65 protein-coding genes and 1 pseudogene (1 of these 66 running past the window's edge) are annotated in these 57,671 nt (G+C 35.3%); 39 read left to right on the top strand and 27 right to left on the bottom strand.

Features of this window, described 5'->3' with window-relative positions; genetic code table 11:
* The 3 genes in view from porA to porC are tightly spaced (at most 10 nt apart) and all read right to left on the bottom strand, a layout consistent with a single transcriptional unit that may run on beyond the window.
* Window positions 1–240, bottom strand: partial view of a pyruvate synthase subunit PorA gene (porA, locus tag PQ963_01025; protein ID MEN4028254.1) — the start only. It extends 915 nt beyond the left edge of the window; 240 of the gene's 1,155 nt are visible here — the first part of the coding sequence; its start codon is at window positions 238–240; the stop codon falls past the left edge of the window.
* Window positions 240–482, bottom strand: a complete 243-nt coding sequence (gene porD / locus PQ963_01020) for a pyruvate synthase subunit PorD (GenBank protein MEN4028253.1) — start codon at window positions 480–482, stop codon at window positions 240–242. The genes porA and porD overlap by 1 nt, the downstream gene beginning before the upstream one ends.
* A 10-nt stretch (window positions 483–492) precedes the next feature.
* A complete protein-coding gene (porC, locus tag PQ963_01015) occupies window positions 493–1,089 on the bottom strand; it encodes a pyruvate synthase subunit PorC (protein ID MEN4028252.1) in 597 nt (198 codons plus the stop codon).
* Window positions 1,090–1,431: 342 nt separating this feature from the next.
* Between porC and PQ963_01010 the strand changes: the two genes are divergently transcribed.
* The 4 genes from PQ963_01010 to PQ963_00995 all read left to right on the top strand — a co-directional run bounded on the left by PQ963_01010 (window position 1,432) and on the right by PQ963_00995 (window position 4,332).
* Window positions 1,432–2,307 carry a hypothetical protein gene (locus PQ963_01010; protein MEN4028251.1) on the top strand — a complete coding sequence of 292 codons (876 nt, stop codon included), beginning with the start codon at window positions 1,432–1,434 and terminating at the stop codon, window positions 2,305–2,307.
* 196 nt (window positions 2,308–2,503) lie between these two features.
* Window positions 2,504–2,725 (top strand): sulfurtransferase TusA family protein, encoded by a 222-nt coding sequence (locus PQ963_01005; GenBank protein MEN4028250.1) that lies wholly within the window; start codon window positions 2,504–2,506, stop codon window positions 2,723–2,725.
* Window positions 2,726–2,734: 9 nt separating this feature from the next.
* On the top strand, window positions 2,735–3,154 hold the full coding sequence (locus PQ963_01000; GenBank protein MEN4028249.1) for a DsrE/DsrF/DrsH-like family protein: 420 nt from the start codon (window positions 2,735–2,737) through the stop codon (window positions 3,152–3,154).
* A gap of 11 nt (window positions 3,155–3,165) precedes the next feature.
* Window positions 3,166–4,332, top strand: coding sequence for a cysteine desulfurase family protein (locus PQ963_00995; protein MEN4028248.1), 1,167 nt, complete (start codon window positions 3,166–3,168; stop codon window positions 4,330–4,332).
* Here the strand turns inward: PQ963_00995 and PQ963_00990 are convergent.
* Window positions 4,329–4,727 (bottom strand): pyridoxamine 5'-phosphate oxidase family protein, encoded by a 399-nt coding sequence (locus PQ963_00990; GenBank protein MEN4028247.1) that lies wholly within the window; start codon window positions 4,725–4,727, stop codon window positions 4,329–4,331. The genes PQ963_00995 and PQ963_00990 overlap by 4 nt on opposite strands.
* Before the next feature lie 204 nt (window positions 4,728–4,931).
* Between PQ963_00990 and PQ963_00985 the strand changes: the two genes are divergently transcribed.
* Entirely contained in the window at window positions 4,932–5,207 is a 276-nt protein-coding gene (locus PQ963_00985) for a ubiquitin-like small modifier protein 1 (protein ID MEN4028246.1), read from the top strand.
* Between the two features lie 53 nt (window positions 5,208–5,260).
* Here PQ963_00985 and PQ963_00980 read toward each other — a convergent pair whose 3' ends face one another.
* A complete protein-coding gene (locus PQ963_00980) occupies window positions 5,261–5,485 on the bottom strand; it encodes a CRISPR-associated endoribonuclease Cas6 (GenBank protein ID MEN4028245.1) in 225 nt (74 codons plus the stop codon).
* A gap of 280 nt (window positions 5,486–5,765) precedes the next feature.
* On the opposite strand from PQ963_00980, the gene PQ963_00975 reads away from it, so the two are divergent.
* The 7 genes from PQ963_00975 to PQ963_00945 all read left to right on the top strand — a co-directional run bounded on the left by PQ963_00975 (window position 5,766) and on the right by PQ963_00945 (window position 10,798).
* Window positions 5,766–5,936 (top strand): hypothetical protein, encoded by a 171-nt coding sequence (locus PQ963_00975; protein MEN4028244.1) that lies wholly within the window; start codon window positions 5,766–5,768, stop codon window positions 5,934–5,936.
* A 115-nt stretch (window positions 5,937–6,051) separates the two neighbouring features.
* Window positions 6,052–6,333, top strand: coding sequence for a glutaredoxin family protein (locus tag PQ963_00970; protein ID MEN4028243.1), 282 nt, complete (start codon window positions 6,052–6,054; stop codon window positions 6,331–6,333).
* Complete coding sequence (locus PQ963_00965; protein ID MEN4028242.1) at window positions 6,330–6,830, top strand: ferredoxin-thioredoxin reductase catalytic domain-containing protein; 501 nt, start codon at window positions 6,330–6,332, stop codon at window positions 6,828–6,830. Before PQ963_00970 ends, PQ963_00965 begins: the two co-directional genes overlap by 4 nt.
* Before the next feature lie 24 nt (window positions 6,831–6,854).
* Window positions 6,855–7,793 (top strand): hypothetical protein, encoded by a 939-nt coding sequence (locus tag PQ963_00960; protein ID MEN4028241.1) that lies wholly within the window; start codon window positions 6,855–6,857, stop codon window positions 7,791–7,793.
* The gene (locus PQ963_00955) at window positions 7,790–9,556 is read left to right on the top strand and encodes an ATP-dependent DNA ligase (protein ID MEN4028240.1); all 1,767 of its coding nucleotides are present in this window, start codon (window positions 7,790–7,792) and stop codon (window positions 9,554–9,556) included. The genes PQ963_00960 and PQ963_00955 overlap by 4 nt, the downstream gene beginning before the upstream one ends.
* A 175-nt stretch (window positions 9,557–9,731) precedes the next feature.
* A complete protein-coding gene (locus tag PQ963_00950) occupies window positions 9,732–10,010 on the top strand; it encodes an ATP cone domain-containing protein (protein ID MEN4028239.1) in 279 nt (92 codons plus the stop codon).
* Between the two features lie 59 nt (window positions 10,011–10,069).
* Complete coding sequence (locus PQ963_00945; protein MEN4028238.1) at window positions 10,070–10,798, top strand: DUF72 domain-containing protein; 729 nt, start codon at window positions 10,070–10,072, stop codon at window positions 10,796–10,798.
* Window positions 10,799–10,808: 10 nt separating this feature from the next.
* On the opposite strand, the gene PQ963_00940 is transcribed toward PQ963_00945, so the two are convergent.
* Window positions 10,809–12,149, bottom strand: coding sequence for a uracil-DNA glycosylase family protein (locus tag PQ963_00940; protein MEN4028237.1), 1,341 nt, complete (start codon window positions 12,147–12,149; stop codon window positions 10,809–10,811).
* Window positions 12,150–12,330: 181 nt separating this feature from the next.
* On the opposite strand from PQ963_00940, the gene PQ963_00935 reads away from it, so the two are divergent.
* Together PQ963_00935 and PQ963_00930 are read left to right on the top strand one after the other, a co-directional pair.
* On the top strand, window positions 12,331–13,989 hold the full coding sequence (locus tag PQ963_00935; GenBank protein ID MEN4028236.1) for an ATP-dependent DNA ligase: 1,659 nt from the start codon (window positions 12,331–12,333) through the stop codon (window positions 13,987–13,989).
* A 154-nt stretch (window positions 13,990–14,143) separates the two neighbouring features.
* Window positions 14,144–14,530 (top strand): DNA-binding protein, encoded by a 387-nt coding sequence (locus PQ963_00930; protein MEN4028235.1) that lies wholly within the window; start codon window positions 14,144–14,146, stop codon window positions 14,528–14,530.
* Window positions 14,531–14,536: 6 nt separating this feature from the next.
* On the opposite strand, the pseudogene PQ963_00925 reads toward PQ963_00930, so the two are convergent.
* Window positions 14,537–15,549, bottom strand: a pseudogene (locus tag PQ963_00925) (UPF0104 family protein).
* Window positions 15,540–16,241, bottom strand: coding sequence for a glycosyltransferase family 2 protein (locus tag PQ963_00920; GenBank protein MEN4028234.1), 702 nt, complete (start codon window positions 16,239–16,241; stop codon window positions 15,540–15,542). The pseudogene PQ963_00925 and the gene PQ963_00920 overlap by 10 nt, the downstream one beginning before the upstream one ends.
* 267 nt (window positions 16,242–16,508) lie before the next feature.
* On the opposite strand from PQ963_00920, the gene glmM reads away from it, so the two are divergent.
* The 3 genes from glmM (at window position 16,509) to PQ963_00905 (ending at window position 19,644) form a co-directional block, all read left to right on the top strand.
* Entirely contained in the window at window positions 16,509–17,858 is a 1,350-nt protein-coding gene (gene glmM, locus PQ963_00915) for a phosphoglucosamine mutase (protein MEN4028233.1), read from the top strand.
* Window positions 17,859–17,959: 101 nt separating this feature from the next.
* Complete coding sequence (locus tag PQ963_00910) at window positions 17,960–19,000, top strand: DUF1786 family protein (protein ID MEN4028232.1); 1,041 nt, start codon at window positions 17,960–17,962, stop codon at window positions 18,998–19,000.
* Window positions 18,997–19,644 carry a PHP domain-containing protein gene (locus tag PQ963_00905; protein ID MEN4028231.1) on the top strand — a complete coding sequence of 216 codons (648 nt, stop codon included), beginning with the start codon at window positions 18,997–18,999 and terminating at the stop codon, window positions 19,642–19,644. The genes PQ963_00910 and PQ963_00905 overlap by 4 nt, the downstream gene beginning before the upstream one ends.
* On the opposite strand, the gene PQ963_00900 is transcribed toward PQ963_00905, so the two are convergent.
* The gene (locus PQ963_00900) at window positions 19,641–19,877 is read right to left on the bottom strand and encodes a hypothetical protein (protein MEN4028230.1); all 237 of its coding nucleotides are present in this window, start codon (window positions 19,875–19,877) and stop codon (window positions 19,641–19,643) included. The two genes, PQ963_00905 and PQ963_00900, sit on opposite strands and share 4 nt — an antisense overlap.
* 182 nt (window positions 19,878–20,059) lie before the next feature.
* Here PQ963_00900 and PQ963_00895 point away from each other — a divergent pair, with 182 nt between their 5' ends.
* The 5 genes from PQ963_00895 to albA all read left to right on the top strand — a co-directional run bounded on the left by PQ963_00895 (window position 20,060) and on the right by albA (window position 24,261).
* Window positions 20,060–20,506: a universal stress protein gene (locus PQ963_00895; GenBank protein MEN4028229.1), complete on the top strand. Its 447-nt coding sequence runs from the start codon at window positions 20,060–20,062 to the stop codon at window positions 20,504–20,506.
* 92 nt (window positions 20,507–20,598) lie between these two features.
* Window positions 20,599–21,390, top strand: a complete 792-nt coding sequence (locus tag PQ963_00890; protein ID MEN4028228.1) for a DUF63 family protein — start codon at window positions 20,599–20,601, stop codon at window positions 21,388–21,390.
* Between the two features lie 100 nt (window positions 21,391–21,490).
* Window positions 21,491–23,008: a 2-isopropylmalate synthase gene (locus PQ963_00885; protein MEN4028227.1), complete on the top strand. Its 1,518-nt coding sequence runs from the start codon at window positions 21,491–21,493 to the stop codon at window positions 23,006–23,008.
* Between the two features lie 69 nt (window positions 23,009–23,077).
* Entirely contained in the window at window positions 23,078–23,827 is a 750-nt protein-coding gene (locus tag PQ963_00880) for a response regulator (GenBank protein ID MEN4028226.1), read from the top strand.
* A gap of 161 nt (window positions 23,828–23,988) precedes the next feature.
* Window positions 23,989–24,261, top strand: coding sequence for a DNA-binding protein Alba (gene albA / locus PQ963_00875; GenBank protein ID MEN4028225.1), 273 nt, complete (start codon window positions 23,989–23,991; stop codon window positions 24,259–24,261).
* Between the two features lie 167 nt (window positions 24,262–24,428).
* On the opposite strand, the gene PQ963_00870 is transcribed toward albA, so the two are convergent.
* On the bottom strand, window positions 24,429–25,598 hold the full coding sequence (locus PQ963_00870; GenBank protein ID MEN4028224.1) for a hypothetical protein: 1,170 nt from the start codon (window positions 25,596–25,598) through the stop codon (window positions 24,429–24,431).
* 17 nt (window positions 25,599–25,615) lie between these two features.
* Complete coding sequence (locus PQ963_00865; GenBank protein MEN4028223.1) at window positions 25,616–26,131, bottom strand: UGSC family (seleno)protein; 516 nt, start codon at window positions 26,129–26,131, stop codon at window positions 25,616–25,618.
* Window positions 26,132–26,587: 456 nt separating this feature from the next.
* Between PQ963_00865 and PQ963_00860 the strand changes: the two genes are divergently transcribed.
* The gene (locus PQ963_00860; protein ID MEN4028222.1) at window positions 26,588–27,382 is read left to right on the top strand and encodes a metallophosphoesterase; all 795 of its coding nucleotides are present in this window, start codon (window positions 26,588–26,590) and stop codon (window positions 27,380–27,382) included.
* On the opposite strand, the gene PQ963_00855 is transcribed toward PQ963_00860, so the two are convergent.
* From PQ963_00855 to thiC, 3 genes are all read right to left on the bottom strand, one after another.
* On the bottom strand, window positions 27,383–28,492 hold the full coding sequence (locus PQ963_00855) for a site-specific DNA-methyltransferase (protein MEN4028221.1): 1,110 nt from the start codon (window positions 28,490–28,492) through the stop codon (window positions 27,383–27,385).
* Window positions 28,493–29,041: 549 nt separating this feature from the next.
* Complete coding sequence (gene lysS, locus PQ963_00850) at window positions 29,042–30,616, bottom strand: lysine--tRNA ligase (protein ID MEN4028220.1); 1,575 nt, start codon at window positions 30,614–30,616, stop codon at window positions 29,042–29,044.
* 132 nt (window positions 30,617–30,748) lie between these two features.
* Window positions 30,749–32,047, bottom strand: coding sequence for a phosphomethylpyrimidine synthase (gene thiC / locus PQ963_00845; GenBank protein ID MEN4028219.1), 1,299 nt, complete (start codon window positions 32,045–32,047; stop codon window positions 30,749–30,751).
* 325 nt (window positions 32,048–32,372) lie between these two features.
* On the opposite strand from thiC, the gene PQ963_00840 reads away from it, so the two are divergent.
* The 5 genes from PQ963_00840 to PQ963_00820 all read left to right on the top strand — a co-directional run bounded on the left by PQ963_00840 (window position 32,373) and on the right by PQ963_00820 (window position 38,910).
* The gene (locus PQ963_00840) at window positions 32,373–32,582 is read left to right on the top strand and encodes a TOBE domain-containing protein (GenBank protein MEN4028218.1); all 210 of its coding nucleotides are present in this window, start codon (window positions 32,373–32,375) and stop codon (window positions 32,580–32,582) included.
* 474 nt (window positions 32,583–33,056) lie between these two features.
* On the top strand, window positions 33,057–34,733 hold the full coding sequence (locus PQ963_00835) for a GAF domain-containing protein (protein MEN4028217.1): 1,677 nt from the start codon (window positions 33,057–33,059) through the stop codon (window positions 34,731–34,733).
* A 38-nt stretch (window positions 34,734–34,771) separates the two neighbouring features.
* Window positions 34,772–35,245, top strand: coding sequence for a GyrI-like domain-containing protein (locus tag PQ963_00830; protein ID MEN4028216.1), 474 nt, complete (start codon window positions 34,772–34,774; stop codon window positions 35,243–35,245).
* 151 nt (window positions 35,246–35,396) lie between these two features.
* A complete protein-coding gene (locus PQ963_00825; protein MEN4028215.1) occupies window positions 35,397–36,062 on the top strand; it encodes a hypothetical protein in 666 nt (221 codons plus the stop codon).
* A gap of 412 nt (window positions 36,063–36,474) precedes the next feature.
* On the top strand, window positions 36,475–38,910 hold the full coding sequence (locus PQ963_00820) for a heavy metal translocating P-type ATPase (protein ID MEN4028214.1): 2,436 nt from the start codon (window positions 36,475–36,477) through the stop codon (window positions 38,908–38,910).
* A 112-nt stretch (window positions 38,911–39,022) separates the two neighbouring features.
* On the opposite strand, the gene PQ963_00815 is transcribed toward PQ963_00820, so the two are convergent.
* The 13 genes from PQ963_00815 to PQ963_00755 form a co-directional block, all read right to left on the bottom strand.
* On the bottom strand, window positions 39,023–39,952 hold the full coding sequence (locus tag PQ963_00815) for a hypothetical protein (protein MEN4028213.1): 930 nt from the start codon (window positions 39,950–39,952) through the stop codon (window positions 39,023–39,025).
* A gap of 123 nt (window positions 39,953–40,075) precedes the next feature.
* Entirely contained in the window at window positions 40,076–40,366 is a 291-nt protein-coding gene (locus PQ963_00810; GenBank protein ID MEN4028212.1) for an MTH1187 family thiamine-binding protein, read from the bottom strand.
* A gap of 18 nt (window positions 40,367–40,384) precedes the next feature.
* The gene (gene sucC / locus PQ963_00805) at window positions 40,385–41,491 is read right to left on the bottom strand and encodes an ADP-forming succinate--CoA ligase subunit beta (GenBank protein MEN4028211.1); all 1,107 of its coding nucleotides are present in this window, start codon (window positions 41,489–41,491) and stop codon (window positions 40,385–40,387) included.
* Between the two features lie 3 nt (window positions 41,492–41,494).
* Window positions 41,495–42,049, bottom strand: a complete 555-nt coding sequence (locus PQ963_00800) for a 2-oxoacid:ferredoxin oxidoreductase subunit gamma (protein MEN4028210.1) — start codon at window positions 42,047–42,049, stop codon at window positions 41,495–41,497.
* A gap of 29 nt (window positions 42,050–42,078) precedes the next feature.
* Entirely contained in the window at window positions 42,079–42,951 is an 873-nt protein-coding gene (locus tag PQ963_00795; GenBank protein MEN4028209.1) for a 2-oxoacid:ferredoxin oxidoreductase subunit beta, read from the bottom strand.
* A 37-nt stretch (window positions 42,952–42,988) separates the two neighbouring features.
* Entirely contained in the window at window positions 42,989–44,122 is a 1,134-nt protein-coding gene (locus PQ963_00790; GenBank protein ID MEN4028208.1) for a 2-oxoacid:acceptor oxidoreductase subunit alpha, read from the bottom strand.
* A gap of 1 nt (window position 44,123) precedes the next feature.
* Window positions 44,124–44,348 carry a ferredoxin family protein gene (locus PQ963_00785; GenBank protein ID MEN4028207.1) on the bottom strand — a complete coding sequence of 75 codons (225 nt, stop codon included), beginning with the start codon at window positions 44,346–44,348 and terminating at the stop codon, window positions 44,124–44,126.
* Between the two features lie 103 nt (window positions 44,349–44,451).
* Window positions 44,452–44,823 carry a dihydroneopterin aldolase family protein gene (locus PQ963_00780; protein ID MEN4028206.1) on the bottom strand — a complete coding sequence of 124 codons (372 nt, stop codon included), beginning with the start codon at window positions 44,821–44,823 and terminating at the stop codon, window positions 44,452–44,454.
* Window positions 44,824–44,852: 29 nt separating this feature from the next.
* Complete coding sequence (locus tag PQ963_00775; protein MEN4028205.1) at window positions 44,853–45,584, bottom strand: class E sortase; 732 nt, start codon at window positions 45,582–45,584, stop codon at window positions 44,853–44,855.
* 44 nt (window positions 45,585–45,628) lie between these two features.
* A complete protein-coding gene (locus tag PQ963_00770) occupies window positions 45,629–46,570 on the bottom strand; it encodes a hypothetical protein (protein MEN4028204.1) in 942 nt (313 codons plus the stop codon).
* A 78-nt stretch (window positions 46,571–46,648) separates the two neighbouring features.
* Window positions 46,649–47,941 carry a DUF515 domain-containing protein gene (locus PQ963_00765; GenBank protein ID MEN4028203.1) on the bottom strand — a complete coding sequence of 431 codons (1,293 nt, stop codon included), beginning with the start codon at window positions 47,939–47,941 and terminating at the stop codon, window positions 46,649–46,651.
* A complete protein-coding gene (locus PQ963_00760; protein ID MEN4028202.1) occupies window positions 47,931–48,641 on the bottom strand; it encodes an archaetidylserine synthase in 711 nt (236 codons plus the stop codon). The genes PQ963_00765 and PQ963_00760 overlap by 11 nt, the downstream gene beginning before the upstream one ends.
* 142 nt (window positions 48,642–48,783) lie before the next feature.
* Window positions 48,784–49,446, bottom strand: a complete 663-nt coding sequence (locus tag PQ963_00755; GenBank protein MEN4028201.1) for a phosphatidylserine decarboxylase — start codon at window positions 49,444–49,446, stop codon at window positions 48,784–48,786.
* Between the two features lie 436 nt (window positions 49,447–49,882).
* Here PQ963_00755 and PQ963_00750 point away from each other — a divergent pair, with 436 nt between their 5' ends.
* The 11 genes from PQ963_00750 to PQ963_00700 all read left to right on the top strand — a co-directional run.
* Window positions 49,883–50,512 (top strand): hypothetical protein, encoded by a 630-nt coding sequence (locus tag PQ963_00750; GenBank protein MEN4028200.1) that lies wholly within the window; start codon window positions 49,883–49,885, stop codon window positions 50,510–50,512.
* Between the two features lies 1 nt (window position 50,513).
* The gene (locus tag PQ963_00745) at window positions 50,514–51,584 is read left to right on the top strand and encodes a rod shape-determining protein (protein ID MEN4028199.1); all 1,071 of its coding nucleotides are present in this window, start codon (window positions 50,514–50,516) and stop codon (window positions 51,582–51,584) included.
* Between the two features lie 5 nt (window positions 51,585–51,589).
* Window positions 51,590–52,201: a ribonuclease HII gene (gene rnhB, locus PQ963_00740; GenBank protein MEN4028198.1), complete on the top strand. Its 612-nt coding sequence runs from the start codon at window positions 51,590–51,592 to the stop codon at window positions 52,199–52,201.
* Between the two features lie 54 nt (window positions 52,202–52,255).
* Window positions 52,256–53,095, top strand: coding sequence for a MotA/TolQ/ExbB proton channel family protein (locus tag PQ963_00735; GenBank protein ID MEN4028197.1), 840 nt, complete (start codon window positions 52,256–52,258; stop codon window positions 53,093–53,095).
* Window positions 53,096–53,122: 27 nt separating this feature from the next.
* Entirely contained in the window at window positions 53,123–53,521 is a 399-nt protein-coding gene (locus tag PQ963_00730) for a biopolymer transporter ExbD (GenBank protein ID MEN4028196.1), read from the top strand.
* 15 nt (window positions 53,522–53,536) lie between these two features.
* A complete protein-coding gene (locus tag PQ963_00725; GenBank protein ID MEN4028195.1) occupies window positions 53,537–54,139 on the top strand; it encodes an IMP cyclohydrolase in 603 nt (200 codons plus the stop codon).
* Window positions 54,140–54,193: 54 nt separating this feature from the next.
* Entirely contained in the window at window positions 54,194–54,955 is a 762-nt protein-coding gene (locus tag PQ963_00720; GenBank protein MEN4028194.1) for a coenzyme F420-0:L-glutamate ligase, read from the top strand.
* Between the two features lie 21 nt (window positions 54,956–54,976).
* The gene (gene cofD, locus PQ963_00715; protein ID MEN4028193.1) at window positions 54,977–55,882 is read left to right on the top strand and encodes a 2-phospho-L-lactate transferase; all 906 of its coding nucleotides are present in this window, start codon (window positions 54,977–54,979) and stop codon (window positions 55,880–55,882) included.
* A complete protein-coding gene (locus tag PQ963_00710; protein ID MEN4028192.1) occupies window positions 55,879–56,634 on the top strand; it encodes a GTP cyclohydrolase IIa in 756 nt (251 codons plus the stop codon). Before cofD ends, PQ963_00710 begins: the two co-directional genes overlap by 4 nt.
* A 23-nt stretch (window positions 56,635–56,657) precedes the next feature.
* Complete coding sequence (locus PQ963_00705) at window positions 56,658–57,389, top strand: tRNA-dihydrouridine synthase (GenBank protein ID MEN4028191.1); 732 nt, start codon at window positions 56,658–56,660, stop codon at window positions 57,387–57,389.
* 41 nt (window positions 57,390–57,430) lie between these two features.
* The coding region (locus tag PQ963_00700; GenBank protein ID MEN4028190.1) for an ATP-binding cassette domain-containing protein at window positions 57,431–57,671 on the top strand (241 nt) is incomplete at its 3' end.

Below are 57,671 nucleotides of genomic sequence, written 5' to 3'. Positions count from 1 at the left end.
TGATGCTGTTGCAGTAAAGGTCCTGACACCAGTGCTGGACGCACCTACAGCTGCACTTATTGCACTGTGCTCTGATTCTGCTTTTATATATTTTGCATCAAGATCTCCATCTGCAACAAATTGCGCCAGATATTCAGAGATAGAGGTCTGAGGAGTTATGGGGTAAACCGGTACAACTTTGGGCTTTGCAAGTCTAGCAGCTTCTGAAATAGCTCTGTTTGCTGAAATAACTTTAAGCATTAGTCTCTCTCCATTTTAATAGCTTTTACAGGACATTCCTGGGCACAAATCCCACATCCTTTACAGTAATCGTAATCAATTTCATTATCCTTATTTACACATCCTTCTGGACAGAATAAGAAACAATTTTCACAATTTATACACTTTTCTTCATCTAAAATTGGTTTAAATACTCTCCAACTGCCTGTTTTGTTTTTAGTACTGCTTCCAGGTTCTCGAACAGTTCCGATTATGGCTGTCATAAAATCACCTTTATTTGTTAATTTGTTCAGATGCTATTTTTGCAGCTTCAGCACTCTTTTCACCTATTTTTCCAGGAGATTTTTTAATTTCCTCAAATGCTATTTTTGCAGCTTCAGCATTCTTTTCACCTATTTTTCCAGGGAAAGTTTCTTTAGTTATCTTTACAATGGAATCAAGTGTAACTTCACCGGTTGCACTTGCAAATGCTCCTAACATAACGGTATTTACTATTGGAACTCCTAAAATGTCAAGTGCAATTCCAGTGGCGTCAATATTATAAGAATCTATGTTATCTCCAAGATCTACATCTTTTTGTGTATTTACAATTACTTTTCCACCTTCCTTAAGCCCAGATAATACATCTACAGCTTTTAAAAGAGTATCATCTAATACGATAACATAATCAGGGTTATAAATTTGATATCTTCTTCTTATTGGTTTGTTGTCTATTCTTGAAAACGCCACGATAGGGGCACCTTTCCGCTCAGCTCCGAAGAACGGAAACGCCTGGCAATATTTTCCATCTTCAAATGCAGCTTTTGCTAAAATCTCAGCAGCGGTGACTACACCCTGTCCTCCACGTCCATGAAAGCGAATTTCGATCATAATGTACCTCCATTTCTCATGTATAATCATTATAAATTAATAGTATATAAATGTTGCATAGCACTTTTCAACTTCATAATAAAAATTTTTAAAACTCCCTAAAATCTGTTTTTGGGTCAGTAAACACGTGGTGTTTGCGAATCAAAAATTGAAAATTTTGCAAGCTAACGCACCTTTTTTCTGATTCACCGGTATATCCTGGAGCATCATTCAAATTGATATACAGTCCAGTTTGGTATCATAATGTTTAATAACCAGTAATAATAAAATTATACTTAATAATAATATTATACTACAAATAACTAAGTGTTGGGGAAAATTGTTATGTGGTTAAAATCGCTTATGAAAATATTTATGCTCATAAATGAAGCTATAAAGTATTCTAACAGCACTGAAAATGATATATACGAGAATTATCCATATAAACACGACCTTAAAGAGTTAAAAGAAATCTTCAGCAATATAATTCAATATACTCAAAATCAGGAATTAAAAAAGAGTTTAGAGATCATTTTAATACTTATATCTCATAAAAATGGAGATATAAGGGCATCTGCATTAGGAAAATTATTTTTCTTGATGGATGATGAGTCAATTCAAAAACTTATCATTAAAGAGTTAAAAAACATGTTGCATAATAGAGAAAGTTTTAGTGAATTTGCAGATCATTCACTGGATTCAATTTCTGCAGAAATTTACAAAATAGAGATAATTGAAATATTTGAGGACATATTATCTAAACTAAATGATACAATTAAGTTTGATGTTGTCCGATCTAAATTTAGTTTTTCTATTTTCTCCCAGGATAGAAAAGTTTCTACAGTTCCAGAAACTGATGATACTCAAATGATGATTCTCCCAGCTAACTTATTTAATAAATTTTTATGCTGGTTCCACACTTTTAACTTCAGGATAGATAAAAGGGCCCCATATTTAGATGAAAATAAAGGTTTTCACAATAAAAAATTAATTAAACATGAAATAACTTCTTACTTTCATCTACAGAATCTGGAATTTAGTAAAAATGATTCATTACAAAGATTAGCAAGTTTTTATGCCATAACTTCCATGGAAAAGGGACATCTACGTAGATTAATAGCATTACTGGATGACGATGACACTAAAGTTCGACAAATTGGAGTTAATGCTTTAATTAAGGTAGTGAAAAAGATATTAACTAATTGTGATGATAAAAATTTATCAGATAATTTTACGTGATGTTTCAGGGGTCAAGTTATTACAAATATCCTTTAACAGGAAATAAAATTTTTTACCAATATCGTCACATCTTTTTTTTGATTAGGGCGATATTTGTATCTTAAATATCCAGATAAATCATCATATTAATTTTTTTACATTATATCCAAAAATATATCTTGTTTTAAATGTAATATATTATTAAAATGGTGATCCCATGTCAGAAATAAAAGTAGATGTGAAGGGAGAAACATGCCCTGTACCTTTAGTAGAAGTTCGAAAAGCATTAAAAAAAGCTCGAGAAGGGGATATAGTCAAAGTAACTGGAACTCATCCCGCTTCCAAAAAAGAGATTCCAATGGCTGTTGAAGCTTTAGGTCTGGAGTTAATAGATGTTCAGGAAGAAAATGGAATATGGACAATTAAAATCCGTAAATAAGGTGAGAAAATGACTGATAAAGCCACAATTATAGTCCACAGTGGAGATATGGATAAGATATACAGCGCACTTATTATAGCTAACGGGGCACTTTCCATGGGGATGGAAGCATCGCTTTACTTCACTTTCTGGGGACTTCAACGCCTGCAAAAAGGAGGATTGGAAAAAGGACCATTGTCTAAAATGAATTTTCTGGGTTTAGGTAGATGGATGATTAAAGATAGAATGAAAAAAGCCAACGTAGCACCTCTTGAAAGACTATTAAATGATTTTAAAGAGCTTGGGGGAAAAATAATAGCCTGTGAAATGACCATGGAAATAATGGGAGTTAAAAAAGAAGAACTTCAGGAGAACCTGATTGATGACTATGGTGCAGTTGGTACCTACATACAGGAAGCTCGAGACTCAAAGATCACCCTGTTTATATAGGTGGCAGGCTCATGAACAGTAAATACATTTATCTTGACAACTCATCAGCTACAAGACTTGACGAGAAGGTCTTAGAAGCAATGAAGCCCTATTTTTTTGATATTTATGCTGTTGCAACTTCTGATTTTGGATATTCTTTAGGTGTAGAAGCAAGAGAAGCATTAGAAAAAAGCAGAGAAAGCATTGCCAGTTCCCTGGGAGCATTACCGGGCGAATTTATTTTCACATCAGGAAGTGCAGAATCAAATAATATGGCATTAAAAGGAGTAGCACTTGCCCTTGGAAATAAAAAAGGTAAACATATAATAGTGTCTAAAATTGAAGACTTCCCGGTTTTAAACAGTGCTAAATCTCTGGAAAATCAGGGTTTTAAGGTAACGTATCTTGATGTTGATGAGTATGGGCTTGTAGATCCTGAGGTTTTAAGGGATGGTATCAGCGATGAAACTATTTTAGTTTCTATTCAGCATGCAAATCAAGAAATAGGAACTATACAGGATATTGAAACCATTGGAAAGATTTGCAAAGAAAAAGGAGTTGTATTTCATACCGATGCTACCCATACATTCAAAAGAGTACCCCTTGATGTGAATAAAGTACATGTGGATCTGATCTCTGTATCAGCACATACCATACACGGCCCTAACGGCGTAGGCGGCATTTACATCCGTAAAGGTACGCCCATCAAAAAATGGCTCGACGGTGGTTTTCAGGAATTCAACCTGCGCGGAGGAGTTGAAAATGTCCCTGGAGCAGTTGGTTTTGCTAAAGCTGTTGAATTAGTGACTGATAAAGAAAATAGACGGCTTCAAAAGATTCGTGACTACCTGATCAGTAGAATTTTAGAAGAAGTGCCTCAGACAGTTTTAAATGGACACAGGTTTAAAAGAATCCCACAAAATGTTAATATTACATTTGAATATGTTGAAGGCGAATCCATCACGCTGCATCTTGATATGAGAGGATTTGCAGTAAGTACAGGTTCGTCCTGTTTCAGCAGAACTTTAGAAGCAAGTCATGTTATAATGGCAGCAAATAATGATTCTGAAAGGGCGCATGGATCCATCAGATTTACCTTTGGACGCTTTAACACCATTGATGATGCTCGTAAAGTTGCAGAAGCTGTAAGCAGTGTTGTGGAAAATTTAAGAAAGATAAGTCCTCTTGGAAAAAATTAATCTACTTTTGATCCAGCATCAGGGCCTGGTTTAACTGAATAAATTTCTTCCACTTTAAGTAAAATCGCTGCTTTTGCTGGAAGCTTGCTCATCACGCTTCTTGCCCAATCTACAGCTTCATCAAAGGCTTTACCTGAAGTATGGATTTCAACTGTACCTTTAAACTGGTAAGGGCATGCAGTAGCGTCCCTTGGCACTAAACTTGCTTTAGGATTACTTTCAAGATTTTCACGTGTCTTTTTCATGTAATTATCCACGATCATAATTGTTTTTTCATCTACTGGCCTTGCAAATCCAATTGGAACAACATTAGGCACTCCATCTTTAGTTGCAGTTGCAAGAAATACAACATTATCTTTTTCAACTGCATCCATCATTTCCTGAGTCATTATCATTTAATATCACCATTAATATTATAACGACTGTGAATATATAATACTTTTGCAAACCATTTCCTTGAAAAATCAAATAGTTAAATTTATAACACAATTATAACAATAGTTATTTGGAGAGCAAATTAAGTTATTATAAACTGTTAATTCAAATAAAAATAAATCATTATTAATAAATATTTTTAAAATTAAATGTGGTGATGTATTATGGTTGAAATTAAATTTTTAGCACGTTTTAGAGATATTGCAGGGGAAAGATCCGTAAATATTGAATACAACGGAAATATCTCAGATTTAATGGATATTCTCACTGAAAAATATGGAAATGAATTTAAAGATGCTCTATTTGACAGGGAAGGAAATATAAGAGATTATATGAAGATACTCGTAAATGGTGAAGATGTAGGGACCAACGGTGGATTGGAGACAGAAGTTGGAGATGAAGACGAAGTTGTAATCTTCCAGACTATTGCTGGAGGATAATTTTCCAGTAAATACATGCGAATTGTTTTTAAAATAAAATAACAATTTCCATACTATTCAGTCAATTTTAAAGCAGAATAATCCTCTCCATAATAAGCATTGTACTTTTTAAGAGCATTTTCCTTAACTCTTTCCAGGAAAAATGAAAAATCACCATTATTTTTGAGAGAATAATATTTATTGTCCCGATTATTTTCAAATAAAACAATAGGCGTACTTGTAATGAATCTTCTATAGGAAAAGTCGTCCTCACCTTTGAATTTTAGTAATAATCTCATTTTGAAACCATGGATCTATTCTATAACATTCATTTTAATTTCATGTTCATGTTTAATATTATAATATATATACTTTTCCTTAACTCAATGAAATTTCTTCAAGATTTTTATTTTATCCAATTATTCTCATTTTTTAGCCAAAAAAGTCATTTTAACCCAATATTTATGAAAAATACTCTTTTAAAAATGACTTATTAAATAAATTCTTCACATGAAAAATCAGACCCATAACTGAAAAAATAAATACTAAAATATACAAAAAAATATTACAGTGGTTTTTATGAGGTCCAGATTAAACATGCAGAAAACAGATGGATACTCATCTGACTTGTGCCCAAACTGCGGATATAATGGCTTAATAAAAATAGAGGAATATAGCTATCCAACAGGCTGGTTAGAAGTGTATGAATGTCCAGGATGTGGATCCATAATCGAGAAAATAATAGAATAAAGTCTATTTTAGTTATTTTTAGATGAAATTCTATTTGGAGAGGTTTCTGATTTTTTCATAATCAGTTATTAGTATATCCTGTTACAAATTATTAATACCAGAATAAGGAGTGATCATGGTGAAAATGGAACATGTTGAAGGAAAAAAGAAAGGAGACGTTGTTCTTTTTGCTTTAAGCACATGTGTATGGTGTAAAAAAACCAGAATGTTTCTTGAAGAACTGCAAATTGATTTTAAGTATATTTATGTTGATCTTTTAACTGGTGATGAGAAATCAGAAGTTATAAATGAAATTAAAAAGTGGAACTCTCAAATTTCATTCCCAACTGTAGTGATTAACAATAAAGACGTTATTGTAGGATTTAAAAAGGATGAATTGAAGGAGAAGCTCCTATGAGTATTGGAAACAGGGAACTGGATAAATTCTACCAGAAAGTGAAAAAAGACGTTGAAGCGTCTGGATATCACCTGAATCCTGATACTGAATTTACTAAAGAACTTTTAAATGGTATTTTAATCAATGACAAACGGTACGGCTATGGGGCCTGCCCCTGCAGGCTTGCATCAGGAAATAAAGAAGAAGACCTGGACATAATCTGTCCATGTGATTACAGAGACCCTGATTTAAATGAATACAGCACATGCTACTGCGGCCTCTATGTATCTGGAGATATTCTGGAGGGTAAAAAAGAATTAATGTCCATTCCTGAAAGGAGACCTTCACCCCCCGAACGTGAACAGGCAAAAAAAGAACATGTAGGAAGAACAGTTTTTTCTCTGGAGTTTCCTGTATTCAGGTGCATTGTCTGTGGCTATTTATGTGCAAGAGAAGAACCTCCGGAAATATGCCCAATATGTAAAGTAAGTAAGGAACGTTTTAAAAGGTTTATGTAACTTAAAGCATTCGGGCTGATTTTAATGCCGACGCTTTTAAACTTTGCCAGAAAAAATATTGACAAATTGATAACTCCTTTTGGAGAAATTGACGTTCTGCTGATTTATGCAGTTGCAGCTACAAAATTGAAGAAATATTTAAAGGATAAAGAAATTGCAGGCAAAATATGGATGTCCCGGGGTAAAATAGGATTTTTAATTAAAAGAGGGTCCAGATTAGAACCATTATACGTGGATGAACTTATTGAAGCTGTGGATATTGACTTTTTAAAGCTTAGATCAAAAAGATCATTGAAAGATGCAAAAAAAGACCTTGACCCCATCCAGAACAAAGTTTGGCAATATTTTCTACCCAGAAAACTTGCAGATTTCTTTTACGCCACCAACAATGAAGGTCCAGGTAAAGACATAGAACGCATATTCTTTGATATAGACCGGGTGGAAGGGATTTCTGCAGAAGAGGCACAGGAAGCAACACGATTATTTGTTGAAGCTATAAAAGAAGACAAAGAATTTGAAGAAATTATGGGAAATGTTGAGCCTTCAATAAGCTGGACCGGCAATTCATTCCATGTTTTCTTCTTTTTAGATGAAAATAAGCCCAGTTCATTCTATGAAGAATATTTCAGGTATTCAAAGCATGATCCTGAACGTAATTTTACCGGCAGGTGGGCTAAAAAGGTTGATGAGCAGGTGGAATTTAAAGTAATGGGAGGTCATGAAAGACATGGTGATTCAATTAACATAGACCCCTCACAGACTCCTTCAGGTAAATTAAGCCGTGTTCCATTAGGTTCACTGCACATGAAAGATGCAAAGACCGTCGACGGTGTATCGGTACCTTTAAAAGAAAAAATGCTTTATGATGAAGATTTAGCAAAAAAGCTCCTGAACTGTAAAGTAGAAGACATTATTAAAAATTTAGACCATTTTTCAAAGAATTTACCTGATAGGTTCAGGTGATTGGAATTAAATTTGAAGAATTTGCTAAGGATCTGGAAAAAATTGAAAAAACAGGTTCTCAAAATGATATGGCTGAAATTCTGGCTGCTCTTTTTAAAAAATCAGGACTTCAAGAAATAGATAAAGTCTGTTATATGCTGCTTGGAAGAATTGCACCTGAATATGAGAATATTGTCCCTGGTTTAAGCGAAAAAACAGTCCAGTCTGCAATATCACTTGCAGGCAACATCTCTAAAAGTGAAGTTGAAAGAAAAACCCGTGATATAGGTGATATGGGAGAGGTTGCTGTTCGAATGGTTAAACCCAGAACCAACCCATTTAAAGATTATTTTGATGTAAATGAAGAATTATCTGTTAGTGATGTATTTGAAGGTTTTAGAAAAATCGCTGCATCAGGTGGAATGGGGTCTAAGGAAATTAAAACAAAAACTCTGGCTTCCATGCTCATTGAAGCAGACGAAAAAGGCAAAAAATACATTGCAAGACTTGCCACAGGCGCTATGAGGCTCGGTGCAGGAGATATGACTCTTCTTAATGCTTTATCTGTCTCCTTTTTTGGTTCAAAAGAGAAAAAAACAGAACTTGAACATGCATACAATATAAGCTCAGACATTGGACTGGTGGCCCGAGTTTTGAAAGAAAGTGGTTTAGAAGGAATAAAAAATATAAAAATTACATTATTTCGGCCCATAAAAGCCATGTTAGCCCAAAGAGTTTCGTCATTTGAAGAAATATGCCAGAAAATAAAGTCTCACTATATTTCAGCCGAAGAAAAGTTTGATGGTGAGAGAATCCAGGCACATAAATCTGGTGGTGATGTGAAACTTTTCTCCCGCAGACTGACCGATGTTACCAGACAATTCCCCGACTTGACTGAAAGCATTAAAAAATACGTTGAAGCAGAAGAAGCAATTTTAGATGGGGAAGTAATGGTATATGACTTTGAAAATAATGTATTTGGATCTTTCCAGACGTTAATGCAGAGAAGAAGAAAATATAAAGTTGATGAGTATCAAAAAACCATTCCAGTTAGATATATTCTTTTTGATATTCTTTATGCTGATGGAAAATCTTACCTGCATAAAAGCTACCCTGAAAGACGGAATAAACTTGAAAAAACAGTGGATGAGTCCAAACATATCACTTTAGCCCATCGAAAAATAAGTTCCAGTCTTGAGGATATAGATGAGTTCTTTTATGAATGTTTAAAAAATAATCTGGAAGGTATTGTATGTAAATCATGCGCCAAAGACTCTTTTTATCATGCAGGTGGAAGGGACTATTCCTGGATTAAATGGAAAAAAGAATACATATCCAAACTCAGAGATACTCTTGATTTAGTTATTTTAGGCGCTTATTCAGGGCGAGGGCGGCGTAGTGGTACTTACGGGGCGGTTTTATGCTCTGCTTATAATCCTGATGAGGATATATTCCAGACTGTCTGCAAACTGGGAACCGGATTTTCTGATGAAGAAATAACAGAAATGCCTCAAAAACTCGCTGATACTCGAGTAGATGTAAAACCGGCGAGGGCAGTTGTTTCTCGCGAAATATGGCCTGATTTCTGGTTCGCTCCCCAGTATGTGGTTGAAGTTCTTGGATCTGAAATTACCAGAAGTCCTGTTCACACCTGTAACTGGGACAGCACCAAAAAGCAGGGACTGGCTTTAAGATTCCCTCGATTTATCAGATGGCGCAGCGAAAAGTCCCCTGAAGAGGCCACTACTACAGATGAAATTCTACAGATGTACAGAGGAATTTAAGTATATCCTGCTTATAAGATAATTCACGTCTTTAAATTTAATTTAAAAATAAAAGCGCTTTTGATAACCTGTTTTTAATGCTTTTTTTGAACCAGTGCAAACCCTTTTATATTATTAATAGTCATATTAGTAATACTAAATTAAAAAATACAAATGTCAGTTTGGAGGTAAATATATGACAGATGTTATAAAAAGTACTGGAAAAAAAGAGCCATTTAGACCTGAAAAAATAAGAAGATCAATAGAAAATGCTATTACAGACGCTGGTTTCACTGTTGCATCCAAAATGAAAGCTATAGAACATGCTTCAGAAGATGCAATGAACCTTGCAAGAGGTAGAAGTGAAGTAAGCTCTAAAGAACTTAGAAATGAGATATTAAATGATTTAGAAAGTGATGTACCCGAAGCAGCTCAGGCATGGAGAAACTTCGAAAAGCAGCGTGGGATGAAGTGAAGATAATCCCATTTAAATTTTTTAAGCCCTCTATTTTTAGCTAATAATCAATTCAGGACATGAAATCCAATTATTTTTTAGGCTGTTCTGGCTGGTACTACAAAGACTGGAAAGGACGATTTTATCCAGAAAGATTAGATGAATCCAAATGGCTTGAGTATTATTCCAGGCATTTTAACACTGTAGAAATAAACAACACTTTTTATCGCTTTCCAAACGAAAAAATAGTTAAAGGATGGTATAACAGAACACCGGAAGATTTTAAAATTACATTAAAGGTAAATCAGCTTATAACCCATAGAAAAAGGTTTAAAGACACCCAAAGCGCAATAAACCGGTTTTATAATCTTGCAGATATTCTTGAAGATAAATTAGGGTGTATATTATTTCAATTTCCTCCAAATATACTTAAAAATATTGCTTTTTTAAAAAATGCGATCAAACAGTTTGATCCTGTTAAGAATAATATTGTAGAGTTTCGACATCCAGGCTGGTTTGACAGCGAAGTTTATAGCCTGCTAAGTGACTTTGAAATAGGATTTTGTTCAGTTTCCTCTCCTGAGCTTCCAGAAGATATTATAACAACTTCAGATACAGTCTATATGAGATTTCATGGAATAGGGTCTGAAAAGTACCGTTATTTTTATTCTAAGGAAGAATTAAAAGGGTGGGCAGATAAAATAAGAAAATTAGATGTAGAAGATGTTTTTTGCTATTTTAACAATGATTACAATGCAAATGCCCCCCAAAACTGCATAATGTTAAAAGAAATACTGGAAAATCTTTAATATCAAAGAGTTATAAGTCAATTTCTTTTTTTAAAGTCATCATGTCCTCTTTTAATTGAGGAAGGAGTTTGCGTGAATATAAAGCCGCTGCAGGATGGAATAAAGCCATGTATTTTCTACCATTTAATTTATAAGTATTTCCATGAATCTTTTTAATGTTCTTTTCACCAATTAGGGCATAAATAGCACTGTTTCCAAGTAATCCCACTATATCTGGATTTATTAACCCAATCTGCTTTTTTAAAAAAAGATCAATACAGGTTGTATATTCCAGTTTTCGGGGCTTTCTGTTAGCTTCAGGCCTGCATTTCACTATGGATGTGATAAATACCTCAGACCGATCAATGCCTGCTTTCTGGAGTATTTCGCTTAATAATTTACCGGCCATCCCCACAAAAGGTTTTCCCTTCTCATCCTCGTTTTTTCCGGGTGCTTCACCTATAAGCATGATTTTTGCATCTTCTGGGCCTTCACCGAAAACCACTCTGGTCCTGTTTTCGTGGAGAGGACATTCTGTGCAAGTACTTGCAATTTCGCATAACTTTTCAAGTTTCATGTAGCTTATTATCTCTTTTTGGCATTCAGGACAAAAATAAGAAGTTCTACCTGCAATTTTAATGGTCTTTAACTTCATATTTGAATCAGGGCATTTACCATTTTTTATCCGGTGAGGAATTAAATAAGAATCAGGAAATTTTTGGCCATGTATTTGCATATCTACCGATGTATTAAGCACTTTCTTCATTATATTGAATATTTCTGTGATTTTATCATCATTTAAAACATGGAATGGGGTTTTAGGATGAACATGAGCATGATAAAGTATTTCATCAGAGTAAATATTACCAACACCAGCCATTATGTGCTGATTCATTAAAGCAGATTTGGAAGCGCCTCTTCGTTTTTTGTACAAATTTTTGAAAGTTTTTATATCAATGGTCAAAGCATCCGGTCCTAATTTCTTCCCTTTGATGAAATCCAAGATTTTGGAAGTTAAATAAATCTTTCCAAACTTCCTTTGATCATTGAATGCAAGGTGACTTTCATCTTCAAAATTAAAGATAATCCTGCTATATAGAGGATTTCCACCACTATTTTTGAAATATTTAAAAGTGCCAGTCATTCCAAAATGGAAAACAATCCATGAATCATTATCTAAAAGCACGAACAGGTATTTACCATGCCTTTGAGCACGCTTGAAACTGCTGCCTTCCAAATTCTCCTTTAAAATATTAACATCAATATTTTGCAGGAGTTCCGGACTTTTTACATCTACTTCTTCAATTTTTTTATTAAAAGAAGTAGCTTCAAGATATCTTCTAAAGGACTCTACTTCAGGTAATTCCGGCATTTAAATCCTCATCCAGCAATTTATTTAAATTTATTTAATTATATTCTATGTCCTGATTTAAAAATTTTTTAACCCCAAAAACAATAATTAAATTTAGGAGTAACATTCTATCTATAATATCTGGAGATTGTTTTAATTATAATATTGACGCTGTGATAAAATGCAGGATTTTAAATGCGAAATGAAGTACCAGGAACTTGTAGATGTTTATGAAGCACTGACCTCCACCACTAAAAGGCTTGAAAAAACAGGCATACTTGCAGAATTTTTAAAGGAAACTGACCCCAAAATACTCCCTATTGTCACCTTATTATCATTAGGAAAGGTATTTCCTGCATGGAGCGAAAAAGAAATGGGTATAGGTCTGAAACTACTTATGAAAGCCATTTCACTGGTTGTGGGTGTGAGTCTGGAAGCTGTTGAAGACAGTGTCAGGGACAAAGGAGATATAGGCCTTGCTTCAGAGCATCTTTTCGCTAACCGGTTACAGACAACACTTTTTACAAGGCCGCTGACTATAACCAAAGTTTACAGCAACATGATAAAGATAGCAGATGTATCTGGAAAAAATGCAGTTTCAAAAAAATTAAGGATCCTCATTGAACTTTTAACATCTGCTTCACCAAAAGAAGCAAAATACATTTCAAGAACTGTTGTTGAAGAGCTTCGGGTGGGAATTGGTGAAGGAACACTGAAAGATTCCATTTCAGAAGCGTTTGATGTGGATAAAGACCTCGTTGAAAGAGCTTTAATGCTTACAAACGATCCAGGACTTGTTGTGGGAGTTGCTAAAAAGGAAGGAGGGGAAGGACTTAAAAAACTTAATTTAAAGCCTGGAAAACCTGTTAAACCCATGCTTGCACAGCTTTCGCCAAATATTACCACCTCCATTGAAGAAATGGGTTCTGCCATTTGTGAAACAAAATATGATGGTTTCAGAGTTCAAATACATAGAAACGGAGATGATATTAAGGTATTCACCCGTAGACTTGACAATATCAAAGATGCTGTTCCTGAAATTGTTGAATACATAGAAAAATGCCTTCCAGAAGAAGATTTCATTGTTGAAGGAGAAATAATTGCCACAAGAGACGGTGCTCCTATTTCATTTCAGTACATTCTCCAGAGAGTTCGGAGGAAGTACGAAATTGAGAGATTAAAAAAAGAGGTGCCTCTAATCCTGTATTTATTTGATGTTCTCTACTATAAAAAATCATTGATTGACACTCCTTTTGGTGAGAGAAGACGCGTACTTGAGGAAATTTCCAAAGCTAAGCCTTCTAAAATTGAACTCAGTAATCAGGTTTTTGTTACCCCTGAAAATATTAACGACGCTTTAGAACTTTTTGAAACTTCAATTAAAATAGGTCATGAAGGAATAATGATAAAAGACCCAAAAGCACCTTACATACCAGGGATAAGGGGCAAAAAAATGCTTAAATTTAAAGCAGAGCCTGAAACACTTGATCTTGTTGTTGTAGGCGGGACCTACGGCAGGGGAAGAAGAGCCAATCTTATAGGATCGTATCTTATGGCTGCACAGGATGAAAATGGAAATCTAAAAACAATAGCCCATACAGCCACCGGACTGGATGATGCCACACTTCTTGAGCTTTCAAACAGAGTGGAAAGTCTTATGGTAGAAAAAAGAGGGAGAAAAATTAAGGCAACGCCTGAAATCGTGCTTGAAGTTGCCTTCAGCGAAATTGTTAAAAGTCCAGAATATGAAAGCGGTTATTCCCTTAGATTTCCTGTTGTAAAGCGGATAAGGGAAGATCTGAGCCTGGAGGATATTGATACTGTGGATCGTGTTGAATCCATATTTAAGACAAGGAATTAGATATTTAACCTTTTATTTACAGTGCTTCGGTTAGATATAACTCACTAAAAAATACTATTTTTAGTTTATACTCACTAATAATCCTTATTTTCTAAAAAAACCGGTGATTTTAAATATCAGAATAAAAAATACTAAAATAAAGGAAGTATTTTTTATGCATGATAAGTATGTTTTTCAAATTGCACTTGTAACTACTGTTTTTGGTTTAGCAGGGATGATATTTTTCTCTGGTGAAATAGTACCCCGGGAATTTAAGATTGAAGATATAAATAAAAATCATGTGGGGGAGGATTTAGCTATTCATGGACTGGTACGCACAGTAGAAAATCCCGGTAATCTGTACATTTTATCAGTGATCGACGGGACTGGAGAGATAAAGGTAGTTATTTTTGGTTCACTTGCTGACGAATTCCGTAGAGAAGGAACTGATCCACGAAATTTTGAAAATAGACGTGTTAAAATTGTTGGAAATGTTAAGGAATATAGGGGAAGTGCACAATTAATAGTTGAAAATACCAGATCCATAAAAATTGTGTATTAAACACTCCTATTTATCTTTGGTAGCAGTAATTCCCAGAGTATATTCTTTAACCTCATTAAGTATGTCACGTGCATAGTATGAAGAAAATATAACTCCAAGAGCACTTACAGCCCAAAATGAAACCATTCTATCTGCTAAAGCTATACTTCCAGCCAATGCCTCTGGGACACCGAACAACAAAAATAGACCTGTTAAAGATATTTCAATTGATCCTATTCCTCCTGGAAGCGCAGAAACCACCCCTACAAAGTTTGCAAGCAGAAATATTATAACAACTGTTGCAAAATCTATCTGTGCATTAAAAGCATGGAAAACAACGTATAATCTTAAACACTCTAAAAGCCATGATAAAACTGCTAAAAAAGTACTACAAAAAGATTTTTTCCTGTAGTAAACGAGCTGGTGTGTGAAGTCATTCCCCTGATACCGTCCTTAAATTTAAAGTACATGCCTTCCACAAATTTTTCATTAACCGGAAGCCTGCATAAAAAAGGGTGGATCTTTTCATAAATTAGTATTCCTGCATTTTCTCTCCAGTTTATAAAATAAATCAATGTTAAAATTGCTAAAGATAAAAACGCCCCTGTAATCGACAAATATCGCACATTTTCTATCCATATAGATGCCATAACAAGCAAAATTCCTACAATAAGGAGATCAAAGAATCTTTCAGTTAGCCCTGCTGATAATCCCTCATGTAATGTTATTCTGTTGATATTTTTACCTGCAACAGCGCTCATCACTTCTCCAGCACTTCTCATAGGAGAGAAATTCCCTGCAAAAAGGCCTATCGTTTTTACTATGAAATTATTCTTAAACTCGTATGGTTTATCTATTATAAACCCCCATCTAAGAGACCTTACAGCCACAGCAAGGAAATGGATTATAAGTGCAGCTAAAAGCCACTTCCAGTCAGCATTTTTAAAGGCATTTATTATGTTAACCGGATCTATCCATAATATAAGTAAAAATATCAATGATAAACTGATGATAAAAACATAATACCTTTTCAAAGCCATCCCCTTAAATTACTGGCTTTTTTAAGCCAAGTTTTTTTGCAAAGAAGCACTACAATAAAAAAGGCGTATTTTAAAATGTTCATTTTGGTTATATGGGATTTTTCAAGGCTGTATCTACTGGATACAGCCACTTCCTTTAACCTGACTTTGTTTTCAGCGGCCTTATAAATCATTTCTGATTCATAAATATAATCATCGTATTTTATATCTAAAAAAAATTTTACACACCCTTTTGATAACGCCCGGAAGCCGCTTTGACTATCGGTAATCTCGTATCCAGTTGCATATTTAATAAGCTTTGTTGTAACCTTATTGGATACCTTTCTTGTAAGGGGCATGTTTTCAGGATTGCCCTTTATGAATCTTGACCCGATAATAAGACCATATTCTCCAGTAAAAGAAAAAAATAAAGGTATATCTGCTGGATCATGCTGTCCATCTCCATCTATCAAAACAAAAGAATTATAACCATCTTTTAAAGCTTTGGTTAGCCCTGATTTTATAGCTGCCCCTTTACCCTTATTTTTTCCGTGTTTTATTACTTCAGCACCTGCTTTTTTGGCCTGATTATATGTATCGTCAGTTGAGCCGTCATCAACTACAATAACGTCTGAATATTGTATTGAACGATTTACAACATCTCCTATGGCGTTTTCTTCGTTGTATGCTGGAATTATTGTGACAGATTTCATTTTATAAATTCCTTAATCTGAACCAGGACATCTTTAAAAGGATAATCAATCTTATTAATCCCTTTTATTTAAATCTTTTTATGATAATAATTAAAAAGTGTCTGGAAAAGCACACCTGAACCTCTTTTATTGAAATTTACCAAATTTTTAAGTATTGACTTTAAACAATGACTAATATCTGGAATCGTAAAAAGTTAATATTGAAAACATTAAAAAAAGTATAGTCAATGCTTTTGATATTTAATTAACCCAAGGACGGTGAAACTTATGAAAAGATTATTTGGAACATTTGGAGTTAGAAGATTGGCCAATACAGAACTAACGCCAGAATTTGCATCAAAAATTGCTGCTTCCTATGGATCACTTGTAAAGGGCAAAGTTGCAGTTGGAGGAGATACCCGAACTTCCACAGAAATGATAAAGCACGCTGTAATATCCGGATTATTATCTTCAGGATGTGATGTGGTGGATCTTGGATTTTTACCCACTCCTGCCCTTCAGTACGCAGTTAGAAACTACTATGATGCTGGAATTATTATTACAGCTTCCCATAACCCTGCAGAATACAATGGATTAAAGCTGGTTGATTTTGATGGAATAGGAACTCCAGATGAAACAGAATTAAAGATAGAAGAAATGTTCTTTAATGATGCTCCTGATAGAGTATCATGGGATGAGATTGGAGAGTTAGAGAAAAATTCCAGCATACTTGAAGAATACATCCAGGAAGTTATAAAGCGGGTTGATGCAGATACAATTGGAAATGCAAAATTAAAGGTGATTGTTGACTGTGGAAGTGGAGCAGCCTGTTTTACAACACCTTACATCTTGAGGGAGCTTGGCTGTGAAGTTATTACCATGAACTGTCAGCCCGATGGATTTTTCCCAGGTAGAGACCCTGAACCTACAGAACCGAATCTTAAAGAATTAATCGAAGTTGTAAAGGCAACAGGTGCAGATGTGGGGCTTGCCCATGACGGGGATGCGGATCGTACTATCTGTATTGATGAGAATGGAAATTTTGTTTTTGGAGATAAATCATTTGCACTTGTAGAAAAATACATGCTTAAGGAAAATAAAGGCGGTTTAATCGTTACCACAGTTGCAACATCAACTGCAATTTATGATATAGCAAATGAATATAACGGCGAAGTTATAGCAACAAAGGTTGGAGATTTAGTAGTTGCAAGAAAATTAAAAGATAAAAAAGGCCTTTTCGGCGGCGAAGAAAATGGTGGTTTAATATTCCCTGATTTTGTCTATGGAAGGGACGCTGCACTTTCAGCAGCAAAGATTGTTGAAATAATTGCAAAATCAGGGAAACCTCTCTCCAGGCTTGTAGAGGAATTGCCTGTTTATTATTCTGAAAAAATGAAAATAAAGTGTCCTGAGGAGCTTAAACAGGTTGTAATGCAGAAAATTGCAGAAGAAACCAGGGAATTTAAAGTTGATACCACAGACGGTGTTAAAATAATTAAAGAAGAAGGATGGGTTATAATAAGGCCTTCTGGAACAGAACCAATATTTAGATGCTTTGCAGAGGCTAAAACAAAAGAGGAAGCAAAAACAATGGTAGAATGGGGCGTAAATCTTATTAAAAAGCATTTATCTGAATAAACACTCTTTTTTTATGATGCCCGTAGGAGGAAAATGTGACGATCAAATTTCAAACTATCCAGTTTAGATGATTTATAAAATATGAAATCAAATATAGTAACATGAAGATTTTAGCTATTGATGTAGGTTCTGGTACCCAGGATATCATGCTTTATAATACAGACGAGTCCATTGAAAATTCTCCAAAGCTGGTGATGCCCTCCCCCACAAAGATAATTGCAGACAGAATAAGTAAATTTGAGGGAGATTTATTTATAAAAGGGGAAACTATGGGTGGAGGTCCCATAAATAAAGCAGTAAAAGATCATTTGGACCAGGGAAACAAAGTCTTCATGACTGAAAATGCTGCAAGAACAATAAGGGATGATCTAAATTTTGTAAGGTCTTTAGGAATTGAAATAGTGTCTCCCTGGAAAATAGAAAAATATAAAAATTTAACTGAAATTGAGCTTAAAGATGTGGATCTGGATGCAATAGGTGGATCTTTATCTAAATTTGATGTTGATCCTCATTTCGACTTTTTAGGGGTAGCAGTCCAGGATCATGGGTTTATGGAAGGTATGGGAGATAGAAATTTTAGATTCATGAAGATCAGGGAAAAATTAGATGTTCCCAAAAGGCCAGAAGAATTTGCATACTTTGGCAGTGCTCCAGATTATTTTACAAGAATTAATGCTGTATTTAGAGCATTTAAAGAATATAACACTGCAGTAATGGATTCAAAGTTCGCATCTATTTGTGGTGCAACATGTGACAGAGATGTAAAAGGTCTTAAAAAATTTATAGCTATGGACATTGGAAACGGACACTCTCTGGCAGCAGCTTTTGATAATGGAAAAATTGTAGGAGTATTTGAACACCATACCCGCAAAATGACTCCTGATAAGATAGAAATGTTTGTAGGGAAACTTGCAGACGGGTCTATAACTCATGAGGAAGTGCATGAAGATCATGGGCACGGAGCATGGTCTTTAAAGCCGATAGATGATTTTGAGGCCATAGTTGCGACGGGCCCCCGCCGAAAAGTACTGGAGAAAACTGATTTTAATGTGCATTATGCAGCTCCCGCAGGAGACGTGATGATGACAGGTCCAGTAGGACTTATTAAAGCTATTAAGTCAAATATACGGGGTTTTAAATGATTATAGATCCTCATGTTCACAGCAGATATTCTAATGATTCCAGAATGACTCCAAAGGAGATTGTTAAAAGATCAAGAAAGATAGGTCTTGATGCAGTTGCAATAGCAGATCATAATTCAATTAAAGGTTCAATAGAAGGTATTAAAGAAGCTAAGGGACTGGAAGATTTTCTTATTATTCCTGCAATGGAAATAAGTACTTTAAAAGGCCACATTGTTGCACTGGGGATTCAAGAAGAAATTCCATCCAGAATATCTCCAGAAGAAACAATTGACAGGATAAGAGAACAGGGAGGAATAGCTGTTATTCCACATCCTTTTGTGCGTTACAGAGAAGGACTATGCGATTACGTTAAAACACTGGATGTAGATGCCATAGAAACATTAAATTCACGATATATCCTGGGTTATTCTAACTGGAAAGCCAAAAAGCTTGCAGAAAAAAGAGGGATACCTCAAATTGGAGCAAGTGATGCACATTTTCCCGGAGCTATAGGAAGCTGTGTAACTGAATTAGAAGCTGATTTTTCTGTTTGTAGCATAATTCGGGGTATTTTATCAGGTAAAACCTGTGTATTTGGCGATAGAACACCCCTACCTTTAATATTAAAGGAAGTTCTGAATAAAAAGATTAAAAGAATTTAACTTCTTTTTAAATCCCTGTACATATTTTTAAGTTCATTTAAACAATTCCTGCAAAATCCAGCGCCTTTTATATCAGTTTCCACTATGCTATTACTGAAATGCATCACACATAAATGATTTTCACAGTGCGGAATCCCAAAAGTATGTCCCATTTCATGAACAGCCTCTTTTAAGACTCTTTTTAAAAATTCCTGTTGAATAATATTGATTTCTGGATGAATTGTAAGATTCATCAGGTATATTTAGGATATCTTTTGATATATGGCATTTAATACTGAATATTTCCTCTAAAGACTCTTTTAGAATAAAAAGAACTTCATTTACTATCTTTCCAACGGGCTGTATGAGAATTTCCATAATATTATTTATTCCCGGTTGTACATAATAATTAAGAATTTAATTTCCGGAGATAATTATGAGCGAAAAAATATTGTTAGCCACAGATAATTCTAAACAGGCAGAAAAAGCAGGAGAACAAGCTATTTCGATGGTAGGTTTAAATGGTGCCGATATCATTGTTTTATATGTGATTGATGCCTCTTATTTAGATGCATTACCACAGCAGGATCTAAGAAAACAATTATATGAACAATTAAAAAAAGAAGGAAAAGGAGCAGTCGAAAAATTTAAAAAAAAGATAGAAGAAGCACAATGTGTAGGCGAGTGTAAAAATGTCAATCTTAGAACCATGATTAGAGAAGGTAAACCTGCAGATATCATACTTAAAATTGCTGAAGAAGAAAGCGTAGATCAGATAGTGATTGGAAAATCTGGTAAACATGGAATAGAACAATTCCTGCTTGGAAGTACAGCTGATCGAGTGGTGAGGAAATCAAAAGTCCCTGTTAATGTGGTTTCTTAAAAAATAAGCAGAATTTAAGGTGGAAGAATTAATTAGGGGACAGGCTCAACATGTATAAAAAAGCTTAAATTATCTGAATTTCTATTAAATTTATGTTAGATTCAATTTCACAATTCATTCAGGACAATTTTTTTTACCTTCACCCCGGCTACACATTGTTTAATACAATTGTTTTTGGAATTATACTGGGAATTGTGGTAATATTAGTTATAAAAATGTTTAAATACATCAAAAAGGATCCAGGAGATCTTTTTATTCCACTGATTCCCTTTATATTGTTTGGATCAAGTGCCAGGGCCCTTGTAGATAATGGCATATATCCCCTCACTCTGTGGCTTGTTACTCCTGGAATTTACATATTAACAGGATTTATAACAATTGCAGTACTTCTAATATCTGTTTATGTTGAAAAGAAGACAAATTTTGATTACAGATATCCAATGTTTATTGCAGGCACTATTTTATGTATTCCCAATATTTTATTCATAAATCACATAAATTGGACTGCATTTTTTGAAGTTACTGGCATATGGGCAGTTGTATCCTCATTTTTTTGGCTTTTAAGGAATAAATGGGGTCTTTTAAAGAATAAATTCAATTTGGGTGTTCTTTCAGCTCAGTTATTTGATGCATCATCAACATTTATTGCAGTGGACTTTTATGGCTACGCTGAACAGCACGTTCTTCCAAATGCGCTTACAGGCCTTGCAGGAACTGCATTTGTAATGTTTCCATTAAAAATAGCTGTAATTTTAGCTGCACTTTACGTGATAGACCTATATATTGAGGATAATACCATTAAAAACATGCTAAAACTTGCAATATTTATTTTAGGTCTTGCTCCGGGCTTAAGAAATTTTTTAAGTCTCAGTATGGGTGCATAGCTTTTGCAAATTCATTTATTTTATATTTTACATACATATTTTTTTATTGGTATACTTCAAATAAATATACCATTGCCAGACCAAGAGGAGAGTATTATTTATGTATATAGAAAAAGTTAAAAAAGAGATGAATCTACCGGAAACGGTAAGAATATTTGACACGACGCTAAGAGACGGTGAACAGACACCTGGTGTTGCAATAACAGTAGATGAAAAGATAAGAATTGCAAAAAGGCTTGATGATCTTGGTGTTAATGTGATAGAGGCGGGATTTCCTGCTTCTTCAAGCGGTGAAAAAGAGGCAGCTCGTGAAATTCTAAAAATGGGTTTTAATGCCCAGATCTGTGGTCTGGCAAGACCTTTAAAAGGAGATCTGGACGCTGCAATTGACTGTGATGTTGATTATATACACACTTTTATTGGTACTTCGCCACTTCACAGAGAATTTAAGCTTAAAATGAGCAAAGAAGAAATTTTAAGCAAATCAGTAGATGCAGTTGAATATATAAAGGACCATGATATCACCGCTGAATTTTCAGCAGAAGACGCCACAAGAACAGAATTTGATTATCTAAAAGAAATTTACAGGGCAGTTGAGGATGCAGGAGTAGATTATATAAATGTTCCCGATACAGTTGGTGTCATGGTCCCAACTTCCATGAAATGGCTTATAAGAGAGCTTAAAAAAGAATTAAATGTTCCAGTAAGTGTGCACTGCCATGATGATTTTGGACTTGCAGTGGCCAATTCCCTATCTTCAGTAGAGGCTGGTGCCAGCCAGGTTCATGTAACTGTAAATGGACTGGGCGAACGTGCAGGAAATGCGTCACTGGAAGAAGTTGTAATGGCTTTAATCATAGAATACGGCATTAAAATGGATATTAAAACTGAAAATCTGGTGAATATTTCAGAATTCGTTTCAAGAATCACTGGAGTAAAAATGCCTCCAAACAAAGCTATAGTTGGAGAAAATGCTTTTGCACATGAGGCAGGGATACATGTCCACGGCGTGCTTGCAAAGGCAGAAACCTACGAAGCAATCACCCCTGAAATAGTGGGTCACACTCGAAGAATCGTTTTAGGAAAACATACGGGCGCAAAGGCTATTAAATCAAAGCTTGATGAGTATGGGATAGAATTAGACAATGAACAGTTTAAAAAGGTATTTGATCAGGTTAAAGCCCTTGGAGATAAAGGAAAATGTGTTACCGACGCTGATTTAAGAGCTATAGCTGAAAGTGTCCTTGGAAGGGCCAAAGAAGAAATTGTAAAACTGGAAGGTTTTTCGGTCATGACCGGAAACAGTGTCATGCCCACAGCAACTGTAAAGCTTAGAATTGATGGCAAAACCAAAACTGTGGCTAAAACAGGTGTAGGGCCTGTGGATGCTGCTATAAATGCTATTCAAAGTGTTGTGGGTGAAACAGCAGATATTGAACTTCAAGAGTATAATATAGAGGCGATAACAGGCGGAACCGACGCTCTTGCCGAAGTATTTGTTATAATGGGAGATAAAGATGGAAATAAAGCGACTGGGCGGTCTACAACAGAGGATATTGTTATGGCAAGTGTAGAAGCAGTTTTAGATGCAATAAACAAGATACTTATCTTGAGATAGGAAAATTTATCATTAATTAATCATATACTAAGCATGAATCATTAGCTTGCATATTTTAGAGAGGATAATATGAGTGCAAAAATCATGGTTGTAGAAGATGAGAGAATTACAGCTGAAGACATAAAAGACTGCCTTATGAGCTTAGGTTACAGGGTACCTGCTGTTCTATATTCTGGTGAAGATGCAGTAAAAAAAGCAGGGGAGCTTCAACCAGATCTTATTTTGATGGATATCATGCTTGAAGGTGAAATAGATGGTATAGAAGCTGCAGAAGAGATTAAGAAGCACTATGATATACCTGTAATTTATTTAACTGCCTATTCAGATGAAAACACCTTTAAAAGAGCTAAAAAAACTGAACCTTCTGGATATGTCCTTAAAGAACCATCAGGATTTATTCACAAGCCTTTTGAAGAAAGTGAGCTGCATAGTATTATTGAAATAACTCTTTACCGGCATAAAATGGAAAAAACACATGACCAATGGATTTCCGCACTTCTTGAAAGTATTAACCAGGCCCTTATTGTTACAGATGCTGATGGTAAGATCAAATTCATGAATAACATGGCTGAAGATATCACTGGCTGGATGCAGGAAGATGCAGTTGATAATAAGTTAGAAGAGGTATTTAGAATTCATAATGGAGAATCCAATGCTTTAAAGAAGCTAAAAATTAGTTCATCTATATCTTCAGAAGAATTTACAATATTAGCCAAAAATGGAACTGTTTTGACTGTAAGAGCAGATTTAAATCACATTAAAGATAAAGAGGGTAAAGTAAATGCCATGGCCCTTGAATTTCATAACAATTTTGAGTAGAGTTTATTTAATTTCTATAGAAGAGGGTAAAAATTATCCTTTTTTTGCCTATTTAAAGTCAGAAAGTAGAGTATGCAAAACATAAATTATATATATTAATTACATGATTATAATAAATATTATAAATCAAATCGCATGGATATTCTTTGGAGGTTAAAGTGATGTCAGAGGAAAATGTTGTATACATTGGAAATAAACCCGTAATGAACTATGTATTAGCTGTCGTAACCCAGATGAACGGCGGAACCAAAGAAGTAATTTTAAAGGCACGTGGAAGGGCCATTAGTAGAGCTGTTGATGTTGCTGAAATAGTTAGAAACAGGTTTGTATCAGATGTAGAACTTGGATCTATAGATATATGCACAGAAGAAATTTTAGGCAATGAAGGCACAGCTACAAACGTTTCAGCCATTGAAATTCAGCTTTGTAAATAATAATGGTGAAATAACTCCAAATTGAAACCATAAAGGTTTCATTTTAATTTTGATTAGGAAATTACTAATTTTGAACTTAAAAAAGAAGTTAGATGGAATTAGATTCATCCATCATAATCATTGATGTATTTTGTTTAAATATCTCTGTTAAATCTGGTAGAAGAAATTCAGACTTTATTTTTAAAATCATGCACTGATGGAGCAGCAGTCCCATCTACAAGCTTTATCAATTCTGTAACTGATTCTGAAGACGTTCCAAAGCCATGGCAGATCATGGTGTGTCTTCCAGTACCTCCGGCAACAACAATAACCACATCATCAGGTTTTCTTGTTATCCAAACATCGCCATCAACGATCCATTTTTCATCAAGCTTTCTACCTCCTCTATCTCCCAATTCAACAGGTACCAGTGCGTTTTCGTGGAAATATTTCTTAACATCTTCGCTGCTCCATCCATTAGCAGCAATTGTTTTTGCATGCTCTGGGCTCATTATGATGAGTATTTCTCCAGGCACATGACTGTTATTACACCCTGCAACTGCTGCAGTATCAATTATTGTATCCATCAGGTCTTCTGCGGTTTTACTTCGATGATCGTTCACGTTGTGGGGTGAATCCAGTGCCATCACTGTTACAGTACTTTCATTTTTGCTGAATCCACGTTCTACATGCAGCGGTTCCCATGGATTTTCATCTTCAGCCTCACCAAAACAAAAGCTATATTTAGAAGGCGATGCAAGAGTGGCATGATCTCCAATTCCAGGAATTGCACCGGCGATGTTTATAAGGCAGAGTCTTACTGCACGTCCAATGGTGGCATTTGCAATATTTCCAGGTCCTAAACATCCTGAACCGTGGTTAATACCTATTTCAGCACCTATAGGGCCATTTAAAATGGTACATATTGCTACAGGGTGTGTTGTAGCGTTTATTCCCGGTAAATTGAATTTTTCTGCTGAAATTGCTTTAATTGAATGCTGAATTACAGGCATGAATTGAGGAATGCAGCCAGCCATAACAGAATTTATGGCTATTTTTTCTACTGTGGCCTTTCCAGACCTTGGAGGAAGCACAGCTATTAAATCATCCTTATTTAAGCCACTAAACTCGATAAATTTACGTACTCGTTCTCCTGTTGGGGGGATTATGGGCAAACCATCGGTCTGTTTTTTCATGTAAAATTCATAACTTATTTTTTCCACGTCAGGTTCAACATAAAATTCCATATCCTCTGGGGATGCACTGCATAGGCGTTCTTCGATTTTTCCTATGTTTTCACTTAGTAAATCTTCAATGGAGCATCCGCATGTATCTTTGTTGATTTTATTGTTTTTCATAAAAGCCCTCGATAAATTTAAGTTATATTCAGCAGTTTTTTAATTTCAGGGATAATTTTCAATGTTTTTTCTGTTACCTCATCTTCTTTAAGTCCTGCAATGGGGTGTTGAATTTCAACTATCCTTAAATCTTCTGCTCCCTGGGCTTTTGCAAGTGAATGCGCATATTCGGTGAATTCGTGCGTACAAATACAAAGTGCAGGTTTTCCTTCTTTTTCAAGCCGTATAGCATCTAAAATGACCCATGTGGTGCATGAACCGCAGTCTCCAAGAGCTAAAATTACAACATCTCCTTTTTTAGCTATTCGTATCTGTTCTTCAGTTGCTGGGGCGCCTGCAGGTTTTATGGCTTCAATATGATCTATATTTAATTTTTCCCTGACGGTATTCAATATTACATCAGCATTGGGCTTTGTATTGTCAAAATATGTTATTTTACTGATTTTTTCAGGGATGGGCGATATTTCTATCTTTTGAGCAATGGCCTCAGCCAGCGGATCCATTACTTCTTTTTCAATGACCTTAACTCTCATATCTGTCCTCTTATAAAGTGTGTTTGTTATTTTGATACTTTTATCTTTAATAGGTTAACCATCATAAATTTCTTTTTTAATTATTATGCAAAATGAGCACTATAGTATACTTAATGTGTAAGATTTTTATATGATGAAAACAATAAATTTTAAACAGGGCCTGACATGTATCCAAAATTCCGTCGAACACTACGTGTTTGAGGGATTTTCGGGCAATCAAAAATTCGAAGAATTTTTGATGGCTTCCACTGAAGAAATCAGGACCTGATATGTATGTTTAAAGGAGGAGTAGGTAATTTCAGTCACCTCACAACCAAAAAAATTCTACTCCCCCTTAAGCATGGAATAATGATTAAATGAGTTTAAATCCCCGATTAAAGGCCTTCAGGTTCTCTGCCAATTTATAAAATCCCTGGGGGCCTGGTTAAATAGAGAAATATCATTTCGGTGAAATTCATGGAAAAAAAGATAATTCAAATATCTGATCTGCATTTTGGGGAATATAGATTCAGTGAAGAGTTAAAAAATAAATTAAAATTACATATAGAATATGAAAACCCTGATTTAATAGTTATAGCAGGAGATATAACTTCAATGGGTTATATTGAAGAATATAATTGTGCAAAGGATTTTATAACAGAATTAAAATCTGTAACAGAAACCTATGTTATCCCTGGAAATCATGATGCCTGTAATGCTGGATTAATCCATTTTAGAAGGCTGATTGGCGATCGAAAATTTGTTGATATAGATAAGAACAACGATATTCTCATTATTGGTGTTGATTCTTCAGAACCAGACATACACGATGGAAAAATAGGATTCGATCAGCTGGAATGGTTAAATGATGAATTAAATAAGATACCGCAGGATATGTTTAGAATTGTGACTTTTCACCACCATTTACTTCCAATACCTCAAACAGGACGTGAAAGAAACATTTTACTTGATGCTGGAGATACATTAAAGTTACTTACAGGCCATGGAGTAAATCTGGTCTTAAACGGCCATAAACATGTTTCTAATGCATGGAAAGTTGAAGATATGGTGATTTCAAATTCAGGTACTGCAACCACCAGAAGATTATATGGTAATAATCATCCATCTTATAATAAACTCGTAATAAATGATAGCGAACTTTTAGCATACAGAATAAAGACTGAAAATGGACATGAAAGATTGTTAGCACAGTATTCGCTGGATAAAATGATAAATAATAATGCAGGCACTCCGCTAACATATTTATATTGATCATATTAGTTTTATTTGCACATTAATTGCTTTATCTTTTTTAATTTTAAATAAATTTGCCCTTTCATCATACAATACTTCAAATTCATCTTCACCAACAGTTTCAATTTTTTCTATTGTCGGGAAGAAAATGTTTTTTTCCTGACCAGTCATAACTTTGAATCCGTATCTTAGTGATTCGTGCTTCAATTCTCCCCTTTCTTTTTTTCTCTTTTCAACAAATTGAACATGATTTTCTAATCTCTCATTGATAACTTTTCTTGAAAATTTTAAAAAATCAAAAACCCTATATTCAATTACTTTTTTGAATTTTGATTCTAACTCATATCCTACCGAATTTCTTGCAGCACACATTGCAGCCAACGTGGTTGTTCCTGTGCCAACAAATGGATCTAAAATGGTGTCACCCTGAACAGAAAACATATTAATCAATCTATATGCTAACTCAAATGGAAATGCTGCAGATCTCTCTCTCAAATTTTCATGATTTAATTTTTGTGAAATTCCCTTTAAATCACTCCATAAATCTGAAAACCAGATATTTCTCTCTTCCCAGAAGTATGCACTTTCTCTTCTAAGTTGCTTTTCTTTCAATTTAAAAGACCTGTTGCTTCCTTTACGGAAAATTAATATGTATTCATGTTCTAATGTAATGTATGCATTGGGAGGTAGCATTCCTGAGCCCATGAATTTAGTAGGCTTGTTTGTTTCTTTTCTCCATATAATTGGAGGTAAGACTTGATAGTTCATTTTTTCAAAATAATGAGTTATACGAGAATGATTTGGATAGAGTTGAAACGAATCTCCTATTTTTCTTGTTGCATCTCCTATATTGATACAAACAATTCCACCCGGAGATAATACTCTGTCTATTTCAATCCAGGTTTTATTTAACTCTTCATTCATCAGATTGTATGCTTTAACTCCTTCTTCATTTTGCAGTGCCTCTTTAATCTCAGGATTAATGTAAGAGAATTGTCCATCCCACATTTCAATCATTGGATAAGGGGGAGATGTAACTACAAAATTCACACTCTCAGGAAGGATTTCTTTCATGTTTTTTGAATTTCCAAAAACAATTTTGTGATTTGTTTTCAATTCATTTTCCACCTTTTCTTTTACATTTTAAGGGATATAGATAACAGAGATTATTCGAATCATTGTATGATAGCATATATCCTTATTTATATAATTTTAAGCTTTCTCGGGGCTAAAATGTATTAAACTAACTATCAACAATACTAATCTTAAACATTATATGTAAAGCATGATATATAGGTCTTTTAATTAGTAGAACGAGGATAATGAAATGGCAAAAGAATGGATATTGAATAGTGCTATGAATCGTTTTCAGCTATAGAACCTGCGCCTGATGAGTGGGATCGTTTATATAATGTTGATTTTTTTATTAAAATCAAAGACAAGTATATTGGACTTCAAATTAAACCCGCAGGAGGGGTTTCGCATATCCCTCAAATATTTAAAGAACACAATATACAAGCTGAAACTCATAAGAAGTTTAAAGAAAATTTTGGGGGTAATGTTTTCTATATCATTTCAGTTAAAGAAAGAGATAAGAAAAAAATATACAATAGTGAAGTAATCAAAGAAATTCAAGAGGAAATTAAGAAACTACAAAGCTGAAAAAGATTGGCCTGATCACATCTCTTTTTTAAATCTTTTAATTACAAAATCCTTATCAAGGGATAAAACAAATGATGCTGCTCTTGGACCATGCTTTTTTCCGATAATTGTCTTATAAATCGCCTGAAATGCTTTTTGAGGTTTCATATCAAATTCTCTTAGAAGAGTGTACATTTCATCATGAAGCTCCTCTGCAGTGTAATCCTTTTTTTCAAGAATGTCTGCAAGTTTAAGTAAAAACTGAGTCTGATCTTCATCTAAATGTAATTCAGGGATCTTTTTTGCAACATGGAACTTCACAAATTGGGGGGCGTATTTATCAAGCCAGTTTTTAATGTGATTCATCCTCATTTCAAGCCTGGCAAGGTCTTCTTTACTTAGTTCTTCAAATTCCAATTTTTCCATGTAATCTGGAAGCTTAGAATTCTTCTTTAATATTTTAAAGACGGTGTTAATGTTTCCATCAGCAATCTGGTAAGCCACAGTCATAAACCTGTAGGATGGCTGGAAAGGCATCCTGTCTTTTAATTCAATCTGTGAGATTTCATAAATCTTTCTAAGCTTTTCTTCTTCCTTTGGGGATGCCGGCTCTTCTGCACCATAGTATATTCTCTCAATTCGGTCGTACTGGTCAATAAAGTCCAAAAATGGCATTTGAGGATTGAAATCCTTGTGTTTTAGGGGTTTGCTTCGAAATATAAAGTAATTAAGTGTTTCAGGTGCTCCAATTTCAAGCCACTGGCCTGGGGTGAAAAATACTCCTTTGGATTTTGACATTGCATCGCCTTTCAGTGTAATCCATTCGTAAGGCACGGGATAAGGGGCAGGATAGTCAAATATTTCCTTTGATATGATACTGCTCACATCGTATGAACCTCCGCTTGCTGCATGGTCTTTTCCAAATGGTTCGCAGGTGATTTTGAGTATTTTCCACCGTGCAGCCCATTCAACACGCCATGTAAGCTTTCCCCTACCAGATTTGATATCCATTGACCCTTCATGTCCACATTCACATCTGTAATGAACCATATCACCATCATAGCCATAGGCAAAAGTTGTATTAATTCTTCCACATTCCTTGCAGATTGGATTATAGGGAAGCCAATCATCTGCTAAGGGATTTTCACGGTATTGATTGAATATTTCTCGAATTTCAGGTGCTTTTTCGAGGGATATTCTTACATAATCGTTATAAATGCCTTCTTTGTACATTTTCTCTCCTGAATAAATCTTAAGGGAGATTCCAAAATCATCCAAAGTGTCAAGGAATGGTTTTTCAAAATGTTCCACAAAATTTGTACAGCAGTCTTCAGGACATGGAATATGGGCATAGGGCATGCCTAAATATTTTTCATAACTTTCTGGAAGGGGGTAAGGGACCTTACGAAGTGGGTCGTAGTCGTCTGCAATCCATATTACTTCTGCAGGAGTGCCAGTGTTCTTTAAAGCTTTTGTGATCGCATTTGCAATAAACACGTCGCATGAATTTCCAATATGTATGGAACCTGATATGGATGTTCCGCTTGCAATTACATGCTTTTCCACGTCTCTATTTAAACTGTCTGCAATATTTTCAATCCAGTGTTTCAATCAAATCACCTGTCTAAAAATAATAAAATTCAAAGAATTTTGAGGGATTCAGAGCCTCAAAAACTATGTAAATTCCAAAAAATTATAATTATATAAATTTATTTTCAAAGATAATAAAATGATGATTAAGATTTAATCAAACAAATCAGTGTCTGCTTCGTCTAACCATTCGTTTACAATCTTAACTGCACAGTAGCTTCCGCACATTGAGCAGGTATCTTCTTCTGCTGGTGGTCTTTCGTTCCTTATTTTCCTTGCTTCTTCTGGACACATTGCAGATTCAAACTGTGCTTCCCAGTTAAGCTTTTTACGAGCATTAGCCATTATAAGGTCTTTTTCACCGCTATGTATGCCTTTTTGCATGTCTCCAACATATGCTCCAATTCTTGTTGCAATTACGCCGTCTTTAACATCCTTTGCATCAGGTAATGCAAGGTGTTCTGCTGGTGTTACATAACAGATGAAGTCTGCCCCAGCACCTGCTGATGCTGCTGCACCGATTGAAGATACAATATGATCGTATCCAGCACCGATATCAGTTACAATCGGCCCTAACATATAGAAAGGTGCTCCCCTGCACAATTTTTTCTGGAGCACCACGTTTGCAGGGATTTCATTTAAAGGTATATGTCCTGGTCCTTCTACAATGGTCTGCACGCCTGCTTCTCGTGCTCTGTCAATTAATTCTCCAAGTACAATGAGTTCCTGAACTGCAGCCCGGTCTGTAGAATCTGCTATTGCTCCAGCCCTCATAGCGTTAGCCATGGACATAACAAAATCATATTCTTTTGCAATTTCAAGAATGTAATCAAAATCTTTGTATAATGGATTTTCCATTCCATTTTCAACCATCCATGCAGATACAAGTGCTCCGCCTCTGCTTACAAGCCCTCCTTCACGTCCCTGTCTTTTTAACCTTTTGAGGGTTTCTCTGTTTACACTGCAGTGAATTGCCATGAAGTCTATACCATCTTTGGCCTGCTTTTCAATGGCTTTAAACATTATATCTTCGTCCATGTAAATAGCAGCGCCCTTTTCCCTTATGGTTTCAATAGCAGCCTGGTAGACAGGTACACTTCCTACAGGAATGTCTGAAATTTTAAGAATTCTTCTCCTTATTTCATCAAGGTCTCCACCTACAGAAAGTTCCATTAATGTATCTGCATTGTATTTCATGGCCACTCGGGCCTTTTCCTCTTCCATATCAAAGTCACAGATATCTGTTGAGGTTCCAATGGTAGCATTTACTTTTGTTCTAAGCCCTGCACCAATTCCAACAGATTTAACATCTCTTTTAACATTGCTGGGGATGGCTATGGTTCCCTGGGCAACGGATTTTCTGATAAATTCCTCTGAAACGTTTTCAGCAGCTGCTACTGCCTTCATTTCCTCTGTTATTACGCCTTTTTTTGCTTCATCCATTTGTGTCATAGAATCACCATGTGTTTTATAGCTGTCAAAATTTTTAATTTTCACAGGCTCTAAAATATTGTCAGGATAGAAATAAAATTATAGTTATTTTCATGTTCATGTAAATAAATTAAGTCTATACACCGAACAATATAAGGGTTTTTTAATTCTGTACTAATTAAGTTTATCATTGTCTAAAATCATTATTTAAAATAGCACTGTATAAAAATTTTTCTGAAATACTGCCTGATTTCTTTTTATATACAGACCAAACATCCATAAAAAAGTGCCAGTTTAACAAAAAATATATAAAATAGTTTAACAATATATAACAACTGGTGATTTTATGAAAATAAGTGCAAGAAATGTTCTTAAAGGAAAAATTGAAAGTATCGACAAAGGCCCTGTGACTTCCACAATAAAAATAAAAGTAGAATCCCCTCACGTAGTAACAGCAAGTATAACCAAAGAAGCTGTTGAAGATTTAGATCTTAAAGAGGGTGAAGAAGTCTATGCAGTAATTAAAGCCAGCGAAGTCATGATCGCTAAAAAATAATATTGATTATTATTTTATGGCACTATTGGTTTCAGGGTGCTGGATGCACCCATCAATTTTTTTTGGCCATAATTTTCTTTTCTTTACCTGGAAAATTGCAGAGGGAATGGGCAAAGACTTCGCTTTGTTGATATGAAAAAACGAAAGCATCATAAATCCATAAAACTTCAACGGCCGAATGTCGTAATGTTTGTTTTTTAGTTTGGTTTCTCTGTTCCTTAACTTATAACTTCTACTCTAATTTTTATCACTGAAAACTCTTTTTAATGTTTTCAAGCTTGGCAAAGCTGTCGAAAATTTCTGGTTTTTTGGGTAATCCAACATAAAAATGTTTGAAAGCCCTCGAAACTTTATTCCAGATAACTATACTCTACATAAGGTGAAAAACATTAAATAACTGAAAGTATTGATATAACCCCAATATTATATAAGGTCCATGATTTATACTATATAGTATAAAAACGAGCTGATGAAATGAAAGAACTGTCCAACATAGAAAGGTCGATAATAACATATATAAAGTCTCATCCGCCAGAAGAGTGCATGCTGGATAAAATAACCAGAGGAACCAGCAGAAGCAGGGCAACCGTGCTCAAATATTTAAGTATATTGCATGCAAAAGGCATATTGAACTATAAATTCGTTGGAAGGAGTAAATTATGGTATTTAAGCCCTGATTCAGGTGTTGAACCAGAAATAACAGTTAAATCTGTGGAAAAAGTTCTTGAAGACAATGCGGAACTCGTATCAGCAGCAGCAAAACTTCATTCTTTAATTTTAGAGGGAATAGACCTTAAAAATTCAATTGACAGGATTGATATTGTACTATTTACCATTAATAACCATATGGACATAATTGCAGCGAATAATACGTTTAAAACATTTTTTCCAGAGATAGAAAATCTTAGAGAGATTTTAGACCATGAAAAGACCATTTTAATTGAAAATACAATGCAATCATTGAAATTTAAAGATAAGGCAACTGTTTGGATAGATTTAATGGAAAAACAGGGAGTATACAGACCTTACCGTATTTCAATGTATTCAATTTTGGATGATAGGAAAAATATTATTGGTGCCTCAATTATTGGAGAGGAAGTTTCAGGATCTAAAAGAACAAAACGCGACCTGGAAACACTTTTATCCATAGTTCAAGCTGTAGATTCATCCGAAAATGAAGAAAATGTGATAAATGAAATAAAAAACCTGATTAACATCCTTATTCCACATAAATACTTTGTAATATTTCTAAAAAATGGAAAAACACATTATTCAGCATATGGAGCAGATGAAAAAATATCTAAAATAACAGCTGATCATGTACCTAACTATATAAGCAGGTTTATAGAAAAAAGTATGGATTCAATGGAAACTGTAACAGCAAAGGAGGGAAATTACTATCTGGAAACAATTAAATCTAATTTGAATGATATATCTCTTTCCATGGCCATATCCGTCCCAATTATAAATGAAGAACATGGAATTGGGGCCATGTTACTGCTAAGCACTTTAAAATCTGTAAGTTCAGTCAGTATTGAAAATGTGGAAATAGCTGCAGATGAACTTTCAGGATATATTAAGATGCAAAAGCTAACCCAGGAGAGGGAAGAGTTTGTAAATACCCTGATTGCCATGAATAAAATCTCCAGCATAATAAATTCATCCCATGCAGAGGATGAAATGCTTGAAATGGCTGTTTCAACTGTTATGAATTCTATTGGGTTTGAAATGGGCTGTATATACCTTACAGATAAAGATGAAGAACTCACACTTCGAGTGCATAAAAACCTGCCTGAAAATCTCAAAAATATGTGCATGGCCGGCATGTTTAAAGATCTTTTCAGTAAAACCTTCAAAAAGCAGGATGTTGTGTATATTACTCCAAAATCAGAAGAATACAAGTCTCTTGAACCTGCTATAAGAGCAAATGATATAAAAACACTGTTAATACTTCCCATAAAAAGTGGTAAAAAGATCATTGGGCTTTTGAATATGGGGAGCAGGAAAATAAAGGTATATAATAGAATCAGCCTTGAAAATCTAAGTTCCATAGGTTTGCAGCTTGGTGTAGCACTTGAAAGGTCAAGACTTGCAATTAAACTAAAATCAGAGCATAGTAACTTAAAAAAAGTTTCAAAAAGGAAAAAATAATTATCTCAATGATCTATATCTTACTGGAGGATAAAATTATGAAAGTAGAAGAAAAAAGAATGAACAGCACACAGGTGGCCTTTATAAGATACAGGGGCCATTATGATAAGATCCCCGAGCTTATTGGTGAAGTAGTGGAATGGGTGATGAATAAAGGTCTCACCATGACTGGAATGATTTATGGAGCTTATTTCAACCGTCCTGACGAGGTACCGCCAGAGGAACTTTTCTATGAAATCGGCGCTTCATTTGAAGGCACAGCAAGTGATGAGGGAAAAGTTCAGGTAAAGCTAATCCCAGAGCATACAGTTGTTGCAACCATGCATAAAGGCCCTTATGACCAGGTTGGACCAGTTATTGATGAATTAGCTAAATATGCTATTGAAAATGGTTATGACATAATCGGACCGGTTACAGAGGTTTATTTGAACAATCCAGAAGAAGTAGAACCTGAAGAGATTCTTACAGAAGTTCAGTTTCCAGTGGTTAAAATGAATTCTAACACCCAATAAGTTTACAACTCCTAGAAACCAAAAGATTTATATGTGATCATATTCTATCATTTGCCTGTACTAAAATGTCCTAAATGAATGTTAACATACAGGACACGGAGGCGGTACAATTACGTGGAAATCAAAAAGCGCATTACTATTTACATTAGTAATGGTAGTGAGCATTCTCCCTGCTGTTGCGGGAGTACAAACCCAAAATACACTAAATGGGCCCTTCAAACATGAAAACTCTAAAATCTCTAATCTGGGAGTGCCAAAATCGAAGATTTTGACAGTGTTTGGAGACGCAAAAATTAATTTAAATGGAAATACAAAACAATTAGAAGTAAAAGCAGCTTCTAAATACAGTAAAAAAATGAAGAAAGTAAAAAGATCTTCAAAATACAGGTATAAAAAGGTTAAAGCCTATAAATACAAAAAGTACAGGTATAAAAAGGTTAAAGCTGCTTATAAGAAAACTATTTATAAAAAAATAGTGCCTACAAGTGTTGGCGCAAAAAATGTGGTCGTAACAAGTGAATATGTCATGGCAACAGGAAGGCATTCTTGTGCTATAAAAAGTGATTACAACTACCATACACGGGTTTTCAGGAATTATAACCCGGTTACAAAAACCAATGGAACTTTAAGATTTGAACAAGGACCTTATTACGGCCCTAATAGAGGTACCAGTCCTGAAGGATTATGGTATGATGTGAAAACAGATATGGACTTCTGTTTAGTTCATGGAATGTCCCACGATAAAAGAAGAGTCTTTTTAATTCCATACAATGGGACAATAAATGGAAAAAAAGTAGTTAATGGATATTTTGTATAAATATTCATTTATTATAGCTTAAAAAACCTAATTAATTTAAAATTAGGTTTTTTCTTTTTTTATTTTGATAAATTTTTAGGATTTAAACTTTTCTATTTAATAAGCTGGTTTTTCTTTTTCACGGCATCAAAACTGTAAGTTTTAACAGCAGTATTCTTTTTTCCATGATATCACCTTACCTATGTGATATTTAGTATACAATAATGTAGTATATAACTTTTTTGCCTGTACTAAATTTAAATACAATTAGTTTTATTATATATAGTATACAGCAATTAGTTAGGAAATCAAATTTCAAAAACCACAAGAAAATTAAAAATTTTTGAGATGAAAATGCCGGTGAAACTTGATTTACAGCACTGAGGTCCTAAAGGCTGCGATACATAATGAAAAACAAAGTGGAGTACACCAAATGGCTGAAGATAAATCCCCATCCTTAAAACCAAAATCTAATGAAAAAGCATGCCCTATAGCACTTGAAGAGGAGTTAAAAGCTGGAGATATCCAGGAAAATGGGACTGCAAGAACTGTTTTAAACTTGATCATTACTGGAATGAACTGTACTGCATGTGCTCAAAATATTGCAAACCGGCTTAAAAAAGAAGAGGGTATAGCTGATGCCAATGTAAGCTTTGCAACTGGCACAGCCACTGTTAGATATGACCCTGAAAAGATAAGTAAGGGGAAAATTGTCCAGATAATAGATGACACTGGATATAAAGCTTTTTATAGAACAGATGAATCTGAGGAATTTGCAACAGATCCTGTGTGCGGTATGCGGATAGAAAAATCTAAATCCATAAAAAGAGTGTATGATGGAAGAGAATACTATTTCTGCAATGAAGAATGTGCAAAAAGATTTGAATCGCCAGAAGATGAATTAAAAAAGATGAAACAGCGAGTTACAATAGCTTTATCTGGAGTCTTTTTAATTGCATTATTAAGGGTTATAGCGACGTTTACACTTGCTGCAGGAGTTTCATTAATAAGCTGGGCCCCTATTCCAGCATTACCCTGGTTCACATGGGGCTACTGGCTTTTTCTGCTTACAACCCCTATACAGTTTATAGGCGGCTGGACTTTCTATACTGGTGCTTATCACGCAGTTAAAAACAAAGCTTTAAATATGGACTTCCTCGTTGCCATGGGAACTCTAACAGCCTGGGGATACAGTACATTCGTTCTATTCTTCCCGGGAGTTCTTCCTGTAGCAGAACGAGATGTTTATTTTGAAGTATCTGCTGTAATAATAGCATTTGTTCTACTTGGTAAGTTTATGGAAGATTACATAAGGCAGAGAAGTTCAGCAGCAGTTAGAAGGTTACTGGATCTTAGACCAAAATCTGCACATGTAATAAGAGAAGGAAAAGAAGTTGAAATACTTGCAGAACAGATCATGCCTGGTGAAATGGTAGTGGTAAGGCCTGGTGAGAAAATACCTGTGGATGGAGTCGTTGTGGAAGGCTCAAGTTCTGTAGATGAGTCAGTAGTAACTGGAGAAAGCCTTCCAGTATCCAAAAAAAGGGGTGATGAAGTAATTGGTGCAACCATCAATAAACAGGGATTAATAAAATTTGAAGCAACAAAAGTTGGTTCAAAGACCACTCTTATGCAGATAGTTAAGCTTGTAGAAGATGCACAGTCATCAAGCGCCCCTATACAAAGACTTGCAGACCGCGTGAGTGCCTATTTTGTGCCTGCAGTGGTTTCAATAGCAACCATTACATTTTTAACATGGACATTTGTTTTGGGTAATTTTACACTGGGATTATTATCATTTGTTGCCGTTCTTATTATATCATGCCCATGTGCTCTTGGTATTGCAACTCCGGCCGCGCTTATGGTTGGTGTGGGAAAAGGAGCTGAAAGTGGAGTGTTAATACGTGGTGGAGAATATCTTGAAAGTGCTTATAAACTAAATAAAGTGGTTTTTGATAAAACAGGAACGCTTACAAAGGGTAAACCAGAGGTAACAGATATAGTTGGGGTCAATGAAGAGGAGGTCCTTAAAATAGCTGCTACTGCAGAAAAAGGCTCTGAACATCCACTTGCAGAAGCCGTGTTGAAAAAAGCTGCCTCTCTTGGAATTGAAGCTGAAGATACCAGTGATTTTGAAGCAGTGCCCGGATATGGAATTAAAGCCAGATGGAACAACAAAGCAATTGCCATTGGAAACAGAAAAATGATGGAAATAGAAGGAATAAAAATTGCTCCATCTGAAGAAAAGATCAGAAACCTTGAAGCTGAAGGAAAAACTGTAATAATGATTGGATTAAGTCAAAAACTCACCGGAATGATCGCCATTGCAGATACTCTCAAGGAAAATTCAGGAGAAGTAATAAAAGAACTCGATAATCTTGGTATTGAATCTATAATGCTTACTGGAGATAATGAGCTTACAGCAAATGCAATTGCAGGTAAAATTGGAATTAAAAAAGTTATCGCCAATGTACTGCCACATGAAAAGCTTGATGCTATTAAAGAACTGCAAAGTGAAGGAAATATCGTGGCAATGGTGGGAGATGGTGTAAATGATGCTCCCGCACTTGCACAGGCAGATATAGGTATAGCTCTTGGTTCAGGTACTGATGTAGCAAAAGAAACCGGGGACATAATCCTTGTAAAAGATGATTTAAGAGACGTTGTAACTGGAGTAAAACTAAGTAAGAAGACCATGAAAACAATAAGACAAAATTTATTCTGGGCATTTGCATATAATGCTGGAGCAATACCTCTTGCAGCGATTGGGCTCCTAAATCCAATTATAGCAGCTGCAGCAATGGCTTTAAGTTCACTTACAGTAGTTACAAACTCTGCAAGGCTTAAAATGGTTAAAATTAAAAAATAATAGGGATTATAACATGATGATGTGAAAAATGAAAAAAAGTTGACATTAGGAATTGGAATAATCATTCATTTACTGGAATCCATGCAGGCTGATTTAAGCCATTCCAAATATTTTATTCGAATTTCTTAAATTCTCTGGGGTTAACTCCATGTTTTAGAAGTTTTGCGATATCCTTGCTACTAATGTTTTTTTCGCTTGCAGGTGGAACTGGCCTTCCATTTTTAGCAAAAACAACTCCACTTTTTTTATTTGCTGCTAAAAATTTTCCAGCATCACCATTTACAACAATTTTCCCTTTAATCATGTCAATAGCGGTAAAATCATCACAATTCCCATTTATAATTACAGTACCTCCGTTTAGTAAAGCTCCTGTATTTTTTCCAGTGTTTCCATTAACTCTAACTGTGCCTTTCCTCATTAAAATTCCAGTACTAAGATCAACGTTTCCATTTATAACTATCTCGGCTTCTTTATCCAGTCTGGAACCTACAGTATCCCTAACTGCACCGTCAGTGATTAAAATTCCATTAGGTGTTATTTGACTACCCTTAAGCTTTTCACCTTCAAGACCGTTCATAACAATATCAGTAATTGATTTAAATTTTTTATAACCTTTCCTATCTGACTTAACTTCAACTAAATTACCAAAAGGTTCTTTAACATTGCCTTTAACATAAATACTACCTTTTACCATGCTTATTCCCATTCGAGTATCTACATCTCCGTCTACAATTACATCCCCAACATCAATTTCATTACCGCTGCCACCGAAATATTTTATATCCACACCCATGCTGGAGCATAAACGGTGCCCTGTATTTCCGTTTATTTTAACTGAACCTCCATTTTTGAGATGTTCTACGAGGTCTTTAAAAGTAGTGTTAGTTCCGGGAATCTCCCATTCTGGCTGTAATTTTTCTCCTTTATGCTGCCAGTAAAAATTATATGTAAAATCACAAAGACAATCAACAGGTTTTGGGATATCTATCTCCAGAATATCCTTTTCTTTTTTATCCTTTTTCTTACAGAATAGTTTGAGCATTTTAATCCCGATACAATTTCTTTTTAAATACCTAAAAAACTTTGTTTTTTTAGATTTGGGAAATGTACATCCTTTCCTTCAATTTAAAAACTTGTAGTTATTATTAAAATCAGCAGGTTTGCTCTAATTTGCGGATTTAATAGCATCTAATTTTCTTTTTATTGTATTCTCTTTGTCTATTCTCTCGTCAATTTTTAAAGAGCTAACAACTCTTTTTGTATCACTTAAAACCTCTCTATGGGCTTCTTTAAATGCCTTCAGTATCTCGTCCAGATCTCCTTCCAGTACAGTCCCCATGGCACATGGTTCTATTTTTAAATCATATTTTTTAAATATTTTCAACGCTTTTCTGACATATTTTGAAACACTTGGACCTTCTCCCAATGGAACTATGCTTATTTCTGCAACTACCATTTTACTACCTCTTAATCTTTAATTCAAACTTTCACAAATCTCAACTGCTTTCTTTGCAGCAGCTTCCATTGAAGTTTCATATGGAACTCCTGCTTCAGTTAAAATTCGCTGCCCTTCTTCTTCATTTGTGCCAGTAAGTCTTATAACAAGGGGTGCTTTACGTTTAGAACTGTTTAGTACATCAATAACGCCGTTTGCAACGTCATCTGCCCGTGTAATTCCACCAAGAACATTTAAAAAGATTACCTTAACGTTAGGCTCGCTTAATACAAGGTTTATTGCCTTTACAATATTTTGCTTGGAGGCACCACCCCCAATATCTAAGAATGTGGCTGGTTTACCTCCATAGAGATTAATCATGTCCATCCCGGTTAAGGTAAGCCCTGCACCGTTTCCTATAACTGCAATATCACCTTTAAGAGTAACATATGCAAAATCGTCTTTTTTAGCTTCTTCAAGTTCTGCAAACGCTTTATGTCTCCACATTGAATCATCGTCAATTTCAAGTTTTGCATCAGCTGCAATAAGCCCTTCAGGAGTTAAAACAAGAGGATTAATTTCTGCTATGTTTGCATCGTATTTTTTAAATACATTGAACAATTTCTGGATAAATCCTCCCATTTTTGAAATTAGTTCATTTGAAACTCCCATTTTTATGGCAATGCCACGCGCTTCGTAGGGCATGAATTCATCCAGAGGATTTACATGATATTTAACTATTTTTTTGGGGCTGTTTTTAGCAACCTCCTCTATATCAACACCTCCTTCAGTACTTGCCATTATAAGTGGCTTTTTAGCGGATCTATCCATAACAACGCTTATATAGAACTCTGACTGGATATTGATTTTCTCTTCAACAAGGACTTTATCTACCACCTCTCCTTTAATTTCAATGCCTAAAAGCTCATTTGTAGCTCTTCCTGCTTCTTCTGGAGTTTCTGCAAATTTAATACCGCCAGATTTCCCTCTCCCACCTACAAGAACTTGAGATTTAACTGCTACAGGTTTATTTATATTTTGAGCCGCTTCTCGAGCTTTATCAGCATCTTCTGCAACATAACTTTCTGGTACAGGGATACCTTCCATTTTAAAAATTTCTTTTGCACTGTATTCAAAAAATTTCAATTTTCAATCCTCCTTAATAAGTTCAAGCCCTGCTTCAAAGGCAGCGATATTTTTAGCTTCAGTTCCGGGAGGCACAATTTCAGCAATAGCTTTTCTTGCAGCTTCTTTTGATACAACTTTAGTTGCTTTTGTTATAGCTCCAACCATTACCATATTGGCCACTATGTTCAATCCAATTTTTTGAGCTGCTGTTTTTGTTGCAGGAGCCCTATAATAATCAATGTTATGTTTCAAAACAAATGGAACCACTTCTTCCTCATTTATCATGTCAGAATCAGCAATTAATATTCCTCCATCTTTAAGATCATCTAAATAAGCCATTAATGCCGTATGAGACATTGCAACAAATATATTAGGACACTGCACCTTTGGATAGTCTATTTCGCTGTCACTAATTACTATCTCTGTTCTTGAAGCTCCTCCTCTTGCTTCTGGACCGTAGGATTGTGTTTGAACGGCAAATAAATTATCATGGATGGAAGCAGCTCTTCCAATAACAATTCCGGCAAGAATAATTCCCTGCCCGCCGAATCCTGCAATTCTTATATCTTTCCGCAATTTGAACCCTCTTATGGTTATTTAATAAATCAGAATTTCGTTTTATAGGCTGATCTGACTGATGCAGGAGTTCCTTCCAGGCATTGTTGATTTACAAGCTCACAAAGTGATTCTGTAAATTCAGGTCTGCTTCTATCTGCAAAATCACCTACAATAATCTTTCCTTCAAGCTCTTCTTCCTTCATTTTTTCAGCTTTTCTTTTAACCACACTGTTTTCTTTCATCCATTTCATCATGGAAACTGAAGATCGCATTTTGTTTTTTCGGCCAAAATAAGTGGGGCACTGAGAAATAACTTCAATAAAAGAGAATCCCTTATTCAGCAAACCCTTTTTAATGGCATTTGAAAGCTGTACTGGATGTACAGTAGTCCATCTTGAGACATAACTTGCTCCTGCTCCGGTTACAAGCTCTGCTAAATCAAATGGACTTTCAAGAGCTCCGTAAGGTGCTGTACTTCCAAAACTGCCTTTTGGAGATGTGGGACTTATCTGTCCGCCAGTCATCCCATAAATACTGTTATTTATACAGATCACAGTAAGATCTATATTTCTTCTTGCTCCATGGATTAAATGGTTCCCTCCAATAGCTGCAGCGTCACCGTCTCCAGTTACTACAACAACATCCATATCAGGATTTGCTAATTTAACTCCTGTTGCAAATGCAACTGGTCTGCCATGTGCAGTATGCAGTGAATCACATTTGATGTAACCCGGTATTCTCGATGAACACCCTATTCCTGAAACCATTGTGATATTATCCAGATTTTTTCCGGCCATTTCCATGCCGTTAAAGAATGTGTTTATAACAATTCCATTTCCACATCCGGCGCAAAAGATGGTTGGCATTCTTTCTCTTCTTAAGTAGCTCATAAAACGATTTCCTTTCGTTTTATCATTCATTTTCTGTCTCCTGGAGGTTAAATGTAAATAGGTAAATTTATTTGTATGATTTTATTTCTTTTAATATTTCATCAGGGCGGTGCATTTCGCCGCCGATTTTTGGAAGTAGAGAAACTTCAGCATTACACTTTGCAACTCTTTCCACCTCATAAACAATTTGACCAAGGTTCATTTCAACAACAATTATGTTTCTGGCCTGTCTTGCTGCAGATTTAATTATTTTATCGGGGAATGGCCATACAATTTCTAATTTGATATGTCCTGCTTTTATACCTTCATCTCGCGCTTTTTTTACGGCAGTTACTGCAGATCGAGAGGGTGTACCATATGATACTACAATGATATCTGCATCTTCTGTATAAAGTTCTTTAACCTTAACTAATTCATCTTTATGTTTTAGTATTTTGTTGCATAGTCTTTTTACAAGTTTTGAATGAGTTTCAGGGTTTGAAGCATCAGGATATCCTTTTTCATCGTGAGTAAGTCCGGTTATATGCATTTTATAACCTGCTCCAAATGGGGGCATTGGGGGCACTCCATCAGGATCTGCTCTGTATGGAAGAAATGTGTCTGGCCCTTCTTCAGGCATTTTTCTTGCAACAATATCTACAATTTGGGGTATGGCTATTTTCTCCCGCATATGGCCTGCAATTTCATCACTCATAACCATTACCGGAACTCTGTATTTTTCTGCTAAATTGAACGCTTCAGCAGTAAAATCAAAACATTCCTGTACTGAAGCTGGTGCCAGTGCTATTATTTCATAATCTCCGTGCGAACCCCACCTTGCCTGCATCATATCGCTCCCCGAGGTCATTGTGGGTTGTGCAGTTGATGGAGAACCTCTCTGTACATCCACAATAACAAGGGGGGTTTCAGTCATGGAAGCATAGCCTATATGTTCCTGCATTAAGGAAAATCCAGGCCCTGATGTGGCGGTCATTCCTTTAATTCCGCCCCAAACAGCTCCTATAACAGCACCCAGTGCTGAAATCTCATCTTCCATCTGTATAAATGATCCACCTTCTTTAGGTAAAAATACAGCCATATCTTCTGCAATTTCAGTAGAAGGGGTTATAGGGTACCCTGCAAAAAATCTGCAGCCAGCTTTAATGGCTCCCCTTGCACAGGCTTCGTTGCCCTGTATAAAATGATAGGTGACATTTTCCATTTCAATGCTCCAGATTACTTTTTTTCCTCTTTTCATCTATTTCTATAGCCTGATCTGGACACATAAGTACACAAAGATGGCATTTAGTACATTTTTCTTCGTTTTCAGGCACTGGAAGATATATTCCCTTTTTATCCAGTTCTTTTGACTGTTCATAAACTTTGCGGGGGCAAAATTCTGTGCAGATATTGCACCCTTTACATAAATTTTCGTCTACTTTTATCATGGTATCTTTGAGTAAAATTAATTTAAAAGAGTAATTCTTTAAATGAATATTTATCCTGATTATATAAAAAAATAGTGCACATAGAATAATTGATTCTTTTTTTTTATTCATCTGCTTCTTTAACATACATCAAAGGATACTTAAGTTCTTCCACATACTCCATCATTAAAATTGCCCTTTTACCGTTATATTTTGAAATAACTTTTATATTCATCATCTCTCCACTTAAAGATACGTAGTCAAATTCACTTTTAGATTCTTCAAGCATTTTTCTGTTTATTTTTATATTTACTTCATCGATGCATGGTTGGAGTTCCATGGCAGTTTTTATAGACCTTTCAAGGGTAGGGGCACTTTCTAAATTTACAGGAGTTCCCACAAACTGGTGAAATAAAGCACCCATGGTAATTGCACCTTCAAATATTGCCCTTTCTCTGTCTGAAATGTTTTTAAAATATTTTTCATCAACGTCCATTAAATCACCCATTTCAAAGTTTTCAGTCGTTAAAATTGAAACCATGAGTTAATATTGGATATCTTAGAAGTTATGTTATTGGGGGGGATGGGAAACAGGTATGCATAAATTAAAAATATTGTAAGTGCAATTGTGGCTATTAATACAATTATTTTATCATCTTTAACCGGGTAGAAATAGGTTAAAATTAATCCTAAACCTAAAAATAGGCTTATAAACAGGAGTGAATAAGGAACTGGTGTATTTGAACTGGATTTATTATTTGCATGGTTAAATGGATATATACGGGTCTGATCAGCCTGAATAATCAATCTTTCCTTTGTTGATCCAAGTGGATAGCATGTAATTAAAAATAATGTTTTACCCTGTTCTACAGATATACGATAAGATGCAGGCACCACATATGATTTAACGACCCTGTATTCCACATTTCCTATGCCTGGCCAGGATAATGTTATGTTATCTCCCTTTTTCAGCCTGTCAAGATTTAGAAAAGGGGATCCATAAAATGTTCTATGGCCAAATAAAATAACTGTTCCCACCCCTGGTCTGGATGATGCAGGTTCGTGATAAATACCATAATCAATGGATTTGTTGTTAATGTTTTGATGAATTTCAATTGACGGAATTTCTAAATAAGGAACATTAGTTTGGTTGGTATCGATTTTAGTCTCTGCAGTTGCGTGGTAACTTACTTCAACTAAAAAATAGAGGGATATTATTATCATCCCTGCAATAATGAAAACTGTGGTCAATTTCATGTTATTTTATCTGTCTTTAATATTATTTGTACCTGGCTGTTTGCCTATCTTATGAACCTGGCGTAAATTAACCCTCCTGCAGCCAGTACTCCGCCAATTACAAATAAAGCATATGGAAGTCCTGTTTCTCTGGTTGGCACTGTTGGAGTGGATGAAGCACTGGTTTCTGGTACTGAAGAAGTTGCTTTTCCAGTTCCTGATAATGGACCTGGTGGGGAAGAAGGGAGTGAAGGCCATTCATAGGTGTAGGTAAACCATTCTGAAGCACCTGCACCAATTGTAACATCCCATGCTGCGATTCTACCATTCATTACCAGGTCTTTATCTGCAAATGTTGCTTTAGGGTTACTGTATGTAAGTTTTGAGTCTACAGGTACTATTGGGGCTCTTATTATTCCTGAAACTGTTCTTGAATCATGGTTAGTTAGGAGAAATGTAAATGTACCTTTCCATGATTTTAGATCTAAATCTGGGTTAAGCACCTCTATTTCACCCGGCTGGAACCATGATGCCATTAAGCCAGGATCGGGTATTAATGGCCAGTAAATGTTGTCCACAGCACCGGCATTTTTTATATAAGAGGATATTTCTCCCATCCCTCCAACGGCATTTACTTTGAAAGTTACCTCTTTTGTTTCTCCGGGATTAATTTTCCACCCATAATCTCCACCTAATTCTGGACTAACTGCATCTATCATTTTGCTTGCAGCAGGGTCTGTCCAATCAATAACCCATCTTATCGTAGAATTATCAACAAGACTACCAGTATACACCTGACTTATCTTGAAATACTGCACATGATCTTTATTATTTTTTATACGGACATGAATGGTGGCTGTAAGTCCACTTAAACCCACGCTTGTTTGATTTGCTTTAATCCAGGTTTCCGCACCATACACTACATTGTTATTTGTTATATTCCCACAAGCTATGCCTGCAAATGCTGCTATAATTATCAGCACAATACATGTCTTATTTAAATTCATACTATCCCTCTTTTAATATGGTTTCACCATTCCTAACTTTTTAACGTTCCTATTTTAACGTTCCTAATCTTTTTCAGTTTATCCATATATTGCTCTAAGTTCTTTTATCATCCAGTCAGGAGCTTGTTGTGTTGGAACTGTGAATATCACACTGTTCATATTTTGTATAAGGAATATTGCGTTTTCTCTTGGAACTTCAAGTAATATTAGGTACTGTGCATCGAGTTGTCCGAGATTTGAAGCCCTTTCAAAGTCTGATAGTCTCCAGCCATAAGCATCTAATGTGGATCTTACCTGGCCTTCATCCCAATCTCTGGAAGCAGCAGCTCTTAGTAACTGTTCAACGTCACTTGCTGCTGATTCACTGCGTGAACTGCTCTGAATCAACTGATTAATTGCAATGTTCTGGGCACGTGATCTATTAGCTGCAACCACACCGCTGTCCCTGGCTCTTAGAATTGCAAGTACAGTGGCCCCGCTTATGTTTGGAGTGTTATTTAAACCTGTTTGGTTTGCTGTTGCATTCATTAAATATACATCAACCGAGTTTCCAACATTAATAAGGCCGCCTGCAGCCTGTAACCTTGAAATGATCAGTGGGATAGCTACAGTGTCAGGGGTTTTTATCTGCATCCTGGATAGAACGCTGGCATCTGCTTCGTTTACTAATTTCTGGGCATCTGCAACTTTCAGTATTATATTTTTTTGAGCACTTGCAGAATAAACTATCATAACTCTACCATAGGGGTCTTTTTGAGCTTCAATTTGTTGTGTTTGATATTCTCTCCAGGCCTGTGTTGCAGGGCCAAGTACATCAACAGCAAGAGCCTGTTCTGGTGTTTCTGCAGCATCTATTTGAAGTCTAATGTCTATTCCTCGGGGATCTGTTGCTAAAGGTCCTGTGAAATAGGTGTTTACTTCATTGATCTTTGTTTGCTTGGCGTTTCCAAGAGCATCCTGATATGGTGCATAAACTAAAAAATAATAACCTGCTCCGACAAGTACGATAAGTATAATGGCAAAAACTGCTGCACCTACAAGTGTTCTTTGATCGTCGTCTGGAATCCTCTTTCCAAAACCACCCATAATCTTCTTTTCAGGTTTTTTACGCTCCGGCTTTTTTAGGGGAGGTTTAAGTCTTGGTCTTTCTTCTGGTTTAACCACAGGCTTTGGCATAGGTCTTGGTATCTTTTTTTGGGGAGGAGATGGTTTTTCATCTTTTTTCTGGATCCCCTTTTCCCCGGATACTCTGCTTACCATGCCCCTAAGACGCCCTCCTATATCTGAACTACTCTTCTTTTTATTGTTTCCGCGAAGATCAGGAGTATTTTTATTTTCTTTATCCTTTCTTCCTCTTATTTTATCTAACATGTGGACCACTTCTCAGGAATCTGATGTATAAATCTATAACTGGTACTGCCAATAAGTATAGTAGCATAATGGTAAATAAAAGCTTTGCGGAAAAATATGTCACAATTGCTGAAATGCTTGGGGGTAAAAGTGTTGCAATAATTAATATGCTCCCTGCAGCCAATGTTTTAATACTCCCAAATTTTGGATATTCTACTGTACTGATCATTAACAGTGAAACCACAATCATGATAATAAGTGCCAGGTCGCTTCTAAAAAATCCAGAAAGATAAAAGGATCCAAGTATCAGGGCAGTTGAGGGAATGGGTAACCCAATAAACCTTTCATTCGCTGAATCTGTGATTACATTGAATCTGGAAAGTCTCAATATGCCGCAAATCACTATCATGAGTGCAACTATGATGCTGATGTGGAATATTCCAAAAGAAGTGCCTGTTGAGTACAAAAGCATTCCTGGAGCTACTCCAAATGATATAATATCTGAGAGAGAATCAATATTTTTTCCAAAACCACATTCATCTTCTCTTTTTAATTTTCTAGCAACCCAGCCATCCATTGCATCAAAAATAACTGCAAGTAACATAAATTTGGCGGCAAGTGCATAACTATCCATTGTTATCATTATTATTGATAAAAATCCTGAAGATGCATTTGCAATTGAAACTAAATCTGCAATAGAGGTGTAAGATTTGATATTCATGTTTTACTCACGATTAATCATTGAAAACTGGTATAAATATACTTATGCAGAATTGTTCTAAATTAAAAGGTCAAATTAGATGGCTTAAATTGGTTATATAAAACTTAAAAACGTCAACTTTTGCTTATTTTTAAAATGATCATTAATTTACCATTTTTGCAATTATAGTTTCTGCTGCTGTGGCTTTATCTCCTTCTTCAACCATTAATTTGCAGTTTTCATATGGTAGTATCAGGTCTACCCTGGATCCAAATCTAATCATTCCTAAACGCTCCCCAATCTTTACCTCGTTTCCTACATTTACATATTGAACTATACGTCTTGCTACAAATCCTGCAATTTGAATAACGCCGAATTTACCAAATTCAGAATCTATCACCACCAGATTCTTCTCATTTTCCTTTTCAATATCTCCTTTTGCAATTTTAAATTTCCCGGGACAGTATATGGCATCTACAACTTTTCCTGAAACTGGAATTCTATTTACATGGACATCAAAGGGAGACATAAATGTACTTACGCGAATTCCTTTTTTTCCTTCCTCTAAAATGTGTTTCATTAGAGGATCATCATATTCAACTATTTCAATCTTATCGATCTGTCCCTTTAATATTCTCCCATCTGCTGGAGCCACTATAACTCCTTTTCCTTCAGGTACGTTTCTTCCTGGATCTCTAAAAAACTGCATTGTAAGTGCAACGATTGAAAAAATAATGAAACTCAAGAAGAAATATCCAAACAAGAATGGTAAAACTGCTAAAGTTAAGAGTACCCCTGCCTTTTTTAAGGTTCCTTTAACGAACATTTGAATCACAGTATATTTAATCACGGTATATAAATTGGAATGATAATGAGTTTTGTTATTTAAGGAGTCTTTATATCTTTGCTGTATATTATAATTAATACGATGAAAAGTATTTATAGATGTTAATATTGCATAAAAATTTGATCATAGCGAAAACAAAAGTTTTTAAATATCATTTTATTAAAATGTTTATTTAATTATTTTTTATTACTTTTTCAATCAAATTCATGTATTTGATTTACTTTTTTATCAATTATAAAAGTTTATATAAGCATTCATCTTATAGTACCATAATAATATGGAAGGGTTATAAATTTTCTATGCATTACTATTTCATAGAGTACAATGTAACTAATTAATGGATTCCAAAAAATTTATTCATACTATCATTTGAACTAAAAAATAATGGATTACCATGAAAAAGACGTGGTAGCGCATGATTGAAAATAAAATTAAAACTTTAAGACAGGCTGCAAAAGTATCCACAATGCAGGACTCAGACAAAATATGGTGTGTTATAGCAGGCAATGAAGAAATGGTTAATAATATTGCCTATGAAGCTATACTAAATAAAGATAGGGTTAAAATACTTTTCAGGGAGCATATAACCTCAAGGGAATCATTTGTAACTAAAAAATTTGATTTTATAATGGTATATGGGGAAACAGGGAAGATAAGAGATCTGAGTTTCATATCCAAAGAAAATGGAGGGGCATACCTTAAAATAGCCCCATATTATGTTAAAGAAGAATCTAATTTAATGCTGGTTGTAGGGCCAGAAGATAATATTAAAAAATTTTTAGGTGACATTGAAAAAAACACAGTTAAGGCTTCGTTTCTTTTAGAAGATAAAACAACAGGATTTATAGAATCTGATGTTTATATAACTCGATGGATGCCTAAATTCCTTCGAGATATAGCTGACCCATTATTTAAAATTGCAGATGTTGCATTATCGACAGTTTTACTATCAACTGAGGAAGAACACGCTGAGAAAATTAAAGAAATAGCTAAAATTAATAAGGTATTTGCTATCAAATTTAAAGATATTTTAAAGGAGGAATAAAATGAGTCTTTTTGGAAGAAAAAAAGAAGAGGAAATAAGGAAGGAAGGAATGGCCAATACACTGGGAATTGATTTAGGTACACTTAATACTGTTGTTGCAAAACCATCAGGAGATAAATTTGATCTTTATAAAATACCATCTGTAGTAGCTGTAAAAAAAGAAGACACATCTTATGTACTTGCAGTGGGTAACGACGCAAAATCCATGCTTGGAAGAACTCCTGAAGATATTATAGCTGTAAGACCGCTTAGAAAGGGAGTGATAGAAAATGTAGCTCAGGCAGAAGCACTTCTCATCTATGCAATGGATAAAGGGGCAGGAGAGTCCATGGATCATATTGATAGGATTGTTATAGGTATTCCCGGAGATGCATCAGAGGTTGAAAAGAACGCCGTCGAAGAAATTGGTAGAAAAGCAGGGGCCAGTTATGTTTTAGTTATAAGTGAAGGGCTTGCAGCAGCTATAGGTGCAGGATTACCAATTGCAGAAGCATCAGGTACCATGGTAATTGACGTCGGTGCAGGATCAAGTGATATCGTGGTTATTTCCCTTGGTGGAATTACAGATATTGAAACAGTAAGGCTTGGTGGAGATAATATTGATGAAAACATCGTAGATAAGGTAAAGGAAATGTACAGGGTTGAAATAGGAATTCATGAAGCTGAAAAAGCTAAAATAGAAGTAGGGATGGTTAATTCAGATGCAGGCTCTGAAATCGAAAAAACTACAGTTATTGGAAAAGATATGGAAACCAACAAACCTAAAGAGGTAGAAATTGATTCAAAACTTGTTGCAGATGCTGCTGAACCTGTTGTTGCAAAACTCATTGAAGCACTTGCAGTTATACTTGAGCGAATGTCTCCAGAACTCATATCAGGGGTTTACAGAGAAACAGTAGTTGTTGGTGGGACATCACAACTTAGAGGACTAAAAGAAAGGATCTACAACGAAGTAGGCATTCCTGTTGAAATTTCAGACGATCCTATGACTGTAGTAGCTAAAGGGGCTGCCATTGTAGCTGCAGAGCCAAGAGCACTTGAACCAGAAGTGCGTTTAAAAGCGATGAAATAATAAACATGAAAGTAATAGGAATAGATGAGGCTGGAAGAGGGCCAGTAATAGGGCCACTTGTTGTAGGAGGAGTTGCAGCCCGAGAAGAAGAACTGGAAAAGATAGAAAAACTCCAGTTAAAGGATTCTAAACGGTTAACTCCTGGAAAACGGAAGGTAATGGCAAGAAGAATAAAAAGAATAGCAGAATGCCATATAATATCCATACAGGCTAAAGACATTGATAATTTGAGAGCTAAAGGTATTAATCTGAACGAAATTGAAAAAATAGCCATTAAAAAGGTCATTGCAGCGGCAGATCCTGATGTAGCTTATATAGATTGTCTGGATATCAAGCCCCAGAGATTTTGCGATGAAATGGAAAATTTTAGAGAAGGCCTTAAAGTCATAGCTGAGCATAAAGCCGAGGATAAATATACAATCGTTGCAGCAGCTTCTATTATTGCCAAGGTTGAACGCGACATGGAAATTGAAAAATTGAAAAAAAAGTACAGAGATATAGGATCAGGATATCCAAGCGATCCTGAAACAATTGCATTTTTAAAGAGATATTCCTATGAAAAATTACCTGATTTTGTCAGAAAATCATGGGCCACCGTAAAGAAAAAGGAAAAGTAATCAGCATCATAACTGAAATACTTAAAACATAAAAATTAGAGAAGATTGGATATAATGATTTTCGAGTTTTTTAGCGCTGCCTTTAATACTATACTGGAAATGTTTAAAAGTGGAGGGATTATAACTTATATAATCACTATTATAGGTTTATACGGCTTTTTAGCGTCAGTAGAGAAAATATTATATTTACGTAAGATATCTGAGGTATCTCCACCTTTTATTATGGGAACGGTTAAGGAAGCTATGGAAAAAGGAGGATCTCTTGAAGCGCTGCGTTCAATAGGAAAGTATCAAAATCCAATTTCAAAAATTATTTCTGAAGCTTTAAAAATTGGATACAGAAACAAAACAGAAGTTGAAGATGCAATGGAACGTGTTTTCATTGTGGAAATGGGAAGAATGACCAGAGGTATGGGTACAATTAAAATGATAATTGAAATTGCTCCTTTACTGGGGTTAATTGGAACTGTTCTTGGTATGTGGTACACCTTTAAAGCGCTGGGGGTGGACGCTAATCCTACAGCAATGGCTGAAGGTATTTACATAGCTTTAATTACTACAATAGCCGGACTTACAGTGGCAATAGTTTTATTACCTCTTCATTCAAACATAACAAATAGAATAGAGGATGAAATTGATAAAATAGAAATCGCAAAGAAAATGACCAACTGGATGTCTGCAGTAATGAGAATAAAAGTTGCTGTAGATCCAGAACTTGCTGTGGAGGCGCTCAGGGAATCTGAAGGAATTGTTAAAGTTAAAGAAATTGAAGATGAAGATGCAAATGTAATGGTAGGCTTCAAACCCAGCATGCTTGAAAAAAGTATTCCCAACATTATACTTGAAAAATGCAATACCAGAGCAGAAATCGTGGAAAGCAAGCTGATGCAGTAATTTAAGCCCCATAAAGGATGTAATCCAATGAGCATTGACGTTAACAAGTATAGAAATAAATTAAGAGGTAGTAATCCCCGTTTTAACATGGTTCCATTCATTGATGTTGTTTTTACTATTCTCATATTTTTAATGGTTACAAGCAGCTTTGGGGCTGCGGATCAAACCCAGTCGGTTTCTGGAAAGCCTCAAGTCGATCAGCAAAGCAGTGGCCCATCTGAGTATTATTTAATCCCGGTTGCAGGTCTAAAAAAGGTAACAGTTAATGGAATAGACATGTCTACTCATATAAGGAATGGTGCGATTGCAGTTCATACAACTGTGATTGATGAGGGTGAGATGATAATACGGCCTAAAAATGGGGAGATTATTATAACTATACCTTCAGGATTCCCTGTAGACAGGGCAGTAAGGGCTTCAGCATAGTATTAAGGTGAAAAAATGTATCTTGGAAGAATATTAGCAGTGGGAAGTACTAAGATGGGGAATTTCGTTGCCTACAGAGTTTCAAGCAGGTCTTTTCCAAACAGAATGGTAAAAACATTTGAAGATAGGGCAGCAATACTACCTGAAGAAGGACACGAGAGAGATGTTTTTAAAAACCCTTATATTGCTTATAATTGTATAAAAATAGTTGATGATGTTGCAGTTGTCTCAAATGGATCCCATACAGATATAATCGCCGGAAAAATAGCTTCAGGAATGAATATCCGTGATTCAATCGCTTTAACATTACTTGCCATGGACTATGAAAAAGATGATTTCAACACCCCCAGAATTGCAGGAGCCACAACATTAGGCGGGGATTCATATATAGGAATAGTTACTCCCGAAGATTTAATAGTGGAAAAAGTTAAACCAGACGAAGCCTGCTATATTTCAACATATGAGCATACACGACCTAATTTCGTTGAATTTATATGCAGTGATGCAGAAGACGCTGCCAGATTCATATATGATGGCGGAAAATTTAGGGAATTCACAAACCCTGTAACTTCAGTGGCTGCATTTGCAGATAAAAAATGGGAAATCAGTTCAATATAACTGTCATAAATATTAAGACTTCCTTTAAGTTTCAAGACCAGGGATTGTGAATAAATGGAAATAAGGGTTATTGGAATTGAAAACATTCCTCTTGTGGATGAAGGGGATGATATTGCCGCATTGATATTAAATGCCATGACAGTGGAAAGTATTGAAGTTCAGGATGCAGATATCATCGTTGTTGCAGAAACAGTAATATCCAAGGCAGAAGGAAACAAAATTAACCTTGGATCCATTGAACCCAGTTTAAAAGCATTGTCCATTGCAAAAAAAACTGGAAAGGAACCTGAACTTGTGGAGGCTATTATCCTCCAGTCAAATAAGATAATAGCAGTGGGTCCTGATTTTATAATTTCTGAAACAAAACATGGATTTGTATGTGCAAATGCAGGAATAGACGAATCAAATGCGGAAAATGGAATTGCAACTCCAATTCCAGATAATCCAGATAAAAGTGCCGAAATTATAAGGAAAAAAATAGAAGAAGAGACTGGAAAAGAAGTCGTTGTTATAATATCTGATACTCAAGGGAGAGCATTTAGAGAGGGTGCTATTGGAACTGCTGTTGGAATATCTGGCATGGATCCACTGTGGAATAGGAAAGGAGAAAAAGATTTATACGGAAGGAAACTTCAAACTACAAATATTGCAGTTGCAGATGAATTAGCAGCAGCAGCATCTATTTTAATGGGCCAGGCTGATGAAGGAATTCCTGTTGTTATAATAAGAGGGGTCAGTTACGTTTCAAAGCTAAAAAATAATAATGCAACCTCTAAAGATTTGATAAGGCCTGAAAAATATGATGTATTCCGATGAAAAAATATAAAAGATGGTTAAATGATATCAGTACTTTCTGGAGGGACTGGAACTCCAAAGTTAATTCAGGGAATTGTGAAAATAGTTGATCCTTGTGACTTAAACATAATTGTAAATACTGTGGAAAATACATATATATCCGGAAACTATATAGCTCCGGACATAGACACGGTGATGTATACCCTTGCAGGAATTATTAATGAGGATACATGGTATGGTATCAAGGATGATACATTTATAACCCATGAAACATTAAAAAAAATCGGGCAAGATGAAATATTAAGAATTGGAGACAGAGATCGGGCCATAAAAATTCAAAAAACAATGCTGATGAAGAAATATCCTCTCTCTCAGGTTGTGGATATTCAAAGAAAAAATTTAGGCATTAAATCAAGGATCATTCCCATGAGCAATGAGGAGTCATATATCAGGATCATAACAGATGAAGGAGAAATGAGTTTCCACAAATTTCTGGTTGAAAAAAGGGGGATGCCAGAAGTTCTGGATGTTATATTTAATGAGGTGGAACCTTCAGAAGATTTAATCAATACCATTGAATCTTCAGACATGGTAATAATAGGGCCATCAAATCCTGTAACATCTATAGGTCCTATAATTTCAATGAAAGGAATTACAAAAGCGCTTAAAAACGTTTATGTTGTTGCAGTTTCACCTATTATTGGCGAAAAACCTGTAAGCGGGCCTGCAGGAAAGTTCATGAATGCAAGGGGTATTGAAGTGTCAAGCAGGGGAGTTGCAGCGCTTTACCATAAATTTTTAGACAGTTTTATTATAGATGTTGAGGATATTGAATCCAGGGAAGAAATAGAAAAACTAATATCAGAGGTCAGGGTAACAAATACAAACATGAAGACCATCAATGATAAGGTAAATTTAGCAAGTTGTATTTTTGGTGAAATTGTATGATACAGATGACTTTAATTCAAATTGATAATTACGGTCCATGGACTGTTACACCCGCTCCAAGGGCTGAAGCAGACCTTCAAATTTTACAGGCTGAACTTTATGCTGATCTGCAAAGACAATTCGCTGCAGGAGGCGGACTTGTTTTCTTTACTCGTTTTGATAACATGCTTGCAATCACTAACGGGGTGGATGTGGAAGACCATTTAAGAATTCAAAAGTCAATTGGTAACAGATACCCTATAACTGTGAGTATGGGTGTGGGGACAGCTGAAACTCCCTATGAAGCTCAAAGAAAAGCCACATCAGCATTACAAAACTACGGCGGGGCACAATCAGAAGATAGAACTGAAATTCTGGCGATAGATGGTCTGGTGAATAAAGAGGACAGTTCTGTTCAAATTGCCCATATTGATATAAACGGAATCACAGATTCCTTAACTGATATTATTCCAGCTTATGATACTTCTTTTATTGTAAATAGAGTCCAACACTTTTTAATGAAAAAGCTAATTAAAAAAGGATCGCTTTTATTTTTCATAGGCGGGGATAATTTCATGTCACCATGTAATGGGCTGAAGCCAGAGGGAATTTTAAAGATAATTGAAGAAATTGAAGATGAAACTAACATAGCACTTAAGGCAGGGGTGGGAAAGGCTCCTACTGCTGAAAAAGCTGCTAATTTAGCAGACCTTGCTCTTGAAGAGATAAGGGGAGGTTTCACTTACGATCTTGTCCATGTAATGAAGGAGTGAAATCAATTAAAGTTTTAGCACCAATGGCTGGAATAACAGATGGAAATTTCTGCAAAAAAATAGCAGGTCAGGGCTTTGATATAGTGACGATAGGCGGCTACAACTTAGATAAAGAAACAATAGCCGCCGGCCAGAGAATTATTCAAAGAGGAAGGCCAGAATTTGATATAAAGGAAGAAAATATAATCTCAGCCATCAAAAAAGAGGCAGCTTTAATCAAAAAATCATGGAATGGTAGTGTATCTGCAAATCTGCGTTCTACATCTCCGGAAAATATAGTTAAAATATCAAAACTACCTGAAATCGACGTGGTGGAGATTAATGCACACTGCAGACAGGCAGAAATAACTGATATAGGCTGTGGACAGGCGCTTCTATATGAACCTGAAATCTTATATGATTATACAAAAAAAGTAGTTAAAAGTGCAGAAAGCAAAGTATCAGTCAAGATCAGGGCAAATATTAAAAATGTCGACGATATAGAAATTTCAAAGGTCATTCAGGAAGCGGGATCGGATTTTCTGCACGTAGATGCCATGAAACCCGGATACGATTATGCAGATTATGATTTAATAAAATCGATCAAAAAAAACACTGAAATATTTTTAATAGGTAACAATTCTATCTGTGACCTGGAATCTGCACGAAAAATGGTCTCTGCTGGTGCAGATGGAATCTCAATAGCAAGGGCAGCAATGAATGGAAAGATACCATTTGATCTTTCCAGAATAAACTCTGAAAAATTAAGTCCTTAAATCATATTCATATTGCAAATTATAGTTTCGAAGGTGATTGCATGTCTTTTATAGAATTGGAAAATGTCACTAAAACTTTCAAAGGCGTAGATGTTTTAAAAAATTTGAATATCATCATAAATGAAGGCACTGTACTTGGTATTTTAGGTAGAAGCGGTGCTGGAAAATCTGTTTTAATAAACATGCTCCGTGGAATGAAAGAATACAAGCCAGACAGCGGTAAAATATTTTATAACATTGCGCTGTGTCATGAATGTTTTTTTGTGGATGCTCCTTCGAAAG

The sequence above is a fragment of the Methanobacterium sp. genome (assembly GCA_039666455.1).
Lineage (GTDB): Archaea > Methanobacteriota > Methanobacteria > Methanobacteriales > Methanobacteriaceae > Methanobacterium_D.
This window is presented reverse-complemented; position numbering and strand designations above follow the sequence as displayed.

Coding starts and splice junctions, on each gene's coding strand:
- porD (MEN4028253.1), bottom strand. CDS start 482: ATGACAGCCATAATCGGAACTGTTCGAGAACCTGGAAGCAGTACTAAA.
- porC (MEN4028252.1), bottom strand. CDS start 1,089: ATGATCGAAATTCGCTTTCATGGACGTGGAGGACAGGGTGTAGTCACC.
- PQ963_01010 (MEN4028251.1), top strand. CDS start 1,432: ATGAAAATATTTATGCTCATAAATGAAGCTATAAAGTATTCTAACAGC.
- PQ963_01005 (MEN4028250.1), top strand. CDS start 2,504: ATGTCAGAAATAAAAGTAGATGTGAAGGGAGAAACATGCCCTGTACCT.
- PQ963_01000 (MEN4028249.1), top strand. CDS start 2,735: ATGACTGATAAAGCCACAATTATAGTCCACAGTGGAGATATGGATAAG.
- PQ963_00995 (MEN4028248.1), top strand. CDS start 3,166: ATGAACAGTAAATACATTTATCTTGACAACTCATCAGCTACAAGACTT.
- PQ963_00990 (MEN4028247.1), bottom strand. CDS start 4,727: ATGATAATGACTCAGGAAATGATGGATGCAGTTGAAAAAGATAATGTT.
- PQ963_00985 (MEN4028246.1), top strand. CDS start 4,932: ATGGTTGAAATTAAATTTTTAGCACGTTTTAGAGATATTGCAGGGGAA.
- PQ963_00980 (MEN4028245.1), bottom strand. CDS start 5,485: ATGAGATTATTACTAAAATTCAAAGGTGAGGACGACTTTTCCTATAGA.
- PQ963_00975 (MEN4028244.1), top strand. CDS start 5,766: ATGAGGTCCAGATTAAACATGCAGAAAACAGATGGATACTCATCTGAC.
- PQ963_00970 (MEN4028243.1), top strand. CDS start 6,052: ATGGTGAAAATGGAACATGTTGAAGGAAAAAAGAAAGGAGACGTTGTT.
- PQ963_00965 (MEN4028242.1), top strand. CDS start 6,330: ATGAGTATTGGAAACAGGGAACTGGATAAATTCTACCAGAAAGTGAAA.
- PQ963_00960 (MEN4028241.1), top strand. CDS start 6,855: ATGCCGACGCTTTTAAACTTTGCCAGAAAAAATATTGACAAATTGATA.
- PQ963_00950 (MEN4028239.1), top strand. CDS start 9,732: ATGACAGATGTTATAAAAAGTACTGGAAAAAAAGAGCCATTTAGACCT.
- PQ963_00945 (MEN4028238.1), top strand. CDS start 10,070: ATGAAATCCAATTATTTTTTAGGCTGTTCTGGCTGGTACTACAAAGAC.
- PQ963_00940 (MEN4028237.1), bottom strand. CDS start 12,149: ATGCCGGAATTACCTGAAGTAGAGTCCTTTAGAAGATATCTTGAAGCT.
- PQ963_00935 (MEN4028236.1), top strand. CDS start 12,331: ATGAAGTACCAGGAACTTGTAGATGTTTATGAAGCACTGACCTCCACC.
- PQ963_00930 (MEN4028235.1), top strand. CDS start 14,144: ATGCATGATAAGTATGTTTTTCAAATTGCACTTGTAACTACTGTTTTT.
- PQ963_00920 (MEN4028234.1), bottom strand. CDS start 16,241: ATGAAATCTGTCACAATAATTCCAGCATACAACGAAGAAAACGCCATA.
- glmM (MEN4028233.1), top strand. CDS start 16,509: ATGAAAAGATTATTTGGAACATTTGGAGTTAGAAGATTGGCCAATACA.
- PQ963_00910 (MEN4028232.1), top strand. CDS start 17,960: ATGAAGATTTTAGCTATTGATGTAGGTTCTGGTACCCAGGATATCATG.
- PQ963_00905 (MEN4028231.1), top strand. CDS start 18,997: ATGATTATAGATCCTCATGTTCACAGCAGATATTCTAATGATTCCAGA.
- PQ963_00900 (MEN4028230.1), bottom strand. CDS start 19,877: ATGAATCTTACAATTCATCCAGAAATCAATATTATTCAACAGGAATTT.
- PQ963_00895 (MEN4028229.1), top strand. CDS start 20,060: ATGAGCGAAAAAATATTGTTAGCCACAGATAATTCTAAACAGGCAGAA.
- PQ963_00890 (MEN4028228.1), top strand. CDS start 20,599: ATGTTAGATTCAATTTCACAATTCATTCAGGACAATTTTTTTTACCTT.
- PQ963_00885 (MEN4028227.1), top strand. CDS start 21,491: ATGTATATAGAAAAAGTTAAAAAAGAGATGAATCTACCGGAAACGGTA.
- PQ963_00880 (MEN4028226.1), top strand. CDS start 23,078: ATGAGTGCAAAAATCATGGTTGTAGAAGATGAGAGAATTACAGCTGAA.
- albA (MEN4028225.1), top strand. CDS start 23,989: ATGTCAGAGGAAAATGTTGTATACATTGGAAATAAACCCGTAATGAAC.
- PQ963_00870 (MEN4028224.1), bottom strand. CDS start 25,598: ATGAAAAACAATAAAATCAACAAAGATACATGCGGATGCTCCATTGAA.
- PQ963_00865 (MEN4028223.1), bottom strand. CDS start 26,131: ATGAGAGTTAAGGTCATTGAAAAAGAAGTAATGGATCCGCTGGCTGAG.
- PQ963_00860 (MEN4028222.1), top strand. CDS start 26,588: ATGGAAAAAAAGATAATTCAAATATCTGATCTGCATTTTGGGGAATAT.
- thiC (MEN4028219.1), bottom strand. CDS start 32,047: ATGACACAAATGGATGAAGCAAAAAAAGGCGTAATAACAGAGGAAATG.
- PQ963_00840 (MEN4028218.1), top strand. CDS start 32,373: ATGAAAATAAGTGCAAGAAATGTTCTTAAAGGAAAAATTGAAAGTATC.
- PQ963_00835 (MEN4028217.1), top strand. CDS start 33,057: ATGAAAGAACTGTCCAACATAGAAAGGTCGATAATAACATATATAAAG.
- PQ963_00830 (MEN4028216.1), top strand. CDS start 34,772: ATGAAAGTAGAAGAAAAAAGAATGAACAGCACACAGGTGGCCTTTATA.
- PQ963_00825 (MEN4028215.1), top strand. CDS start 35,397: ATGGTAGTGAGCATTCTCCCTGCTGTTGCGGGAGTACAAACCCAAAAT.
- PQ963_00820 (MEN4028214.1), top strand. CDS start 36,475: ATGGCTGAAGATAAATCCCCATCCTTAAAACCAAAATCTAATGAAAAA.
- PQ963_00815 (MEN4028213.1), bottom strand. CDS start 39,952: ATGCTCAAACTATTCTGTAAGAAAAAGGATAAAAAAGAAAAGGATATT.
- PQ963_00810 (MEN4028212.1), bottom strand. CDS start 40,366: ATGGTAGTTGCAGAAATAAGCATAGTTCCATTGGGAGAAGGTCCAAGT.
- PQ963_00795 (MEN4028209.1), bottom strand. CDS start 42,951: ATGAATGATAAAACGAAAGGAAATCGTTTTATGAGCTACTTAAGAAGA.
- PQ963_00790 (MEN4028208.1), bottom strand. CDS start 44,122: ATGGAAAATGTCACCTATCATTTTATACAGGGCAACGAAGCCTGTGCA.
- PQ963_00785 (MEN4028207.1), bottom strand. CDS start 44,348: ATGATAAAAGTAGACGAAAATTTATGTAAAGGGTGCAATATCTGCACA.
- PQ963_00780 (MEN4028206.1), bottom strand. CDS start 44,823: ATGGACGTTGATGAAAAATATTTTAAAAACATTTCAGACAGAGAAAGG.
- PQ963_00775 (MEN4028205.1), bottom strand. CDS start 45,584: ATGAAATTGACCACAGTTTTCATTATTGCAGGGATGATAATAATATCC.
- PQ963_00770 (MEN4028204.1), bottom strand. CDS start 46,570: ATGAATTTAAATAAGACATGTATTGTGCTGATAATTATAGCAGCATTT.
- PQ963_00765 (MEN4028203.1), bottom strand. CDS start 47,941: ATGTTAGATAAAATAAGAGGAAGAAAGGATAAAGAAAATAAAAATACT.
- PQ963_00760 (MEN4028202.1), bottom strand. CDS start 48,641: ATGAATATCAAATCTTACACCTCTATTGCAGATTTAGTTTCAATTGCA.
- PQ963_00755 (MEN4028201.1), bottom strand. CDS start 49,446: ATGTTCGTTAAAGGAACCTTAAAAAAGGCAGGGGTACTCTTAACTTTA.
- PQ963_00750 (MEN4028200.1), top strand. CDS start 49,883: ATGATTGAAAATAAAATTAAAACTTTAAGACAGGCTGCAAAAGTATCC.
- PQ963_00745 (MEN4028199.1), top strand. CDS start 50,514: ATGAGTCTTTTTGGAAGAAAAAAAGAAGAGGAAATAAGGAAGGAAGGA.
- rnhB (MEN4028198.1), top strand. CDS start 51,590: ATGAAAGTAATAGGAATAGATGAGGCTGGAAGAGGGCCAGTAATAGGG.
- PQ963_00735 (MEN4028197.1), top strand. CDS start 52,256: ATGATTTTCGAGTTTTTTAGCGCTGCCTTTAATACTATACTGGAAATG.
- PQ963_00730 (MEN4028196.1), top strand. CDS start 53,123: ATGAGCATTGACGTTAACAAGTATAGAAATAAATTAAGAGGTAGTAAT.
- PQ963_00725 (MEN4028195.1), top strand. CDS start 53,537: ATGTATCTTGGAAGAATATTAGCAGTGGGAAGTACTAAGATGGGGAAT.
- PQ963_00720 (MEN4028194.1), top strand. CDS start 54,194: ATGGAAATAAGGGTTATTGGAATTGAAAACATTCCTCTTGTGGATGAA.
- cofD (MEN4028193.1), top strand. CDS start 54,977: ATGATATCAGTACTTTCTGGAGGGACTGGAACTCCAAAGTTAATTCAG.
- PQ963_00710 (MEN4028192.1), top strand. CDS start 55,879: ATGATACAGATGACTTTAATTCAAATTGATAATTACGGTCCATGGACT.
- PQ963_00705 (MEN4028191.1), top strand. CDS start 56,658: ATGGCTGGAATAACAGATGGAAATTTCTGCAAAAAAATAGCAGGTCAG.